The sequence below is a fragment of the Bacillus sp. ISL-75 genome (assembly GCF_018613095.1).
This window is the reverse complement of record NZ_JAGGQX010000013.1, coordinates 1-57,671: the sequence shown is the minus strand read 5'-3', so window position 1 is coordinate 57,671 and position 57,671 is coordinate 1. Positions and strand designations below refer to the sequence as shown.

The window sequence follows — 57,671 nt, the reverse complement described above, 5'->3', positions numbered from 1 at the left end:
AAACTACAAATGATTATTGGCATTGGTATTTTTATTGTTTCATTTTTAGTCGCAGGGAAGGCAACGGTATTCTCAGGATTTCTTGTCGGGATGATCATCCTAACAATCGGTGAAATGTTCATCTGGCCGGCTGTGCCTACAGTTGCTTTCGACTTAGCCCCAAAGGGCCGTGAAGGTTTCTACCAAGGTATCGTCAACAGTACAGCAACAGGCGGAAGAATGGTTGGACCCTTAATGGGAGGAATGATCGTCGACATGTATAACATGTCAGCACTATTCATAGTTTTAATTGTGTTATTCCTAATCGCAATTGTAACAACATTACTATATGATCGAAGTTTAAAAACGAAAATGGTGTCAGGCACCATCCATGGACAGATATAAGATTTGTCCGTGTAGAGAGGACAGTGGGGGTTCATATGCTCCCACTGTTTTTATGTTTAAAAGGTGGATATTTTGTCTATCATGAATCTAGGCGATTGTTTGGGTTGCATACTTAATGAAAATTTAATACAATAACCGTAATACTTTATATTAATATTGAAAAGACAGTGATCAGGAGTAGTAATGGTTCATACCCGCAAATAGAGAGTTGACGGCTGGTGGAAGTCAACCGGGTACATCATGAACTCGCCTTTGAGTTGCAAGCGTGAAGGAATAGTAAGGCTTGCCGTTTTCCGCGTTAAGGATGAATGAAGCGAGTGCAGTCAGCACTAATGTGGGTGGTACCGCGGGAAGATACATACAATCCTCTCGTCCCTTTTTGGGATGAGGGGTTTTTTATTTTTTTTTAGGAGGAAGAGCATTATGAGTTTCGACCATAATCAAATCGAACAAAAGTGGCAAAAGAAATGGGAAGAAGAAAAAACATTTAAAACAAGCGAAGAATTTGATAAAAGAAAATTTTACGCTTTAGATATGTTTCCATATCCGTCAGGGGCAGGACTGCACGTTGGACACCCTGAAGGCTACACAGCAACCGACATTCTTTCCCGCTTAAAGCGGATGCAGGGATACAATGTTCTTCATCCAATGGGCTGGGATGCGTTCGGTCTACCAGCGGAACAATACGCATTGGATACGGGTAACGATCCAGCGGAATTTACAGAACAGAATATCAATACATTCCGCCGGCAAATTAAATCATTAGGGTTCTCGTATGATTGGGATCGTGAGGTCAATACGACTGACCCTGAATACTACAAATGGACCCAATGGATTTTCTTAAAACTATTTGAAAAAGGTCTAGCTTACATTGATGAAGTAGCGGTAAACTGGTGCCCTGCACTTGGAACGGTACTAGCAAATGAAGAGGTCATTGATGGCAAAAGTGAACGCGGCGGGCACCCCGTTGAACGTCGTCCGATGAAGCAGTGGATGTTAAGAATCACCGCTTACGGTGACCGTTTACTGGAAGATCTTGAAGAACTTGATTGGCCTGAAAGCTTGAAGGAAATGCAGCGCAACTGGATCGGCCGTTCAGAAGGTGCAGAAGTTACCTTCTCAATCGAAGGACATGAGGAGACATTCACTGTCTTCACTACTCGTCCTGATACTTTATTTGGTGCTACGTATGCCGTGCTTGCACCTGAACATTCCTTTGTTGAAAAAATAACAACAGCTGAACAGCGTGCTGCGGTTGATGCCTATTTAGACAAAGTTAAGACGAAAAGCGATTTGGAACGTACGGATCTTGCCAAAGAGAAAACAGGCGTATTTACTGGCGCCTATGCCATCAATCCTGCCAATGGGGAGAAAATGCCAATTTGGATTGCTGATTATGTGTTAGTAAGCTATGGAACTGGTGCGATTATGGCAGTTCCTGCACATGATGAGCGTGACTATGAATTCGCAAAAGAATTTAACCTTCCTATTAAAGCAGTTGTCGCAGGTGGAGATATTGACAAAGAAGCCTACACAGGCGACGGTGAACATATTAACTCTGAATTTTTAAATGGCTTGGATAAAACGGAAGGCATTCAAAAAATGATTGCTTGGTTAGAAGAAAAAGGGATAGGAACGAAGAAAGTAACCTTCCGCCTAAGAGATTGGTTGTTCAGCCGTCAACGTTATTGGGGTGAACCAATTCCGATTATCCATTGGGAAGATGGTTCAATGACAGCAGTTCCGGAAGACCAGCTTCCACTGATGTTACCAAAAACCACTGAAATTCGTCCTTCAGGGACAGGAGAATCACCACTTGCAGTTATTTCTGATTTCGTGAATGTTGTGGATCCGGAAACAGGTAAAAAGGGACGCCGCGAAACGAACACAATGCCGCAATGGGCAGGCAGCTGCTGGTATTATTTACGTTATATTGATCCAAAAAATGATCAAGCACTTGCTTCTCAGGAAAAATTAAATCATTGGCTTCCAGTTGATATCTACATTGGCGGTGCCGAACATGCCGTATTACATTTACTTTATGCGCGTTTCTGGCACAAATTCTTGTATGATATCGGTGTGGTTCCTACCAAAGAACCATTCCAAAAGCTATTTAACCAAGGAATGATTTTAGGCGAAGGAAATGAAAAAATGAGTAAATCAAAAGGGAATGTAGTAAACCCTGATGATATCGTTGGCAGCCACGGTGCTGATACCCTTCGCTTATATGAAATGTTCATGGGACCGCTTGATGCATCGATTGCTTGGTCGACCAATGGGTTGGATGGTTCCCGCCGCTTCTTAGATCGTATCTGGCGTTTATTGGTTGAGGAAAATGGAGAATTAAATTCAAAGATTCAAGCCAATGAAGAAACCTCTAGTTTGGAAAAAGTGTATCATCAAACCGTGAAAAAAGTGACTGAGGATTATGAAGGTTTGAGGTTTAACACGGCCATTTCACAAATGATGGTATTCATTAATGAAGCCTATAAGGCAACTGTACTTCCAAAAGAGTATATTGAAGGATTCGTTAAATTGCTTGCACCTGTTTGCCCGCATATAGCTGAGGAGCTTTGGGAAAAGTTGGGACACATTGAAACGATAACTTACGAAGCATGGCCTGCATATGATGAGGCAAAACTAGTGGATGAAGAAGTTGAAATTGTCATCCAGGTAAATGGTAAAGTAAAGACAAAACTTATGGTACCAACAGATGCAAGCAAAGAGTCACTTGAAGGCATCGCGATGGAAGATGCGCATATAAAGGAACAAATTGAAGGAAAAACAATTCGCAAGGTAATTACTGTTCCAGGAAAGCTTGTTAATATTGTAGCAAATTAAAAGAACGGCCCCTCTCTTGGGGCTGTTTTCCAGAAGGGGATGGACTTGATGGAAGAAATTCAAACGATTACACCAGAAGAATTAGAAAAGAAGCTTGAGGCAGGGGAAAAACTTGAGCTTGTGGACGTAAGGGAAAATGAAGAAGTAGTATTCGGGATGGTACCAGGGGCTAAGCATATTCGCATGGGTGACATTCCTGCTAATCTCGACTATTTCGACAAGGATAAGGAATATATTTTTATTTGCCGCTCAAGTGCCCGCAGTGGAAATGTTTGTCATTATCTACAGGACCAAGGATATAAGGTTCGCAATATGGTTGGCGGCATGCTCGCATGGACTGGAGAAACAGAATATACAGAATAACCGATTCCACCATGGAATCGGTTTTTTTGTGTAAATAAGCAGCGCTTGCGCTTTTCAGGGTTAGTGAGAGACCTCAAGCTTAGGTCTATCTCTCATCAACATACCTCCTAAAAGGATAAGCGGCAGGATATTGACTGCAGCAAGTACGGCTCCTTGAATATCTGTACCAATCAATAAACCATGTATCGTAACGAATATATATAGAATCGGATTCAATGCATGTAATTTCCGCCATTTTTGATAGCCTATTTTTTTTCGTGCTTTGGAGGTAACGATCGTCATAATTAAGAAATAAAGGGATAGTGCGCCAAGTGCCATTGGCAATGGCTTATAGTCCGTATTAAACGGAATGAGTATCTCTAACCATTGTAACGAGATATATGAATCGATTAGTAAAAATCCTACGTGGCCAACCACAAGATAAAGGGCCCAATTAGACAGTGATTCATGCAAAAATAGGGAAGTAGTGACCTTTTGTTTTCGCTTTTTCTGAACTTGAGAGTATAGTCCAATGATGACAGACAAATAAAGTAAGAGGTAAGCTACCAAACCTGTAGCGCGGATCATATACCATTCAAACATTTCCAAGTTACTCTCCTCCTCTCCAAATATCTCCGTCTTTAGTAATTAACACAGCCTGGACACCTTTTCTATTTATCCATTCTTGACCAGCCTGTTCTCCTAGTAAAAGAACTGTTTTTGCCCAAACGTCAGCTTCCAAAGCAGTAGGGGCTGTCACTGTTGCCGATACAATCTTACTTTTACTAGGATTTCCTGTTCGAGTATCAATCAAATGATGCGTCCACTCCCCATTGATCCGCCATTTTCTTTTCATGGTTGTGGAAGTCGCTAGCGCACCATTTTGAACCTGAATCGAAGAAATCATCGTTGTTTCGGCAAATGGACTCTCGATCCCGATATTTAATGGTCGTGGCAACGTGCCGAAAATGCGGATATCACCACCCACGTTGATAAAGCCATAGCCCAACCTATCTAATAGCAGTGCGGCACGATCAATCACCCAGCCCTTGGCCATTCCCCCAAGATCGATTTTTGATAATAGGGTTACGGATCGTTTACTTTCATTTAGTATAAAAGGTTGCGAACTTATCGCAGCCATTGATGAAGGGGGAGTTACCGCTAACTCTTTCCCCTTTATCATTTCAATCGATTTCGAATATCCGTGGTTTTCAAGTGTCGATAGAACGCTAGGATTAAAAATACCTTCCGTTTCTTCAAAAAATCGAAGAGCGTCTGATAAGATTGAAAACATCTCACTGCTAACGATGACTTCTTTTTCAACCTGTTGATTTAATCGTGATAGTTCACTATCGGAGCGGAAACGGCTGCAAGTATCCTCTATCAATTCAAATAGCTTGTAGATAGGCATTAAATCGTTAGCAAAAAACTCTTGACTAATAGAGATTTGAACAATTGTACTCATCGAAGGAAACCGGTAGCTAAACATCAGGTTCCACCTGTAGTCGTATCAAAGCCGCCTTGATGTCCCATTCCAGGTCCGCCGCCATTTGAAAATTGATCCTGTTGATTACTGTTTCCATTGAATTGATCATTATTATTCGAGTACTGATCACTAGAATCAAAATTATTGTTAGAATCATCATTTTGATTGTATTGCGATGAGTTACCGCCATCAAAGGATTGATCAAAACCTCTACCATGGTCAGTACGTTGTTGTGTATTAAAGCTATCCTGTGATTGCTGATTAGAATTATTATTTGAGGATTGCCCTTGAGTAAGTGCCACTTGATTGCTCGCTTGATCGTCATTTGATAGACCAAGATAGGATACCATTCCAGCTACTAATGCCAAACTCCCAAAACTAACGCCCCAAGAGATTTTTTGTTTTTTATCCATTATTAATGCTCCTTTCTATAGGTGAAACTGTCTTTCTAAAAAGGAGTTTACAAGTTGAATCTTAAAATAACCTTAATTTTTCAGTCTATTTATTTTTAAAATTCAGATAAGTTGTTAATAATGGTAGTAAAAAAGAGAGGGAGAGAGAAAAGTGATACAGGTTAAATTGTTTGATCGGGAGCATGAGAAGGATTTAGAAAAGGAAATGAACCGTTTTTTGAAAGGGATAGATGAAACAAGCCTGCTCGATATTAAATATAATGTGGCAGCAATGCCGGAGGAAGAAGAAGAGGAGCAGATTTATTGTTTTTCCGCGATGATAATTTATAAGGCCTGACAAATTGTCAGACCTTTTTGGTTTTTGCAGTCAGGGCTGCATTGGTACCAGCTAATCTTCCTGTTACAAGGGCAGAGGTAATATTATACCCGCCTGTATAACCATGTACATCAAGGATTTCACCGCAAAAATATAAACCGTTCATTAATTTTGAGCCCATCGTTTGTGGCTCGATTTCTTTAACAGACACACCGCCGCCAGTGACAAAAGCTTTTTCAAGAGGCAAGGTGCCATTTACTTTTATCAGGAATTGCTTGCAGCTCTTTGAAAAACTACGAATTTTTTCATTGGAAATGGTGCTGCCTTGCTCAGATGGGTCCATTCCGTTATGTTCTAATAGAAATAGAAGGTATCGTTCAGGGACCAGCCCTTTAAGCGTATTTTTAATGCTTTTTTTAGGCTCACTTTTAACAAGCGCAAGAATTTCTTGAAAAACTTCTTCCTCTTTTTTGTCTGGTAAGGCATCAAGGCTCATGGTTACTTCTTTTAAATTCCACTTTTTCATAGCTTTGACTACGAACTGACTGCAGCGCAGCACGGCAGGTCCGCTGATTCCAAAATGGGTAAAAATCATATCCATGCGGTGCGAGATAATTGGCTTACCTTTCGGATTCAAAACACTTAAGTCAATGTCTCTTAGTGATAAACCTTGTAGGGCTTTATTTTTAATAAATGGTTCGCTCGAGGTGACAGGGACTTCAGTTGGAAATAAATCCGTAATCGTATGACCTGCTTTCTTCGCCCAGGCATACCCATCACCAGTTGAACCTGTATGTGGAACTGATTTTCCCCCAACGGCAATCACGATCGATTTAGCTGATAATTTTTGACCATCTTTCAACAAAACGGCAGAAACGGTTCCATTTTCATAGAAAAGGTCCTCTACAGGGCTATTTTTGAAAATCCTGACACGAAGCTTTTCTAACTGATTTAATAGGGCGTCAACGACAGATTGAGCCTTATTGGAAACGGGGAACATCCGCCCGTGATCCTCTTCCTTTAATTCGATACCTAATTTTTCAAAGAACTTAATAATATCTTCATTACTAAAGATTGAAAAGGCACTATATAAAAACTTACCGTTCCCCGGCAGGTGCTTGATGATTTCCTCGATGGGCAGGCGATTGGTCACATTACAGCGACCACCTCCAGAAATAGCCAACTTTCTGCCGAGTTTGTCTCCTTTATCAATTAATAGTACTTTTGCGCCTTTTTCACCAGCTGCAATGGCCGCCATTAACCCAGAAGGTCCTCCGCCGATGACAATTACATCATAATCCATATTTCCACCAACTTTACTTTAATCCGTCACTCCATTATAAACATTTATCATCAAAATAAAACGAATGTGCCCTTTTTTTCATAAATTTAACTTGGAAGTTAGTAGCGTCTGAGAGAAAGAAGTTGTAAACTACTAATAGTGTGCAAAAAAAGTCGAATTATTTGTGAAGAAGCGCACGTATTTCTTCGGGTAGGAAGGGATTCTATGCAGTCAAAGCTTTTAAGAGGAACATTTATTTTAACGTTTGGAACAATATTATCTAAGGTTATCGGATTAATTTATGTTATTCCGTTTTATCAAATTGTTGGGAAACACGGGACGCAGCTTTATTCATTTTCATATGTCCCATATACCATTTTTATCAGTATTGCAACGGCGGGTGTACCGCTGGCTGTTTCAAAATTCATTGCAAAATATAATGCACTTGAAGAGTATGCCGTTGGCCGAAAGCTGTTTAAATCGGGACTAGTGGTTATGTTGTTGACTGGGTTTGTGGCATTCTTAGTGATGTATTCCGCTGCACCTATGTTAGCTGAATTAAGTCATCCTGGTAAAGGACAACTGGCCAATGTTACGACGGTTATTCGGGCTGTTAGTTTTGCATTAATCGTTGTGCCAATTATGAGTTTAATCAGAGGTTACTTTCAGGGACATCAATCAATGGGACCTTCGGCTGTTTCACAGGTTGTCGAACAAATCATACGAATTATTTTTACACTTGCAGGAGCCTATGTTGTTCTGAAATTTTTACATGGCACTATTGTTTCGGCAGTTAGCGTTGCCACCTTTGCAGCATTTGTCGGTGCTATCGGAGGATTAGTTGTTTTATTTTGGTATTGGTATAAAAGAAAACCCTATTTGGACGAGCTACTTGAACATGATAAAGGGACCAGCCAAATTTCTTTAAAGGAAATCTATAAAGAAATTCTTTTATACGCAGCGCCCTTCGTTTTTGTCGGGATTGCCAATCCGTTATTTCAATTTATCGATCAAATTACCTTCAACCGGGCGATGTCCGCAATGGGCAATGCCAAGCAGGTGGCGGATGCGGCCTTTGGTATATTAAATTTCGAGTCACATAAAATTGTCATCATTCCTGTATCACTTGCAACGGCCTTTTCTTTAACACTCATACCGAGTATTACAAAGGCATTTGTAGAGAATGATCAGAAAAACATGGACCGGCAATTAAACCAAACCTTTCAAGTTTTGCTCTATTTAACATTACCGGCTGCTATCGGGCTTTCGTTATTGGCTGAACCTGTTTACACAGCTTTTTATGAGCATGATAATCTTGGGACACAAGTATTAGGCGCCTATGCACCTGTTGCGATTCTTTTTTCGCTCTATTCTGTCACAGCAGCCATATTGCAGGGAATTAACGAACAGCGCTTTACCATCTTAAGCTTGCTTGTGGGTTTATTAATAAAATTTGCTCTAAACATTCCATTAATTAAAATGTTTGAAACAAGAGGGGCCGTTCTCGCCACAGCGCTTGGTTATACGGCAGCGATTGTCATTAATTTAATTGTGATTAAGACATTCTCCGGCTATCGTTTCCGGCTGGTATGGCGGAGGAGTTTATTGATTATCATCTTCGCAGGATTGATGTGGGCAGGAACAGAACTTGTTTATAAATTACTATTACTATTCCTTTCCCCTGCATCAAAGGGTCAATCCGTCTTGCTTATCGTGATAAGTGCCGGAGTGGGCGCCGTCATCTATTTTTACTTAGGCCTGAAATCAGGACTAGTGAACCGTTTATTTGGTGACAGGGTCGATCGAATCAAGCAAAAACTAAGGTTAAGATTTTAAAAATCTTCTTAAAAAGGAGATGGGACAGTTGAGAATTGATAAAATGCTAGCTAATCTTGGCTATGGCAGCCGGAAAGAAGTGAAGCAGCTTTTAAAAAGTAGTGCGGTCAAGGTTGATGATGTGGTAGTCAAGGATGCAAAACAGCATGTGGATACGTCCAAACAAACCGTGACTTTAAATGGTGAGGTTATTGAATATAAAGAATTTATCTATTTGATGATGAACAAGCCGCAAGGAGTCTTATCAGCGACAGAAGATAGCACTACCGAAACGGTTATCGATTTATTAGAGCTCGAGGACCAGGTTTATGAACCGTTTCCTGTTGGCAGATTGGACAAGGATACAGAAGGTTTACTGCTGATCACCAATGACGGTCAGTTGGCACATCGATTACTTTCACCGAAAAAGCATGTTCCGAAAACTTATTTTGCTGTCATCGATGGTGAAGTGACGGAAGAAGATGTGGTGGCGTTTGCTAATGGTGTAACCTTGGATGATGGCTACGAAACAAAACCTGGTGAGTTGAAAATAATAAAATCCAGTATCCTTTCTGACATTGAGCTAACCATCACGGAAGGGAAATTTCATCAAGTGAAAAGAATGTTTGAAGCTGTTGGTAAAAGAGTGGTTTATCTCCAACGGATTTCAATGGGCCCCTTGCCGTTGGATGAGACACTGGAGTTAGGTGAATATCGGGAACTGACAGACGAAGAAGTAGAATTATTGCGAGAATATCAAGTGAAATAATCTTAAAAAGGAAAAAGCAGCTAAAAAATAGCTGCTTTTTCCTTTTAATAAAAATTTCGCTATGAAATAACGTTATTAAAGCGTGAATATGGAATTCTCTTGTCTTTAATAAGTTCAATCAGCTAATTTATGAATCCAATCAGCGAATTTGGCAATTTTATCAGCGAATTTCCTTGTTCAATCAGCGAATCCATATTCTCATATATGGTTGATTATTGATAGGCCTTCACATGTAACAATGTTTCTAAATCGACAATTTCAACCTGCCTCTTTTGCAATTCTTCTATAAGGAGTGGTAAGGCTTTTTTTGTCTCACTCTTATCGGAATCGGAGTGCATTAAGATAATGTCACCGTTTCGAAGATTATCGATCACATTGCGAATGATATTTTTTGAATCCATTTGGGACCAATCCAGGGTATCAATGGACCAGAGGACAATGGAATAGCCCTCTTGTTTTGCAACCTCTGCCACCTGTACATTCGTATCTCCATATGGTGTACGAAGGATAGCCGGCTCCTTGCCAATAACTGATTTAATTGCTTTCCCAGCTTGATCAATTTCGAGTCTAGTAGCGTTTTTGCCTAATTTGGTTAATTCCACATGATTAAAGCTATGGCTTAAGACTAGGTTTCCATTTTTAAAGGCATCCCTTACAACATCAGGATGCTTATTAACCTTACTGCCAATAAAAAAGAAGTTTCCTTTTACATGGTGGTTTGCCAAAATCTCAATGATTGACGGTGTGATTACTTCATCAGGTCCATCATCAAACGTTAGGGCCACCTGTTTTTTATCAGGGCCATTAATATAAACACCCTCTTGGTTTTTAGCAAAGAGGACGATATCTTTCCGCCATTTTTGCATCGAAGCCCAAGCTGATTCTGATAACTGATTGGAGTTTCCTTTTATATCAAGGATGTATTCGTTATTTGATGCTGTGATGGTAGATCTTTTTGGGTTAAAAACAGAAATATGATCAATCACATGACTACTTTTCGGAAAAATCAACTTAAGCTGAATTTCCTGCTTCAATTTATAAACATAAATATTTTCATTAGTATTGTCTCGTATTTCCGTAGGCTGCCCGAATGATCTGATCACCATCTTGTCTGTAATTTCTTTGAGGTCAGCATCATAGGAACGAACGTCGAAAATTTCCCCTGCCTTGTTATAGCCTAAAACGATGTTTCTATGGTCATAGGTGGCATAGGTGCCAGATCCCGCCTGATCAACCTTGTCGGGTTCATCCCATTCAGAGTTAACTTGTTCGATTGTACTATCAAGCGCATTAAATGGACAATCCATCACCATTCCTTTTTCAGCCCAATCCTTAATATTATCAAGCTTTTTAAAATAGGATTGGTTTATTTCCTTAGGCTGTAGGCCATTTTGCTTTGGATGTACATTATTACTTGGATGCAGCTGTTCCGAATCACAAGCAGTTAATAGTGTAGACAAAGAGAAAATGACCGTCAAGATAGGTGTTAACAACTTCATTAGGCGTTTCACTTCCCATAATTTATTTGGTCTATACTTGATTTAATAATAGCAAAGACCTTCAATTTTGGAAAAATTAAACTCAATCGCATGAAAAAAAGGACAAGGAATCAGCTTGTCCTAGATTTAACGTTTATTTTCAATTAAGCCTGTAGGAAAGATTGTAACATCCAGTTATGTTTATTGAGTTTACCGATTAGGCCTAAAAACATATCACTGGTTACCTCGTCATTGTTTTGTTCAGCAACTTCCATCCCAGCTTTTAATTCATCAATGATTAAGGAAAAGTCATGGACGATTGTCTGAACCATTTCTTCAGCAGTTAATGTTTCACTGGTTTCTTCAATGGTTGCAAGTTGAAGATATTCTTTAAGGGTAGAAATGGGACTGCCGCCAATGGTTAATAATTGCTCAGCAAACTCATCCATTGTCGCTGCTGCTTCCTCATATAATTCTTCGAATTTGGCATGTAAGGTAAAGAAGTGAGGACCTTTCACATACCAGTGAAAACGATGTAATTTAGTATATAGTATATTCCAGTTTGCAATTTGTTGGTTGATTACTTGTTCAACGGTCATTTTAGCATTCCTCCTAATTTCTTATCTGAACTAATTATATCATATACTATTTAAAAGTAAATATTAAATGATAATAATTATAATTAGGAAAGGGGAACTTTTTTAAAAAATTAGTAACTAGGTAGATCTCTGGGTATCTTAATAATATTTACTTGCAAAGGATACCTTAATTTTAAGGGGGAACTGTTATGAGACTTACACACGAGCAGGCTATTGAGTTACACGGCTTTAATAACTTGACGAAATCGTTAAGCTTTAATATGTATGATATTTGTTTTACAAAAACGAGGGAAGAACGTGAAGCCTATCTGAAGTATATAGATGAACAATACAGTGCAGACAGGCTGCAAAAAATTTTAACCCATGTATCAGATATAATCGGTGCCCATGTGTTAAATGTGGCGAGTCAGGACTTTGAACCAGCCGGGGCGAGCGTGACTCTATTGGTATCAGAGGGTCCTCTAGCCAATGCACCGTCTGAATCCTTTGAGGAATCGCCGGGACCGCTGCCGGAATCGGTGGTGATGCAATTAGATAAGAGTCATATCACGGTTCATACATATCCGGAATTCCACCCTGATGAAGGAATAAGCACATTTCGGGCAGATATTGATGTTTCGACATGCGGGGAAATTTCACCCCTTAAGGCCCTTCATTATTTAATCCGATCATTTGAAACAGATGTGATGACAATTGATTATCGGGTCCGCGGCTTTACTAGGGATAAGATAGGGCATAAACTCTTTATTGATCATGAAATAAATTCGATTCAGAATTACATCCCTGAAGATGTCGGCGAATTATTCGATATGATTGACGTTAATGTCTATCAGGAACATATTTTTCACACAAAATGTAAGCTGCGTGAATTCGATTTAAATAACTATTTGTTTGGATATACAAAAGATAAGCTTTCACCTGATGAACATATTGAGATTACGGAGCGATTAAAGATTGAGATGGATGAAATCTTTTATGGGAAAAATATTATCCAATAGTAATGGAGCCGAAGGAAAAGCCATTAATTAAGGATATACGTTACTGGAACAGAGTCATATTTATGAATAGGGTCACGTAGGAGGTGTCTACGTGACCGAAACAGGGGTCAAACCAAGATTAGGGTAACGTAGAAGGTGTCTACGTTACCGAAACAGAGGTAAAACCAAGGATAGGGTAACGTAGAAGGTGTCTACGTGACCGAAACAGGGGTCTAACCAAGAATAGGGTAACGTAGAAGGTGTCTACGTGACCGAAACAGGGGTCTAACTGAGGATAGGGTAACGTAGGAGGTGTCTACGTGACCGAAACAGGGGTCTAACTGAGGATGGGGTAACGTAGAAGGTGTCTACGTGACCGAAACAGGGGTCAAACCAAGGATAGGGTAACGTAGAAGGTGTCTACGTGCCTGGAACGAATGGTGATTGAGAAACCAGCCTTTCAAAGTCAATTTTAATCATCTAACAGATGATGCAGCATTCTATTTTTATCATCAAAAAATTGTTTCATAATCCGATAATGATTCGTTTCCTCAAGTGTGTTTTCAATAATTCCTTCTTCTGTAAATTCAAAGATTTTTGCCTTAGGATAAGCCATGATGATGGGCGAATGGGTAGCAATAATAAATTGGGAGTTCTCTTTCACCAAATCATGAATCCTTGTCAGCATTGACATCTGCCGCAGTGGGGAGAGGGCTGCTTCTGGTTCATCTAAAATGTATATCCCATTACCGCCAAACCGATGAAGAAACGTGGCAAAGAAGGCCTCACCATGCGACTGTTCATGCAGGGAAACACCTCCGAATGATTCAATGACCCTTCTCCCGCCGACTCCTTTATCCAGCTCCTCAATATTAGAAGCAACATTATAAAAACTTTCAGCGCGCAGAAAAAATCCATCCTTAGGTTTTTCGATACCCTTTATTACTTTGAGATAGTCTGCAAGAGGAGAATGTGAATCATAGGTTGAAAAATTAAAATTAAAGGACCCTCCCTCTGGATTAAAACCAACTGCTACAGCAATCGCTTCAAGCAGGGTGGATTTACCCATGCCGTTTTCTCCAATCAGGAAAGTAACATTCGGATGAAAAGCTAGTTCGTCTAAGCCTCGCAAACTGGGCAGGTTAAAGGGATATTTATTAAAAGAAGGAATTTCATCTCTTTTCAGAATAATTCTTCGTAAATATTGAGTATTTATCATATTTATTACCCCGATTTTTATTTTAATAAGGAAAGTTAGCAGATTGATTAATATTAAAAGTAGCATATTTTAACTGCTTATCCTATATATTGATTTGTAATAATTATGGAATGAAAGTATATTGAATGAAAATTACGGTGACTTTACTTAATGTGAAGTCACCGTTTTTCTTTTTAAAAAAGAAATGCTTGACGTGCAACCAAATGGTGTTATATAGTCTTGATATGAAACCAAATGGTTTCGTAATGAAGTAATAATCGCAGCATAATTCGAGGAGGCAATTAAAATGGGAAATGAGTCACAGGCAACATTAGATGATATAAAGTATACAGTCGTTTACAATGCTCCAATTGCTAAAGTATGGGATGCAGTAGCTACAGCAGAAGGTCTGGGTGCGTGGTTCATGCCTAATGACCTTCAACCAGTTGAAGGTCATGAATTTCACTTAAATGCAGCGCAATTTGGCATGTCGCCATGTAAGGTAACACATGTCGATCCACCTAAAAAACTTTCATTTAATTGGGGAAAAGATTGGACACTAACATTTGAATTAAAAGAACTGGATGATAAAACAGAGTTAACTCTTATCCATGGTGGCTGGGACGCTAACAAAGTTACAGAATTCGGTGCTCCGCATACTCCGATCCGCGATAACATGAATCAGGGCTGGGCAGGTCTTGTGAAAAAATTGCAAGCATATGTTGAGGCCTAAATGGCGGCTTCATCGGCAAAGCATGATGTTTTTCAAGCCATCGCTGATCCAACAAGGCGAAAGCTGTTAAAACTTCTTAGTAAGGAAGAGATGCCTGTCACGGCGATAAGTGAACACTTTCCGATAAGCCGAACCGCTGTGTCCAAGCATTTACGTGTATTAGCTGATGCTGGGCTGGTTAAGGAACGAAAAGCGGGCAGGGAAACAAGGTACAAGCTTGAGCCGGAGCCCTTGTATGAATTAAAAGATTGGCTCCAATATTTTGAGTTATTTTGGGAAAATAAGCTGTCAGCGCTTAGGCTTTTTGTTGAGTCAGATGTGAAGGAAATCAAACATCTCCATCCGGCAATTGACAAGCCAGAAGACAAAAAAGATTAAAAAAGTGATACCCATGTAAATATTGGGTATCACTTTTTTAGTTTTTAATGAGAGGTCTCCACGGCAGTCTTGGAATGTTGCAGATGACTTGTCACCCATCCAATACCCCCCGCTATTACTAGGTAGAAAAGTAAGATTAGTATTTGCTGTTGTAGTTGGGCCCAATCCCCTAGGGAGATAACATCTTGGAAGCTCCGTAATGAATGGGCCATTGGTAAAACATTACCGATCTTGCTTAGGATAGGATTACTCAATTCACCCGGGAATGTTCCACCACATGTAGCTAATTGTAAAACCAATAGTGTGACAGCCATAAATTTCCCTGCAACACCAAACAATGTCACTAACATCAGGATGACCGTCATGAAGGTTAAGGAGACAATGACACTGGATACAATAAACAAGGGAACACTTACCACATGTACTTTGAATCCGAAAAGGACTACCAAATCGACAAATAACACTTGTATTAATGCGATTGAGTACTTAAGTCCGAGTTTATTAATAAAATGCTCTGTTCCATTAACCTTAAGATCTTGTCTGCGTCCTAATGGAAGGATGTTAGCTGCCATTATTCCACCTACATAAAATGCTAAAGATAGAAAATAGGGGGTAATTCCAGTCCCATAATTCGGAACCTCGGATAAATCCGATTCTACTAATTTGACTGGTTCTGAGAACATCGAGGTCAATTGGTTATTATTATGGATACTAGACGTTTGCATAGCAGCATCATTTAATTTTGTGGCTAACTCGTCTGAACCAACGCTCAATTGATCCAAACCATCTACTAACTGATTGGTGCCGTTATCTAATTTACTTCCACCGTTTGCTAAATCAACTATTCCATTATTTAAAGAGGAAAAACCAATTGTCCATTGGGAAAATCCATTGGACAATTGTACGGTTCCCTCAGATAATTTGTTTGCCCCGGTGGCAGCATCATCCATTTTATCGCCAAGCTTTGTCATACCATCTTGGACTTTTGTTTGTCCTTGAACTAATTTGTTTGCCCCTTGAGCAAGTTGGACTTGACCACTACTCAATGAATCAGCTGCTTTTGATAGGCCGGATGACATGGCAGCAATTTGTTGGAAGGTAGGATCATTTTTCATATCAGGGTGATTTTGTAAAAATAGTTCTACTGCTTTCGATAATTCATCTGTCGTGTTTTTCACCCCTGCTTGACCTTGAGATAACCTTTCACTATTCAAAGCCAAAGATTGCATGCCTTCCGTTAATTGTTCCATCCCAACTTCTACACTTGCATGACCTTCAGAAAGCTTTTCCATGCCATTAGAAAGTGATAGTGAGCCCTCTTTTAAACCGTCAAGCCCCTGAGCTAATTTTTGTTGACCGTTTGAAAGTTGCTGACTCCCATTCTCAAGCTTTTCTGCTCCATTATTTAAACGGTGGACACCATCTGAAAGCTCGATCATTCCATTTTTGGCATCAACAGTCCCTTGATTAATTTTCGAAGCACCATCGCCAGCAGTACGTAACCCGCTTGCTAACTCAACAAACTTTGAAAATACACCGTCAGCGTAGGATTTCGTAATACCTGCTGCGATCTTTGTTTTCATTTTTTCCGTTGCAGTAGTACTAATTTGAGAGGCAACAAAGTTTTTACCTGGATTAATTTTATAATTTAGTTTTGCCTGCTCTGGATGTTCATCCATTAATGTACTGACCTTTTGTGAAAAATCTTTTGGAATCGTAAGAACCATATAATATTTCCCATCTTTCAAACCTTGGTTTGCGGTCTTTTCAGAGAGAAAATGGAACTTTAAATCCTTGTTTTCTTTTAAATTTTTGACAAAGTCCTGACCTGCCTCAATGGACTTGTTATCCATCGTGGAGCCTTTATCTAAATTCACAACAGCGACAGGAAGCTGATCCAACCGTCCATATGGATTCCAGTAACCTGCGAGAAAAAAGCCGGAATAAATTAATGGAACCACCAATAGAAATACTAACGCAATCCTTCCATGTTTATGGTGCCACATCATTTTTAAGTCTCTAAATATTAAGTTTATCCCCTTCATAATTACCCCTTTGTATTTGATTTTTTAACATAACCACTATGATAAATACTTTTTAGTATATTGTATAATATATAATTAGTTATTAATTGATAGCTTTAAATCTATTAAATAGTCGAAGGGGTAATTCCATGGAACTTTTACAACTAAAATATTTTCAAACGGTTGCCAGGCTTGAGCACATGACCAAGGCGGCAGAAGAACTTCAAATTGCCCAACCCTCTTTAAGTAAAACCATAGCCCGCTTGGAACAAGATTTGGGAGTTCCATTATTTGATCGGAGAAATAGACAGCTCGGGCTTAACGTCTACGGAAAACTGTTTTTAGAACGTGTAAACCGGATATTTTTAGAATTAAACGAGGGGAAACGAGAGATTCTGGAAAGAGCTTCACAGGGCCAAACTCAGATTACCTTGGCAGTTAGTATACCAAGAGTCCTTCCTGAGTTATTAAGTTCATTTTTGAAGTATTTTCCTGATGTTAAATTTCAACAAGTCTTAGAGTCAACTTCATCAATGAAAAGCCGGCTTGAAAAGGCCGAGATTGACTTTTGCCTTTCCTCCGTTCCTATTGAAGGGACTGATATTATATGGGAACCTCTAATTACGGAAGAGATTTACTTAGTTGTCCCCCCGGAACACCGGTTGGCCAAGAAAGAGAAGGTATTTCTCTATGAAGTAAAGGACGAGCCTTTTATTAGTATGAATACAGGATTTGGATTCAGAAATCTAACAGATGAATTTTGTCGTGAGGCTGGATTTGTACCAAACATTGCTTTTGAAGGAGATGAACCTGGGGTGATAGGGGATTTGGTTAGACAAGGATTAGGGATAGCTTTTATCCCCGAAATTTCTTGGATTCGTAATTCTAATCCCTTTCCAAACAAATTACGAATTGTTGAACCAAAATGCCAAAGGACTATAGGGTTGGGTTGGTCAAAGAGACGTTATTTATCTAATTCAGCACAGCAATTTCGTCAGTATGTGATCGAGTATTTTTCGAAGATTTCTTTTTGAAGAAACCAAAAAGGCCAGCAAGTGAATTGATGGCCTTTTCTGTATTATTTTTTAAGCGATGATTTCATTCGTACCATTTCGTCTAACAATAAAAGAGAGAATGATTAGAAAGCCAATCGTTACCAAGCTAACGGTTGTACCAATTAGATTATTTGGATTAAACACAAATCCAATAAAGATAATACTTAAAGATACAATGGCGAAGATGGTCGTATATGGAAACCATTTTACGTTAAATGCCGGTTGACTTTTGTAAAGTGGTCTTAGTTTTAACTGTGCAGCACAAATACTAATCCATAGGAGCATGACTGTAAACCCTGGAATGGTCATGAGATAGCCGATTACCTGACTAGGTGTTAGATAGGCTAGGTAAACACCTGCTAGTATACATATACTTGTTAGCATTATTCCTGTTAATGGAATTCCCTTTGCAGAGAGTTTTGCTAACCCCCTAGGCCCAACGCCACTTTGTGCCATAGAAAACAGCGTTCTGGATGTCGCATAAATACCTGAATTTGCAGCGGACAGTACGGCTGTCAGCAGGACAAAATTCATAATATGTGCTGCTCCGGGCAACCCTGTTGTACTGAAGACCTGAACGAAGGGACTATCTGCACCCGTAACCTTGTCCCAAGGCATGAGTCCACAAATGATTAGTATTGGTAATATATAAAAAATAATAACACGCCAAACTGCCCCTTTAATAATCTTTGGCAATACTCGTTCAGCATCCTTTGTCTCGGTAACAGCGATCCCAATTAACTCTGCACCACCATACGAAAACATGACCACTAAAAAGGCGCTGAAAGTTCCACCCATTCCATGCGGGAAAAATCCGCCGTGTGCTGTGTAGTTAGCGAGCGGATCCTGGATCGAGCTTGGAATAATTCCTAATAGGAGTGAAAAGCCTAAAATGATAAACGCTATCAGCGCTATGATTTTAATTCCAGCAAACCAAAATTCAAGTTCCCCATAATTTTTTACTTGAGTTAAATTAATTCCTACGATTATAACTGCGCAAAGGAAACTTAACACCCATAATGGTATTGTAGGAAACCAAAATTGTAGGAAACTTCCCGCTGCTAATAATTCAACAACCGTAACAAGAATCCAGTTGATCCAGTAAAGCCATCCCACGATATACGAAACTTGGAATCCAAATGCTTTGTTTACTAAATGCTGTACATTTAAATTTGGAAAAGCAAGCGCCATTTCCCCTAAGGCAGCCATTATGATAAATAGTAAAAGGCCGCCAATTAAATAGGCAATTACAACACTCGGTCCTGCAATCGCCAAGGTGTCTGAACTCCCTTTAAAAATCCCCGTACCAATCATACCAGCTAAGGCTATAAACTGGACATGCCTCGGTAATAATCCTTTTTGTAAGTTCTGATGATTATTTTTCATGTTATTCCTACCCACTTATCTTTTTTGCTTAGACGCTTTTAAGCGCTAAAGTATTTTTTGATATTAATATACTACCATACTATTAAAAACTGTCAATTAGTGTTGAAGATTTTAGATCAACCCATATTACTGTTTCTTCACAAGTATAGTGGCTCAGCTCCCTCCCAGCGTGTTCTTGCTATGGGGTTAAAATATTATCCATAAGAATTTTTTTTGGTTGAAGGAAACATTGTTTGAAATGGCGAATATAATTAATTAAGGCAGGAGATGATTAATATGTTCGTAACCCCTCGATTGCAACGGAGGATTTTCATTTATTCCTATGTTTTTAGAAAACTAGGGATCCTTAGTGAACAGGAATATCAAAAAATCACGAACCAAGTACATGAGCACCATTGATTTTAGACAAACAAAAAGCACGCGAGATGGGCTCGCGTGCTTTTTTATGAAATTATGCTAATTTATTTTTTTATTAAGAAGACATTTTTACTCTCTTTTGTGTTGTCGTCCATTTTCCACGGCTTGGGCTAATTACCAAGTCATTATAGGCTAAGACATTTAAATCACGTTGTATGGTGCGAGGAGTGATACCAAATTCCTCTACAAGTTCTTGCGTAGAAACAGTGCCGTTATTGCGGATAAACATGTAGATACATTTGATGCGGTTTAACATCCGGTTAGTTGAAGGTTTCAAAGAACCACTCCCTATCCTTTTTTCAAACCCATGGCAATACCCTGCTACCGACAGCCTATTTGAAGATTCCTCTTCAAGAATATGTAGTTTTCTTTTCCGCGCAGACATCTCCTTTTCGTGGATGATTACTGTGGATACTTAGATGTCTTACATCTAACCTTATTGTAACCACAAAATCAGATAATTTCCACCAATATACTTAAATTTACAAAATAAACATCTAAAATTTACAAAAATTGTTCGGATTTTCGCCCTCCCTTACCATACTCTTACTATAGGTTATGGGCGATAATCTATGGATTATGACTAATTATTTGAATTTTTAGTTAAATTGGTTGATTTATTTTTTGCATAATAAAAAAACAACGTTTATTAAAGCAAAATTGATAAAATATTTACAATAATGATATTGTTATGGTGGAAGTGAATTCATCAACGATAGGGGGATTTACATCTGACGAAGATTGATTGGATGAGTGAAGTTGAAAAAAGAAAACAGTCCCTGATTACGGACACAAAGGATTTATTTTGAATTGGCCATGAATGAATAAAAAATAAAAAGGGGATATAGGAGAATGAAATTTGCAATCTTGAATGGGGAAATTATTGAGCGTTCAGAAGCAAAGGTTGATGTGGAAGATCGCGGTTATCAATTTGGTGATGGTGTATACGAAGTTATCCGTGTCTACAACGGAAAAATGTTCACAGGAAGAGAACATATGAATCGTTTTGTGAAAAGCTTGGATAGTATTGGGATTGTACTCCCGTATACTATGGAGCATTTAACGAAATTGCTAGAAGAACTTGTTGCAAAAAATAATCTTCAGTTAGGGACCATTTATATGCAAATTTCGAGAGGAGTCGCACCCCGTAATCATGCGTTTCCGGCGGAAAATGTAACTCCCAGCCTTGTAGCTTATACAAAGGAAGCGCTCAGACCTTTGGAAAGTTTGAAGAATGGAGTAAAAACAATCGTAACAGAAGATATTCGCTGGCTGCGTTGTGACATAAAAAGTTTGAATTTGCTAGGCAATCTATTAGCAAAACAAAAAGCGGCTGTTGAAGGTTGCTTTGAGGCGATCCAACATCGCAGCGGCAATGTTACGGAAGGAAGTTCGTCGAATATCTTTATAGTCAAAAATGGTGTTGTGTTCACGCATCCGTCGGATAACTTAATTTTAAAAGGGATTACAAAGGATGTAATATTGCAGATTTGTACTAGTAATAATATTGTGGTGGAGGAACGAACATTTACACTTGATGAATTGGCCAATGCTGATGAAGTGTTCCTATCAAGTACTACTTCAGAGGTGATGCCGATTATTGAAGTGGATGGGAAGAGAGTTGCGGATGGTTTACCAGGCACTGTTACACGAAGGCTGCAAGAAGCATTTGAGCAAGAAATTGAAAAACAATGCGGAGCACTTAAAGATAAAACCCTAAATTAGAAAAAAGACGTGAACACAGGAGTGTCCACGTCCTTTTTTATTAAAATTGAAATAGATCACTGGATAAATATCGTTCCCCAGTATCACAAGCAATACAAACGACCACATCATCTGGAGTTAAACGTTTGGCAACTTCTAATGCGGCGAAGCAAGCACCACCAGAGGAAGGTCCAACTAGAATTCCTTCTTCGACAGCCAACCGACGCGAGATATCATAGGCATCTTCATCATTGATTTGATGAATTTCATCATAGACATCTTGATTAAGAATAACTGGGATAAAACCTGGGCTTGTCCCAACCAGCTTGTGTTTACCTGGTTTACCGCCTGATAAAACAGGCGATCCTTTCGGTTCAACAACATGGACGGATAAATTTTCATAATGCTCTTTTAATGTTTCCCCTGTGCCAGTGATGGTTCCCCCAGTTCCAGCTGTTGCGACAAAAGCTGCCAGCGGTTTACCAATTTCCTTCATCGCTTTGATAATTTCAACAGCTGTAGTGAATCGGTGCGCATCTGAATTTGCGTGATTTTCAAATTGCATGGGGACAAAACTATTTGGAATCTCACTTGCTAATTCAAGTGCTTTTTGGATGGCTCCTGGCATTTTTTCAGCCCCGGGTGTAAGGACAACCTCAGCCCCGTATGCCCTTAGGATGCTGATTCGTTCTTGTGTCATCGTATCGGGCATCACGATAATCGATTTATAGCCGCGAGCAGCAGCATTCATGGCAAGGCCAATCCCTGTATTTCCACTGGTCGGTTCAATAATCGTTGAACCTGCTGTTAATTTCCCAGCCTTTTCTGCTTCGATAATCATATTAAAAGCTGCCCGGTCTTTAACGCTCTTGCTGGGATTAAAGTACTCCAGTTTTAAATAAACCGAGGCCCCGTCCTTTGGTGCTAATCGATTTAGTTTCACTAATGGTGTATCTCCGATTAATTCAGCGATATTGTTGACTACTTTCATAGGGACCTTCCTTTCAATACCTTGAAGTAAGTTCTTAAATTATAGTTTCCTATCTAATAATAAATAAATTTATGCTCTATGTAAAAAATATCGGGTAATTGTCTGTTTGCTAATAGATACATTTAGGACAAAATAGACTAAAATTAACTAAAGAAAGGAAGATAATCATGGAACATCGATCTCATTTTTTCTTTGCCGTAAGAATACCAGAACAAACAAAATTAACGATGCAAGAACATATGGAAAAAATAAAGGAACGAATCCCATTTAGCCGCTGGGTTCATTATCAAGATTTGCATATAACCCTAGCATTTCTAGGCAGTGCTCCACCTGATAAACTTGCACTTGCAGAAAAGAATGTTAAGGATGCCCTTAAAGATGAGAAAGCAATCACCCTGAGAATCAACAAACTTGGATTTTTCGGAAGCGCTGATTCTCCTCGTGTTTTTTGGGCCGATACAGAGGAAAGCAAGTATTTACAAACCATCAGAAAAAAGGTGTTTTCTGCTTGTGAGAATGCAGGGTTTCAACTTGAAACCAGACCCTTTCGACCTCATATAACACTTGCTAGAAAGTGGAGCGGAGTCCATCCTTTCCAAAAGGAAATGCTTGATTTATGGGAAGAACTTCAGCCAAACCCTCTCTCATTTGAAGCAAGTGAAGTAGTATTATATCGGACAAACCTTAACAAAACACCCAAGTATGAAGCCCTAAAAATATATCCTTTAAATCACACAAAAACATAAAATTAAAATAAAGGTTGGTAATATGAAACAAATTTACTTTATTATTAATCCAAAAGCTGGAAATGGCCACTGCTTTAAGATTTGGGAACGGGTGGAACAGCAACTCAAAGTTGAACAGATGTCCTACCTCGCATTCTTTACCGAATATCCAGGACATGCCAATATCCTTGCCAGCCAAATTGCGTTAAAGAACCCTGAGCAAAAGATGATCATCGCTGTTGGCGGAGATGGAACGATGCATGAAGTGGTAAATGGAGCAGTGAAGGATAATAATATTACACTGGGATTTATCCCTGGTGGGTCTGGAAATGATTTTTCCAGAGGATTTCAAATTCCTGTCGACCCCGTGGAAGCATTAGAAGTGATTCTCCGCCTCGCGAAACATAAGGGTCTGCCTGTTGATATTGGGGAAATTACCATGGATGATTCGAATCAGCACTATTTTATTAACAATATGGGTGCGGGGTTTGATGCAATTATTTCTTATGAAGTTAATCACTCCCGGATGAAGGCTTTACTTAATAAACTTTCGTTGGGCAGGTTGGTTTATGTTTATTTTCTAATAAAAAAATTATTTACTTATAAAACCTCAACAATTGATTTATCAATTGTCGGAGAAAAGCATATATTTGAACAAACATGGTTTGTAACGGTTTCCAATCAACCATATTATGGCGGTGGAATGAAAATTGCCCCTGTGGCCGAGCCTGATGATGGACTTTTTGATATAACCGTTGTTCAACGATTATCAAGGTGGAAGCTGTTACTCGTTTTTATCAGTGTGTTTTGGGGGAAGCACATCCATTTTAAAGTAGTGAAAACTTATACAGGAAAGGATGTTTCTATCCAATCTCCTTCAGCCCTTTTTGTTCACGCAGATGGGGAGCATATTGGATTTACTCCTTTGAATATACATCTTCAAGCAAGAGCTTTGGAAGTGTTGTCGAGAATAAAACGTCCGGAAGAAGTGGAGTTGAAAGAGAGGGACTCGAATGATTGCTACTGACCGAAATTTCTTTGCTTATCTAGATGAGATGAAGATCATTACGATTCTTCTTCCACTTTCCTATCATCACGGTTTGTCATCCGTTTTCTTGATTTCTAGTGATTTTCAAGAGCATCCCTTGAAAATCATCGAGAAGAGACAAATTGATAATAATATGAAATATATTTGTGAATTTTCAAAAGATTATTCCTTTGAAAAACAATATGTGATTATTGATGAACATGGCGGGAAAACAGACCTGCATATTGGTGCAGTGATTCGAACGGACGCCTTTGACGAGAAATTCTATTATGATGGTAATGACCTTGGTGTTACCTTTCGTGCTGGCCAAACCTGTTTTAAGCTATGGGCCCCCACCGCCACCCAAGTTAAATTAAAGTTGCGTCCTGCTAATAGCAGTTTTTCAGAAATTGTAAAAATGAAACGAGAGGATCGCGGCATATGGTCTGTTACTGTCAACCGTGAATTAGAATTCTATCAATATAGTTTCCTCATCCTAGTTAATCAAGAATGGCGAGAGGCTACAGATCCTTATGCTAAGGCTGTGTCGGTCAATGGCGAGCTTGGAGTGATTGTGAGGCTTGAGAAAATACATAGGCCGCGTCCAAACTTACCCGCTATTGAAAATGCCGTAGATGCAATCATTTATGAAACACATATCAGAGACTTAACGATTCACCCTAAAAGTGGTGTAAAGAATAAAGGACTTTATCTAGGTGCGGGCGAGCTAAATACAAAAGGGATCGACGATGAACCTACAGGATTATCTTATATTAAAGACCTTGGTATTACCCATATAGAATTCCTTCCCTTCCATGATTTTGCTGGTGTCGATGAACTGCAACCAAATAATGAATATAATTGGGGATATAATCCTCTCCATTTCAATGCTCCCGAAGGAAGCTATTCAACGAATCCTGCCGATCCCTATTCAAGAATCATCGAGTTAAAACAGTTAATTGATCAAGTTCATAGTCTTGGACTTCGAGTGATTATGGATGTGGTTTATAATCATGTTTACATCCGTGAGAATTCCTCCTTTGAAAAGGTGGTTCCGGGTTATTATTTCCGTCATAACGAAATTGGACTCCCTTCCAATGGTACAGGGGTTGGGAATGACATTGCATCAGAGCGAAAAATGGTCAGAAAATATATTGTTGATTCGATTCGTTATTGGCTGGAGGAATATCATATCGATGGTTTTCGCTTTGATTTGATGGGGATATTGGATGTAGAGACTATGAACGAAGTAAAGAAAGTGTGCGACAGCCTGTCAAAAGGAACAATCATCATCGGTGAAGGCTGGAATCTCAATACACCTCTTCCAGTTGAGCAGAAAGCAACAATAGCAAATCAGGCAAAAATGCCACAAATAGCTCAATTCAATGATAAATATCGTGATTGTATAAAAGGTAGTTCATTTAACTTGTTTGATAAAGGCTTTGCCTTAGGAAATGAGCACTATGTTGAGGCCGCTAATGAGGTTATAATGGGCAGTATCGGTTTTACGAAACAGGGGTTGGCTCTTTTTAATGAACCTTTTCAATCTGTGAACTATGTGGAGTGCCATGATAATCATACAATGTGGGATAAACTTATTGCGTGTCTCCCTGATGTAGAGGATTCTTTACGAATAAAATATCATCGTCTCGCAACGAGTATTGTCTTATTATCACAAGGAATTCCATTTCTCCACAGCGGCCAAGAGTTTTTTCGAACAAAAAAGGGTGATGGAAATAGTTATCGTTCTCCTGATTCAATCAATCAACTTGATTGGGATAGAAAGATAATATATAAAGAAAACGTAAAATATATTAAAGGACTTATTCAAATCCGAAAATCTCTTTCTTCTTTCCGAATGAGAACTTCTGCTGAAATCCGTGCAAATATACGACAATTACCATTAGCTGCACCGGTGTTGGGGTATTTGTTTAATAGGGAAGATGATGTAATCTTATTAATTAACCCTTCGTCAAAGAAGCAAGCGATTTCGATACCAGAAGGGGACTGGGCTGTTTTAGCTGACCATGAACAAGCTGAAATTTCCTCTAAAAAGATTTTGCATGGCGGCGAAGTTTTGATGGAGCCAGTTTCCATAAATGTTTTGCTAAAAAAATAGTTTCTTCAGATTTACTTGACGAAAAAAGGTAATCCGAGATAAAATTTATTAAGATGGCTATTGTGTGCAATGGTTTCAATAGCTTTTTTTTATTTCTAAAAAATAAAAAGCTGTTAATGAAACTGTGGTAATATAGGACCTTCCGGCAGCGCAGGTTTTACCTCTTAGAAATAAGGGGAATGAGCCCATTAGAACGGCATAAATTGAAGGTGAGCAATTTTGGATCATATACTAGGACAAGAATGGGAAATTACCCCTGCTGGAGGCAAAACAGGTGAAGCCTTTTATGCGAAATATAAAGACCAAAGGCTTTTTTTAAAGCGGAATTCTTCTCCGTTCCTTGCTGTACTCTCAGCAGAAGGCATCGTCCCAAAGCTTGTTTGGACAAAACGGTTGGAAAGTGGAGACGTCATAACTGCACAGCAGTGGCTTCCCGGCAGAGAGTTAAAGCCGTCTGAAATGAACCAAGAACTTGTGGCGAGACTGCTTAAGAAAATTCATTGCTCCGAGCCAATGCTAGGAATGTTAAGTCGATTAGAGAGCTCTCCAATGCATCCTGAACCGTTATTGCAAAGAGTTGCAAACGAGTTAGATGAAGAGGTACTCCTAATGCCTGAATCGCAAAAAGCAATGAACTTTTTAAAAAAAGAAGCTTTAAATGTTTATTGCGATGAAAAGGTGGTTTGTCATGGTGATGTCAACCATAACAACTGGCTGCTTGCAGAAGACAACCAGTTGTACTTGATTGATTGGGACGGGGCAATGATTGCCGACCCCGCCATTGACCTAGGGCTGCTCCTTTATTGGTATATTCCAGAAGAAAATTGGCAGGATTGGCTTAAGCTTTACGGAAAAAAGCTGACAGACAACCTAAAACTGCGCATGAAATGGTATGTGACCATTCAAACTCTTTCTTCTATCCAATGGTATAAAAATAAAAATCGCTTGGAAGAAATGAACACATGGATAAAGTTCTTAGATGGAATTCTCTAGTTAAGAAAACTGACCAATATCGCTAACCCAATTGGATAAATTTTCTTGGTTTGATAAGATGTGTTGATCTAAATCTGATGTGCCAACCCCATGTTGGCTGTACTGATATACTTCCTGTAAGATATTTTTAACATTTTGATCAACCTGTGTATTAACCATTAGGGATTTCACTAAGCGTTCCAGTTGTTCACATTCTGAAACGGACCCGCAGCAATCTGTTTGATGATTGTTTAATATATCTTTTAATAATGTAACTTGGTCACCATGACTTAATGGCATGAATGTACACCCTCTCAAGTGTTATTTAAAAAAAGAACTCACACTGTTAGGTTGTGAATTCTTTTTTTGTTTATGCATCATCTTATTTCCATATAGTTAAACTTGTAAGCACAAATGGTGCATGATATGTAGTAAACAATATTATTTTTAGGAGTGTCATAAATGAGAGTCAGACATAAACCTTGGGCAAAGGAAAAAATAGAGCAGCATCCCCAATATATAGTTGCCAATCCAGAACAATATAAAGGAAAATGGCATGAAGTATTTGAAAACGATCATCCACTTCATATTGAAGTGGGCACAGGAAAGGGTCAATTTATTACGGAAATGGCGAAAGCAAATCCGGGGATTAATTATATTGGGATTGAAATATACGACAGTGTCATCATTACAGCATTGGACCGCTTAATTGAAGCCGATTTACCGAACCTCAGGCTTCTTAACGTAGATGCAAATGATTTAGCAAAATACTTTACAAAGAATGATGTGGACCAGGTCTATTTAAACTTTTCTGACCCATGGCCAAAATATCGTCATAGAAAAAGAAGATTAACATATAATGATTTCTTGAAGCTTTATGAGGATATTATGGTTGATGGTGGAGAAATCCATTTCAAAACCGACAACCAAGGGTTATTTGAAAATTCTTTAATGAGCTTTTCGGAGTACGGTTTATTATTAAAGTACATTAGTCTAGATCTTCATAAAAGTGATTATGAAGGTAACATCATGACAGAGTATGAAGAGAAATTTTCAGAAAAAGGAAGTCGCATTTATCGTTGTGAAGTAAAGTATCAAAACTAAATTTTAGGGACAGTTCAATTTTGAACTGTCCTTTTTCGTTTCTCTAAATAGTTAGTCAATGTTAATATATAGAAAAAGGCACAAAGGGGGATGGAAAGTTGGAAACATTAAAAATAGGCGGCGTATCATTGACGTGGTTATCTGGAGGGGTAACCAATTTAGACGGTGGTGCCATGTTTGGGGTTGTTCCAAAAGGGTTATGGTCCAAGAAATATCCACCCAATGAGAAAAATCAAATTGAATTGCCAACAGATCCCATGTTACTTCAAATGGATGGAAAGAATTTCTTAGTAGAAACCGGTATTGGAAAAGGAAAGTTAACGGAAAAGCAATTAAGAAATTTTGGAGTCACCAAAGAATCGGAGCTTGATGAATCATTAATAAAATTAGGGTTAAAAGCAGAGGAGATCGATTACATCCTGATGACCCATTTGCACTTTGACCATGCAGGCGGCCTAACCAAGTTTGAAAATGAACAATGTGTTTCCGCATTTCCCAATGCACAAATTATTACCTCACAAGTAGAATGGGACGAAATGCGTAACCCCAATATTCGTTCGAAAAATACATACTGGAAAGAAAACTGGGAAGCCATCGAATCACAGGTGGTTCCTTTCAAGGAAAACTGGAATTTAGGGGCGATTACAATGGTCCATACGGGCGGCCATAGTGATGGACATTCTATCCTTGTCGTAGAGGACCAGGGAGAAATGTTAATTCATATGGCAGATCTGATGGCAACACATGCCCACCAACCGGTATTATGGGTAATGGCCTATGATGATTACCCTATGACCTCAATAGCTGCAAAGGAAAAATGGCTGCCATACGGCTTTAAAAAAAATGCATGGTTCAGCTTTTATCATGATGCCTATTACCGGGCAGTGAAGTGGGACGCTGACGGAAAGCAAATAGTGGAGAGCATAAAAAGGGAAAGATAAAGAAAAATAGCCGTATCCTTTTAAGGAACGGCTATTTTGACTAAGAAACACTAGATAAATTACGCACGTCCAAAAGTGTTCCCGTTCGGGCATCTGCAATGAATTCAAATTGTTCGTTTGTGCCATTGTTGTTTTTAGAAATACCACCTTTGTAAACACGATAATTAATCTGTTGCTTTTCATACGGCTCTGCTTCCATATGTATCCATGACCCGCTAATCGGCCCATTCTGATTAAATTGTTTTTTGACTTGTTCTAATACTTTTTCAGGTGAAACAGGGGTCTTACAGTTAACCATTTCTTTAGCAGCAAATCCACCGATAATACCAACTGCTGCACCGAGGAAAAACGACTTCCAATTCATAACAGGACCTCCAAAAAAATAAATTTGGAAAAGATTACTATCAAGAATTCTCTTCTTTAGTATATCGTATTTGCCATGAGGAACATAATATGACAAATATTAAATTCAATTGTTGGAAAGAGAAATCGAAGTTCTGTAATATAAAAATATCTACATAAACTACCAAAGAAATCCAAAGGAGCCTCAAAAAAATGAATGAACAAACCTTAAAGCTTTTTCAAACGTTAACAGAGCTTCCAGGTGCCTCTGGAAATGAACACTTAGTAAGAAAATTCATGAGAGAACAACTGTCACAATACTCAGATGAAATTGTTCAAGACAATCTTGGCAGCATCTTTGGTGTGAAAAGAGGTTCGGAGACTGGTCCAACCGTAATGGTAGCCGGTCATATGGATGAAGTGGGCTTCATGGTGACTTCTATAACGGATAATGGAATGCTTCGTTTTCAGCCGCTTGGCGGATGGTGGAGTCAGGTTATTCTTGCCCAGCGGGTTCAAGTAATGACAAATAATGGTCCGGTGATTGGTGTAGTTGGTTCTATTCCACCACATCTATTGGACGATGCAAAACGCAACAAACCAATGGAAATTAAAAATATGCTGATCGATATCGGCGCAGATGACCGTGAAGATGCAAAACGAATTGGGATTAAGCCAGGTCAGGCGATTTTGCCTATTTGTCCATTTACTCCAATGGCTAATCCGAAAAAAATATTAGCTAAAGCATGGGATAATCGCTACGGCTGTGGTTTAGCGATTGAATTGCTTCAAGAACTTAAAGACGAAACCTTGCCAAATACTCTCTATTCAGGTGCAACGGTGCAAGAAGAAGTAGGCTTACGTGGTGCCCAAACTGCCGCCAATATGATTAAACCTGACCTCTTTTTTGCACTGGATGCAAGTCCTGCCAACGATATGACAGGAGATAAACAGGAGTTTGGCCAATTAGGCAAAGGGGCCTTGCTCAGGATCCTTGACCGGTCTATGGTCACCCATCGCGGGATGAGAGAGTTTGTACTAGATACAGCGGAAACACATAATATCCGTTACCAATATTTTGTTTCACAGGGTGGAACAGATGCCGGTCGTGTCCATCAATCAAATGAGGGCGTTCCAAGTGCTGTCGTTGGTATTTGTTCTCGGTATATTCATACGCATGCCTCCATTGTTCATGTTGATGATTATGCAGCGGCTAAAGAGTTAATTGTTAAACTAGTCAAGGCTTGTGACCAAACAACGGTTGATTCCATTAAAGCCAACAGCTAATTTTAATGGGGGGCATTTTACACTATGCCTCCTTTTACTATGTCTAAAGGAGTTACTAGAATGAAAATTATCATTGGATCAAAGAACCCAGCTAAAATTAGTGCAGTAAAAAACAGTTTTTCTCATGAAGATGAGTTTGTTTCCTTAGATATCTCATCGGGTGTCAGCGAGCAGCCTTTTTCCGACGAAGAAACGATAAGAGGAGCCATTAATCGAGCGGAAACTGCCTTAAAGCAGGGAAATGGCGATATTGGGATTGGACTTGAGGGAGGCGTCCAGGAAACGAGTTACGGTTTGCTTATTTGTAACTGGGGGGCTCTTGTATCAATTGGGAGGGAGCCGATTATTGCAGGTGGAGCAAGACTCCCTCTGCCTGAAGAAATAGCCATTCGATTAAGGGCAGGTGAAGAACTCGGACCGGTTATGGAAGATTATGCGAAAAAGGAAAATGTAAGGAAACAAGAAGGTGCAGTCGGGATTTTTACAAATGGAATGGTGAATCGTTCTGAAATGTTTACTCATGTTATGAACCTTTTAGTGGGACAATATCAAAGGAGCAAATAATTGGACTGAAATGCTGCAGGACTGATATGATTTGTGAAGATGTTACGAAAAAGGTCATATATTCAAATGGAGGCGTTGAATTTGAAGAATTTAGAATCAGTTGAGCAATTTGAACAGCTGCGCGATCATGGGAAAACGATCTTCATGTTTTCTGCAGGATGGTGCCCCGATTGTCGCGTGATCGAGCCGGTTCTACCGGAAGTAGAGTCCAAATTTAATGAGTATACATTCATTCATGTAGACCGTGATCAGTTTATTGATATATGTCAGCAATTAGACGTCTTTGGGATCCCGAGCTTTATTGCCTTTGAAAATGGGAAAGAGCTGGGTCGATTCGTAAGTAAGGACCGAAAAACGCAAGAAGAAATTGAAGGTTTTATTTCGGGTTTGAAATAAAAAAGTCCGAAACCCTCCATCACCTTTTGAGATGGAGGGTTTTTATTGTAAAATAAGCTGTGCAGCTCCTAAAATGGAGGGATTAAAAGATGAAAATGGATAGCAGAAAAATGAAAAGTGAATTAGAACAGCGCTTGGCTAGAAAAGATCGTTTAATAACTTATGACCGTGAGAAGGACCAACTTCGATTTGAAAGTAAAGTGTCCGGTAAAGGGATAACAGTAGCATTACCTGGGATTATTGCCAAATGGCATAGTGAAAAGGAAAAAGCCATTGATGAAGTCGTTTATTATATCGAAGAAGGGCTCCGTGCGATGGAGGACGACATTCAATTAACCAATCATGAGAAAAAAATCTTTCCCGTTATCCGCTCCACTTCTTTCCCATCAGAAGCAGAAGAGGGTGTGCCATTCTTAGTTGACGACCACACAGCGGAAACAAAAATTTATTATGCGTATGATCAAGGCAGTACGTATCGGCTAATTGACTCGCGTATCATGGCTAAAGAGGGCTGGGAAGCTAAAAGGATTAAGGAAATTGCCTTATTTAATGTAAGATCCCTGTCGACTCCTTTAAAAGAAGACCAAGTGGCTGGCAATAGTTTTTACTTCCTCAATACCAATGATGGATATGATGCAAGCAGGATCCTAAATAAGGGATTCTTAAATGAAATGGAGAAGCAAATTACTGGTACGATGGTACTTGCTGTTCCACATCAGGATGTATTAATTATCGCTGATATTCGTAATGACAGAGGCTACGATGTGCTAGCGCAAATGGCAATGAGCTTTTTCGCAAACGGTCATGTACCAATCACTGCCCTTTCATTTTTATATGAAAATGGTGAATTAGAACCTATTTTTATTTTAGGGAAAAATAAATAATTAAAATAGAGGAAGGATCACATCAAGAAAGGTGATCTTTTTTCATTGCATGATATTTAGTCTGTATGTATTTTGACTCATTTCAAAGAATTATGTCGAAAAAATATGAAAAACTGATAAAATAGAGTGATAGTGAAAGTTGAAAGTAGAAAGAGTGATAGTTTTGAGCTGGTTCCAAAACTTTTTTCAAAGATTAAAAAAAGAGGAAGATGATGAAGAATTTGACGGTTATATTTTACATAAACATGAAGGTCCGCCGTTACTAAACAAATATGAAAATCTAAAGGATTTGGATACAAAAATATCCTATCAATACCCAAAGGGAAGCAATCGTCCTTCGTATACACCCGTTCCTAAGGTAACTCAGAAAGTGAAGGAAGAAACATTGCGTCAAAAACGAACAGAGCGGCTTCCGGAAAAAATAAAAATGACGGAAAAGTCTGTGGTTCAAACAGTCAAAAAGGAAGTACCTAAAAGCAAACAAGAGCCGCTGCCTAAAAAGAGGGGTCCCTTCCAACCAACAGAAATTCCTTCGCCTGTTTTTGGATTTAATCAGCGGCCTAAGAATACGGATATCATAGTCGAGCATGAATTAAGCCATTTTTTAAACGTTGATGTTGAAAATCGGTTTGATAGTTTAGTTGTTTCAAAAGAAACGATGACCGAAACGGAGAAAACTGTACCATTTGTAAACGATGAAGAGCTAAAGGTGGAAACAACTTGGTTAGAAATTAATCAAGAAGAACAAATGGGCCTTATCGAAGAAAAGCCATCATCTGAACTGCTGGAACAAACGATCGAAGAGATTGTTCCAATTCCAATGGCAGAAATTCAGATAGAATTAGTCGAAGTTGAAGAGGAAGTACCACAAGAAGAAGCGACAGAGGAAGTAACACAGGAAGAAGAATCAACAGAGGAAGTAACACAAGAAGAATCGTCAGAGGAAGTAACACAGGAAGAAGATTCAATAGAGGCAGTAAAAGAATTAATTGCAGTTTCAACAGAATCCTTCGAGGAAGCGGAAGTAGTTGAGGCTTTACCTGAACCGCCCGCACCGAAGCGATCTAATTTGCCATTTAATGTGATGATGTTAAAACAAGATAAACAGAAATGGGAAGAGCGAAAACGAAAAAGAGGGCTCGAACAGCAGTCTGAGGTCCCAACTGAGAATAAGCAGGCAGAGAAGGTTAGTCAAGTAATTGACCTCTTCCCAATCAAGGAAAAAGAGAGTCTGACACCTACGGATGATGGCTATTATGCATTCCCAACAGATAGTTTACTTAACCCTCCTGTTACTGTGGTGAATGATACCAAATGGTTACTAGAGCAAGAGGAGATTTTAAACGAAACCTTACAAAACTTTAATGTAGGTGCAAGTGTTGTTAATGTGACACAAGGTCCTTCCGTCACCCGCTTTGAAGTTCAGCCGGAGCCGGGTGTAAAGGTAAATAAAATAACTAACTTAAGTGATGATATCAAGTTAAGCCTTGCCGCAAGAGATATTAGGATTGAAGCTCCTATTCCGGGAAAACATACCATTGGGATCGAAGTTCCAAACCAAAAGTCGCGACCTGTATTCATAAACGAAATTATTCAAAGCAGCATTTTTAAAGAATCTACGTCACCATTAACAGCGGTACTTGGCCTTGATATTGCCGGAAAACCGATTGTAACTGACTTAAAGAAGATGCCCCACGGCTTGATCGCAGGAGCGACCGGGTCAGGAAAGAGCGTTTGTATTAACACGATTTTAGTTAGCTTGCTATTTAAGGCGAGCCCAGAAGATTTAAAGCTATTGCTGATTGATCCAAAAATGGTGGAACTTGCTCCATACAACCGTATTCCACATCTTGTTAGTCCAGTTATAACGGATGTAAAGGCGGCAACAGCTGCATTAAAATGGGCTGTAGAGGAAATGGAAAGACGTTACGAACTATTCGCCCATACTGGCGTTCGTGACATTAACCGCTTTAATGAATTGGCTATAAAACATAAACAGTATTCAGATAAACTTCCATTCATTGTTATTGTCATTGATGAGTTAGCCGATTTAATGATGATGTCCCCAGCAGATGTGGAAGAAGCAATTTGCAGGATTGCTCAAAAAGCTAGGGCCTGCGGTATACATCTCATCGTGGCAACACAAAGACCTTCGGTGGATGTGATAACTGGATTAATTAAAGCTAATATTCCGACACGAGTCGCCTTCTCTGTTTCTTCTCAGGTCGATTCGCGGACGATTATTGATATTAGCGGTGCAGAAAAGTTGCTAGGACGCGGCGATATGTTATTTTTAGAAAATGGCTCCTCTAAACCCGTCCGTCTGCAAGGAACGTTTGTATCGGATGAAGAGATTGATCTAGTGGTGGGTCATGTGAGAGAGCAGCGGGAACCTGAGTACTTATTCGAGCAAGAAGAACTATTAAAAAAAGCACAAGTAACCGAAAATGAAGATGAACTTTTTTATGAAGCCTGCGAATTTATTATTGACCAAGGTGGTGCTTCCACTTCAAGCCTGCAAAGGCGGTTTAAAATAGGATACAACCGAGCGGCAAGGTTAATGGATATGCTTGAGACCCATGGGTATATTACCAGCGCAAATGGAAGCAAGGCGCGTGAGGTTTTAATTACCTTAGCCGATTTAGAGTCAATTCAAGATGCTAGTGCAAATAATTAATCTATAGTATTCTTTAATGACAGGAACAAATAATATATAGTGGACTGGCTAGAGCGGCTGTAAAGATTTTAGGTCCGCAAATAGTTTTTCAGGATGAACAATGTTATAATTATTAAATATGTTTTTACAAGTAACTGAATTTTTTAGGGTGCAATCGCACTCAGTTTTTCTTATTAGCAAATACAGACAGATGTCATATACTGTTATACAGATAGACGTTGTTGGAGGTTCTTCTATGACTATTTACCATTTTGTAGGTATAAAGGGGTCTGGAATGAGTGCACTCGCACAAGTTCTACATGATATGAAATTTAAAGTGCAAGGCTCCGATGTCGAAAAGCGCTTTTTTACACAACTGGCCCTTGAACAATCAGGGATAACGATTCTTCCCTTTCAAAAGGAGAATATCAAGCCAGGAATGACGATTATTGCAGGAAATGCTTTTCCAGATACCCATGAGGAAATTCAAGAGGCGATGAAGCTAGGTCTCCCTATTGTGCGATACCATCGGTTTTTGGGTGACTTTATGCAGAATTTTACTAGTGTTGCGGTCACCGGTGCGCACGGTAAGACGTCTACAACAGGTTTACTCGCCCATGTGATTGAAGGGGCTAAACCTACCTCGTTTTTAATTGGTGACGGAACAGGTAAAGGTAAAGAGGGCTCGGAATACTTTGTATTTGAAGCCTGTGAATACAGAAGGCACTTCTTGTCTTATTTTCCTGACTATGCGATTATGACAAATATCGATTTTGATCATCCCGATTACTTTGCTAATATTGATGATGTCTTTTCGGCATTTCAAGAGATGGCCATTCAGGTGAAAAAAGGAATATTCGCTTATGGCGATGATGAACAGCTTCAAAAAATCCAAGCAAAGGTCCCTGTCTTGTTTTATGGTTTTGGCGAGGAGAATGACTATCAAGCCAAAAATATTGTGAAAACAACAAGTGGAACGAGCTTTGATGTATTTATTCGCAATACATTCTATGATAATTTTTCCATCCCAACCTTTGGTGATCATAGTGTGTTAAACGCACTTGCTGTTATTGGATTGTGCCATTATGAAGAAACAGATGTAGAGATAGTCAAGGACCAATTAACTACCTTCCAAGGTGTAAAAAGAAGATTTTCCGAAAAAAGAATTGGGACACAGATTTTAATTGATGATTACGCCCATCATCCAACTGAAATTAAAGCAACTATCGATGCAGCAAAGCAAAAATATCCGGATCGGAAAATTGTGGCGGTCTTCCAGCCACATACTTTTTCACGCACTCAAGCGTTCTTAGAAGACTTTGCGAAAAGTTTACGTGAGGCGGACAAAGCCTATTTGTGTGAGATCTTCGGCTCTGCTCGTGAAAATCATGGAAAACTATCAATCAAGGATCTCCAGGACCGGATTGAAGGTTCCGAAATAATTACCGAAGAAAATACATCCGTACTAAATGAACACGAAAACAGCGTAATTATTTTCATGGGCGCTGGAGATATTCAAAAATTCCAAGAATCATACGAAAAACAACTTATTAAATAAATGATGTGTGAAAGGTCATTGTTGATTTTATAGCCAAGTTGATTGGAGCGGAAGGCGCGAAGACTCCTGCGGGAGGACGGGGCAGGGGAGACCCCGCAGGCGCGTAGCGCCGAGGAGGCTCCCCGGACCGCCCGCGGAAAGCGAAGCGCCTGGAGCGGAAATCAACAGCCTAGTTAATACAGCCAAATAAAAAGGAGGATGCCAGCGATTGTTGGCATCCTTCCTTTTATTTCAGGTTTTCAGGATTTAACACTTCTAATTCAGGAATAACGAACAGACCATCTTTGCGGATTAATACCTCATCAAAATACATCTCCCCACCGCCATACTCAGGACGTTGGATATTAACCATATCCCAGTGGATATTTGAATGGTTTCCATTAAAGGCATCATCATAGCATTGGCCAGGAGTAAAATGAAAGCTACCAGCAATCTTTTCATCAAACAAGATATCTTGCATTGGATTGAGGATAAAAGGATTTACCCCAATGGCAAATTCCCCAATATAGCGGGCCCCTTCATCCGTATCAAATATTTTATTGATCCGGCTAGAATCGTTAGACTGAGCTTCTACAATTTTCCCATCTTTAAAAGTCAGCTTCACATTTTCAAATGTAAAACCTTGATACGGAGATGGAGTGTTATAAGTGATAACCCCATTAACGGAGTCCTTAACAGGCGCAGTATAAACTTCACCATCAGGAATGTTTAACCGTCCAGCACATTTAATGGCTGGAATATCCTTAATGGAAAAGCTTAGATCCGTTCCTGGACCAGTAATTCGTACTTTGTCAGTACGATCCATAAGCTCCTTAAGACTATCCATTGCTTTATCCATTTTTCCATAATCAAGGTTACAAACATCAAAGTAAAAGTTTTCAAATGCTTCCGTACTCATCTTTGCTAATTGGGCCATGGAAGAAGTAGGATATCTAAGAACAACCCATTTGGTCTTAGGAACACGGATGTCACGATGAACCTTTTTACCAATGGTATTTCCATGGACTTTCATTTTATCATCAGGAACATCTGATTGTTCACTGATGTTATCACCCGAACGAAGACCTATGTATGCATCCATTTTGCTCATCACATTTGCTTCAAATTCTGCCATCATGTTAAATTGCTCTTCCTGTGCACCTAATAAAAGAGAGCGATCCACTTGGTGGTCCTTTAAGAGCACAAAAGGGTATCCCCCTGCTAGATAGGCTTCCTTCACGAGGGCAGTCACAAGTTCACGCTGAAGTCCAAAGTTTTCAATTAAAACTTTTTCTCCCTTCTGAAGCTGTACCGAGTAATTAATTAGATTTTTTGCCAGTTTCTCAATACGTGGATCTTTCATATTTTTACGCCTCCAACAGAATTAAGTAAGTACACACATATTGTAACCGAATAAAGGCCGAAAGTTGAAAAATAAAATTCTGCTCCCAATTCGAGATGAAATTTTTATGTGAAGCGGCAGGAAATGAGGACAATTTTATGGAAGTAGTATAAGATAATTAGCGAGGTTTATATCTATACTTGATGGGTAATACATATTGATAGGATTAAGGCGGAGGTGCACGATGCAAATTATTTTATACTTAAGCGTAGCCTTGATAGCGATTGCGTTTTTTGTACTTGTCATATTTTTATCGACAACACTCAAATCATTTCAGGTTACACTTACAAACGTTTCGAAGACATTATCTGGATTAGAAAAACAGTTAGAGGGTGTTACAGCAGAAACCACGATTCTTTTACAAAAAACAAACGCTCTAGCTGACGATATTAAGGAGAAATCCGATAGTTTAAATAGTGTGGTTGGAGCCGTAAAAGACGTAGGTACAACCGTCACTAAATTCAATGGGACTTTACAAAACATTACTCAATCTGTAGATAAACAAGTAGAGGAAAGTAAAGAAAAGGTCTCGCAAATTGTTCAATGGAGTCATATCATTCTTGAATTAAAGGATAAGTGGCAAGCTAGGAAGCAACAAAAAAACAGGGTAAGCTTAGACGAGGGCAAGAAGGTTAGATCCCATTAGAATAAAGAGGAGGAAATTAAATGCCTAATAGAGAATATGATTCACGGGATACGAATCAAACTCGAAATGAGGAGTCTTCCAATAGCTTTTTGCTGGGAGCAATTATCGGAGGAGTGGTTGGTGCAGCTGCGGCACTGCTTTTGGCTCCCAAGTCCGGAAAAGATCTCCGCAATAAGTTTAATAACCAAGCTGGAACGATCTTCGATAAAACAGCTGCCATGCGTGAAAATGTAATGACAAAAAGCAATGAATTAGTGTCCAAAGGATCCAGCCTTTCCCAAGGAATTGTCCTACAATCCCAAGAACTATTGAACAAGGTAAAAGGAAAAATAACGAGCCAAGACGAGTTGAAAGAAGAAGGAGAATTAAACTATATTCCTCTTCATACTCCAAAAGAAAAGATAGAATCAAAGAGGTCAATCGAAATTGGACCCCTTGATAGCTCAGAAATAAGAAAAAAGCTGGAAGAAGCAGAAAAAGCCTTTGATGAGGAAGAAAATAAGGTTAAACTATAAAAATTAGTCGCAAGCTAAATCTGTTTATTTGTTATACAAACGGTGGAGTGATAAAATTACTTCACCGTTTATTTATTTTCTGGAGGTATGTACACATGTTAGAGAAAATTGATTCAATTGAACAATTTGATGAAGTATTAAAAAAGGAGAGTAAGTTTTTTCTCTTAAAGCATAGCCTAACGTGTCCGATTAGCCATGCTGCATATAAGGAATATGAAAAATTTGCAAATGAAAATCAAGCTGTACCCGCTTATTTCTTAGCAGTTCAGGATTCTCGCCCTTTGTCCAATGAAGTAGCAGAGAAATTCCAAATCAAACATGAATCGCCACAAACCATCTTGTTTTCAAACGGAGAGCCTTTATGGAATGCTTCACACTGGAAAATAACAAGTCGTTCTTTGACAGGTGCTTTTGGTGAAAATCAATCATAATATATCACAAAACGCTTTAGCACTTAAAAGCGTTTAATCGTTAAAGAAAAAACAAGTGACAAACAAATATTTATCCGCTATAATAATTCCTAATTATTAAATTGTTATAATATTTAAATTCTTAAACTTGAACCGATATTATAATGACAGAAGAAAAAAAGGCATTCAGAGCTTTATTTTAAAGAGTTCTGATTAGCAAAGGAAGGACGGGGACGAAGGATGGGCAAAAAAATTGAATTAGAACAATTGAGGTCGCGTGTCGATGAACTAAACTTAGAATTGTTGAGGTTAATTAATGAAAGAGCACAGCTCGTTCAGGATATAGGGCGAGTTAAAGAAAACCAAGGGGTTTACCGTTACGATCCAGTCCGTGAAAGAAAAATGCTTGATATTATCAAAGAGCATAATGATGGCCCTTTTGAAAATTCGACCATTGATCATATTTTTAAAGAGATTTTTAAAGCTGGTCTTGATCTGCAACAGGATGACCATAGTAAAGCCTTACTTGTCTCAAGAAAAAAGCAGCCTGAAGACACCATTGTTACCTTAAAGGGTGAAAATATTGGCGATGGCAAACCACACTTCGTTTTTGGTCCATGTGCAGTCGAGTCATATGAGCAAGTGGCAACTGTAGCAAAAGCAATGAAAGAAAAAGGATTAAACCTATTACGTGGCGGAGCTTACAAACCTAGAACATCTCCTTACGATTTCCAAGGGCTAGGTGTTGAGGGATTAAAAATCTTGAAACGTGTTGCAACGGAATTTGATATGGCTGTTATTAGTGAAATTGTTAACCCTGCTGATCTTGAAATGGCTTGTGACTATATCGATGTCATTCAAATTGGGGCACGTAATATGCAGAACTTTGAACTGTTAAAAGCAGCAGGTTCCGTCAAAAAACCTGTTCTGTTAAAAAGAGGGATTGCGGCTACAATCGAAGAATTTATCAATGCTGCTGAGTACATTGCTGCTCAAGGGAATGGGCAAATCATCCTTTGTGAGCGTGGCATAAGGACTTACGAACGTGCTACAAGAAACACTCTAGATATTTCAGCAGTACCTATTTTAAAGCAAGAAACACATTTACCTGTAATGGTTGACGTAACGCATTCTACAGGTAGAAGAGACTTATTATTGCCATGTGCGAAAGCCGCGATAGCAATTGGTGCAGATGGTGTTATGGCAGAGGTTCATCCAGATCCAGCAGTGGCACTTTCGGATCAAAAGCAGCAAATGGATCTTAATCAGTTTGATAAATTCTATAATGAACTGCTTGCATCCAATTATGTTCGACTCTAATTTCAAGTAGATAGTTTTATGAAAAACCTTCTGCAACTCCTTTGCAGGAGGTTTTTTTGATAATATTTAGCTATTTAGCAAAAAATGTTGACAAATGCAATTGCGGCTTTAACCTTCTTGTCGTATCATTAAATACATATTAAAGATTGTTTACGTTCTCACAAACAAAAACAAAAACTAAATGTTTAAGTTTATACAAGCTGATGTAAAATAAAGAAAACGATGTTCGTTTTAGGAGAGTGTGTTAAGTGAATATTACTATTTATGATGTAGCAAGAGAAGCCAGTGTTTCAATGGCAACCGTTTCCCGTGTGGTTAACGGAAATCCGAATGTAAAGCCAGTGACCCGCAAAAAGGTGTTAGAAGTTATTGACAGATTAGGCTACCGTCCAAATGCTGTCGCTAGAGGATTGGCAAGCAAAAAAACTACTACAGTTGGAGTTATTATTCCAGATATTTCAAATATCTTTTTTGCCGAATTAGCCCGTGGGATTGAAGATATTGCAACGATGTATAAGTACAATATCATTTTAAGTAATTCCGACCAAAACAAAGATAAAGAATTACATTTGCTTAATACGATGCTCGGTAAACAAGTGGATGGATTAGTCTTCATGGGTGGTAATATTACAGCAGAACATGTTGAGGAATTTGAAAAATCACCGGTACCGATTGTGTTGGCAGGATCGATTGAAGAATCAAACAAGATGCCTTCTGTAAATATTGATTATGAAGAAGCGGTATATGACTCAATCAAGGAATTTATAGAAAAAGGTCATAAGAATATTGCCTTTGTAGTTGGACCACTTCATGAACCTAAAAATACGTTCAAGAAGTTGAGAGGGTATCAAAGGGCATTACAAGATTCCGGTATTCCTTATAATGAAGAACTTGTGGTTGAAGGAGATTATACGTACGATTCTGGGATTGAAGCGATAGAAAAACTACTTGAAGCGGCAGACCGACCTACAGCCATCTTAGTGGGTTCTGATGAAATGGCACTAGGCGTTGTCCATGGTGCAGAGGACAAAGGCTATAAGATCCCTGAAGATTTTGAGGTTATCACATCTGACAATACAAGGCTATCACTAATGGTGCGCCCGCAGCTAACAACCATTGTTCAGCCATTATATGATATTGGCGCGGTTGCAATGCGGCTCTTAACCAAATTAATGAACAAAGAAAAGGTGTCAGAACAAATTGTGGTTCTCCCACATCGGATTGAACACCGACAATCTACAAAATAGAATAATGGGGTGGCCACATGTTGGCCACCCCACTTTTTTATACGGATTCGCTCTTTTGCTGACTTCGAATCGGATAAAGTGCTTTTTCGAGGGTTAATAAATTCTTTTCGGTAATTTCTGCTTTTCTAGGGATGGGAGTATATAGGTTGTCTGGATCGTCCCATTCCTTTGGTAACGAAACAGGAGCTTCCTTCTGCCAGGAAGCTAACCACTCCTTAGGTAAACTGCCATAACAGTTTGAGTTTTCTGTCATTTCCAGCCAAATAAGGGCCCATGCTCTTGGAACTACCCTCCAAATATCATAACCGCCGCCGCCGACAGCAATCCACTTCCCGTTACAATACTGATGGGCAATTTCATGTGCAAGCCTTGGGATCTCTCGATAGATTTTCATTGTGGAAGAAAGGTGTGTTAAAGGGTCCAAATAATGGGAGTCTGCACCATTTTGGGTAAGAATCACATCCGGTTTAAAAAACTCAGCCACTTCTCTAAACGCATGTGTGTATGCCTGCAGCCACGATTCGTCTTCGGTAAAGGCATCCACGGGGATGTTAAAGGAATAGCCATAGCCTAACCCTTGACCGCGCTCATTTACATTGCCTGTACCTGGAAATAAATATCTTCCGGTCTCATGGATCGAAAGGGTACATACATTTGGATCATCATAGAAGGACCATTGAACCCCGTCTCCATGATGAGCATCTGTGTCAACATATAAAACACGAGCATTATATTTTTCCTGAAGATATTTGATGGCGACCGAGCTATCATTATAAACACAAAATCCAGATGCTTTTCCTCTGAATCCGTGATGCAATCCTCCGCCAAGATGAAGAGCGTGAAGTGCCTTTCCAGTCATAACCTGATCGACGGCCGTTAATGTCCCCCCAACAAGTGAGGCGCTCGCTTCATGCATGCTAGGGAATATAGGAGTGTCTTCCGTCCCAAGGCCATAGTTTTCTGCTATCTCTTGTGGCAATTGGCCATTCCCTGCCTTTTTTACTGCTTCTATGTAACTTAGGTCGTGTATTAAGGCTAACTCTTCCGTAGATGCCATTCTTGGCGGGATGACATCGTTTGGATTAAGAGCATTAATCTTCTCTAATAGGTCTACTGTTAACTTAAGCCGGAATTGGTCAAAAGGATGCTGATTGCTAAATTTATATTTTAGAAGCTCGTCTGAAAAAATAAAGGAACACTTATCGCTCATATTGAAATCCCCGGAAGGTTTGGCCATAATACATGAAAGCCAGCCTGTTTAAGGTCTTGAATTAATACAGTGGGATTCATAGTTTGCAATCTTATCACAAGTATTTTATATTGCTCATCTGTTTTATCAGGGTAAACTAATACACTCAATATATTTGCTTTCCGGTTCTTAATAACAGCAGTGATTTCACTGAGTTTACCCGCAAGATTAGGAATCTTAATTTCAATTTGTGATCCTGGCTGATGGGCCCCTGTTAATTCAACCAATGTCCGCAGCAAATCTGTTTCGGTCAAAATTCCAACCAATTCCCGGTTATTTATGATCGGCAGACAACTGATTTTATGCTCATAGAAGAGACCTGCCACTTCCTCGACGAAATCAAGAGGATGGCCTGTAATGACATTTCGTTCCATAATCGCCTCAAGTGGCTTTTTCATATCCTCTGGATGCTCATTGGCATGAAAAATAGATGGAGTTGCCTCATGTATTTTCGAAACAGTGACAAGTCCAACTAAATGTTTCTCCTCATTAATTATAGGAATATGGCGGATTTTTCTTGACTCCATTAATTGGATTGCATCCGCAATGGTATCTGTTGGCAGAAGTACTGCAACATCTATTTTCATGATTTGTTCTACTTTCATAAGAAAATCCCCCTTACCTAACCAAATATCAGGAAAATGATTAATACATAAACCGGTTCATAAATCTTAGACGGTCAAATTTTTGGATGGTTTCCATATCGATTCTTTTTCCCATCCTAGCCATGAGACAATTAGCAGGGTGTGAACAAATTTCAGGATCATCGGTTGCATACCACTCAAGGCCGCCCGCATTCATCATTTTTTCCATGATCTTCCGATACTCCCACACATTTAGTTTGGTACCTTTTAAATCCCAGTGCCAATAGTACTCTGTTGTGATGGTAAGATAATCTTCCATCGCATCATCCATCATGGAGACAATTAATAGGCTTTTCCCGACTGCACATCCCCTAAATTGAGGAATCACCTCGATGGCACCTAATTCGATTAAATTATCCATTTTGCCTTCTGACCATCGTTCAAGTGGGTCAGGATATAGAAAAGTAACATATCCGACAATGGTGTTTCTGTTTCTTGCAATAATAATTCTACCTTCTGGAAGCTCAGCAATACCAATTAAAGCCTGATGCTGCTGTGCAGGAGGGCGGAAGGCAGTGAGGTCTTCGTGAAATTCATAGCCAGCAAGTTTATCTGAAGTAATAGGCCCTTCAACAATTATAGACCCGTGAGGTGTTTTTAATTGTTTGGCATTGTATGTCTTTTTGTGTTCCATACGGTCACCTACCCTGGAAAAATCTTTCTAAATATAATTCTATTATACATAAAATCTATTACAGAAAAGTAACTTCACAAAATTTTCTGTCTTATACTAAAAAAATTATTGACATTTTATGTATAAATATAAAAGAATAATAATATAGTACTTTTTTTAAAATTGTGAATAGTTATTATTTGTACTATAATAATTTAAAATAAGGTCAAAGGGGGAGATTGTATGAAAGTGGAAGCGTTGCCAGTTGTGCAAGGGGATCATAATCTAGGTAATTATCAAGAAATGTACAAGCATTTCGACTGGAAGGAAACAGAAAAGGAATTTACATGGAGTGAAACGGGGCTTGTCAATATGGCGTATGAGGCCATTGACCGTCACGCGAAAACCTTCCGGAAAAATAAAGTTGCACTATACTATCGTGATGGTTCAAGAAATGAGAAGTACACCTTTAAAGAAATGAAAGATCTATCAAACAAAGCGGGCAATGTGTTAAAAACATACGGGGATGTAGAAAAAGGGGACCGTGTATTTATTTTTATGCCGCGCTCTCCAGAACTTTACTTTACCGTTTTGGGTGCAATCAAGCTTGGGGCTATTGTTGGTCCTTTATTTGAAGCATTCATGGAAGGGGCTGTCAGGGACCGTCTGCAAGACAGTGAAGCGAAAGTTTTAGTCACGACACCTGAACTGTTGGACCGGGTACCTGTTCAAGACCTGCCTGCACTGAAGCATATTTTCCTTATCGGTAATAATGTTGATGAACAAGGCCGATATATTGACTTTTTGAAAAAATTTGAAGCCGCTAGCAAGGATCTTCAAATTGAATGGGTTGACAGAACGGACGGCTTGATCCTGCACTACACATCAGGCTCAACAGGAAAACCAAAAGGCGTATTGCATGTACATAATGCCATGCTTCAGCATTACCAAACAGCTAAATGGGTGCTCGATCTAAAAGAGGATGATGTTTATTGGTGTACTGCTGACCCTGGCTGGGTAACTGGTACTTCTTACGGTATCTTTGGGCCGTGGTTAACAGGGACATCGAACGTAATTGTAGGCGGTCGATTTAGTCCAGAATCCTGGTATCAAATGATTGAGGACTTTGGTGTAACCGTTTGGTACAGTGCTCCTACGGCATTCCGAATGTTAATGGGTGCAGGTGATGAATTGGTTAAGAAATTTGACCTAAGCAGTCTCCGTCATGTTCTAAGCGTCGGGGAACCATTAAACCCTGAAGTTGTTAAATGGGGGGCAAAGGTATTCAATAAGCGAATTCATGATAACTGGTGGATGACAGAAACTGGAGCGCAATTGATTAGTAACTATCCTTGTATGGAAATTAAACCAGGTTCAATGGGGAAACCGATTCCAGGTGTAGAAGCAGCGATTGTTGATAATCAAGGGAATGAACTTCCGCCGTATCGGATGGGGAACCTCGCGATTAAAAAAGGCTGGCCTTCCATGATGAATACAATTTGGAATAATCCAGAGAAATATGAATCTTACTTTATGCCAGGCGATTGGTACGTTTCGGGAGATTCTGCTTACATGGATGAAGAGGGCTATTTCTGGTTCCAGGGCCGTGTCGATGACGTTATTATGACCTCAGGGGAGCGCGTAGGACCGTTTGAAGTAGAAAGCAAGCTTGTCGAGCATCCTGCCGTTGCTGAAGCCGGTGTCATCGGTAAACCAGACCCAGTTCGTGGTGAAATCATTAAAGCCTTCATTGCACTCAGAGACGGCTATGCTCCAACGGACGAACTAAAAGAAGAAATCAGGCAATTTGTGAAAAGAGGCCTTGCCGCTCATGCAGCACCAAGGGAAATTGATTTCCGTGATAAGCTGCCGAAAACAAGAAGCGGAAAAATCATGAGACGTGTGTTAAAGGCATGGGAACTAAACCTGCCAACAGGTGATCTTTCTACGATGGAAGATTAAAGACCCGTTTTTCATAGGGAAAAAACAATGACTAGAGCCAGGCAGATGCCTGGCTTTTTAGTGTTCAAGAACAGAAAAAACCGCACCAACTATCGGTGCGGTTTTAAATATTTACGGTGTTGTTGTTGGATCAGTCGGTTTAGTTGGAACATTAGGGCCATTCGGTACACCAGGTTTAGCAGGGTCATTCGGTACACCAGGTTTAGCAGGGCCATTCGGTACACCAGGTTTAGCAGGGTCTATCGGTACCGCAGGTTTAGTAGGATCTACAGGTGGTGGTGTTATTTTTACTCCAGCCTCAACCAGATTCGATGGGGCAGACTCTCTACCAGCAATATCGACCGCCGTTACATAATAGGTACCAGTACCAGCTTGAAATGATCGTTTTGAGCCATTGATCACACTGCCTACTTTTGCTGAACCTATTCCACCTTGATAGACTCGGTAACCGACAACATCATTATCACCAGATGCTGACCATGTTAATGTATTCCCTTCTACTTTTAAGCTGACACTGTCAGGGTTCTTCCCGTTATCGGACATTTTTGCACTTGATACGAGAATTTTTCCCCAACGCTCTTTCTGTGGAATTAGTTGTCTATAATTATGGAAGTTACTTCCTACGATTCGTTTGATAAAATCAGGATTTAAAATGAGACCAAATTGGGCAAACTCTTTTGGTGTAGAATCCAAGGCCAAATATTTTTTGTCGCCAACCATAACATATTTTCCTTCAATTAAGCTATCATCAACTCTTGTTGGTACATTATTGACATTAAAGTAATCTGATTCGATTAATCCTGCTTTTGAACATGCCTCGGAAGGCAGCATTCCGGAAACTGCACAATAAGAACGTTGCACGATTCCTTTTGGCATTTTAAATGACTTCTTTGGAGCAATTAGATCAGGGTTAATTTTATAGGCAGCGTTCATTAACTGAGCCCATAAGTTATTGGTCCGTGAACTATAGGACATACCGGATGTCTGTAGCGATTTTGGTGTATCATACCCTCTCCAAAGACCAAAGGTGACATTAGGGTTTGAAGCAACGAACCAAGAGTCAATATATTGATTTCCTGTCCCCGTTTTCCCAGCCCAGTCCGCACTGAAATTTAGTTTGCTTCTAACTCCTGCTGCCGTTCCCATCTTTACCACGTCACGCATCATATCAATCGTTAAAAAGGCTGTTTGCGGCTTAAAGACATTAACAGGTTTCACTTCGTGCTGATAGATAACTTTGCCATTTTTATCGACAATTTTATCAATCATATAGGCATCAATAAATTTTCCATCATTAGCAAAGGTACTAAATGCATTCGTATTTTCTTCTATAGTTACCCCATTTGTCATCGATCCAATCGAAGTAGCTAGATTGGTATAATCATCTTTTCTTAAAGAGGTAAATCCCATTTTTTCTAGATACGTGGCGGGACGTTGCTCAACGATACTCTTGTAAAGTTTAACCGCTGGTACGTTATAGGATTTCGCTAGTGCATATCTTGCTGAAACCAGTCCGCTGTACCGATAGTCATAGTTTTGCGGCCAAGGATTACTTCTGCCGGGTGCAAGACTTAAGGCTACATTTGGCAGCGGTGTTCCCGGAGCTGCTTTTCCTAACTCAATCGCGGGTGCATAGACAAGAAGTGGTTTCATGGTAGAACCGTTTTGTCTGATGGCACTGGTCGCGTGATTTAGCTGTTGATCATCATAATTCCGTCCAGCGACAAAACTGATAATTTTTCCAGTCTTGTTTTCGATCAGTTCTGCCCCAACCTCAGCAGGTTCCATAACTGTTGTTATTTCTCCAGTTTCAGGATCCTTCTTTTCTTGAGGCTTATCGGGTCCGTAATATTGATAATTATCCTTAACCTTTTGCATCGCATCGTATATTTTTTTGTCTATTGTCGAATGAATTTGGTATCCATTTTGACGCAAAGCATTTCGAGCTAATATTTGATATTTATAAGCAAGATTGTCATCGTTTTTTAACTCTTTTTCTGAAATCCCATCATTTTTTGCTAAGACAGTGGTCAGGACTTCAATCGACCGCTTTTCAATTTCGACTGTTAGCCATGGGTATTTTTCCAGTGGATTTGCAACCGGTTTGATAAAATCTTTTTTAATATCGTAGGCAGAGGCTTGCGCATATTCATGCTCGGTAATATAGCCGCCGTCAAACATTCTCTTTAGGACGGTTTTCATCCGTGTGAGACCAGGTTCCAGATATTGCGGTTCTTTTATCGTCCCTTCCCGTGTAAACGGGGTATATCCAAACGGGCTTTGAGGCAATCCTGCAATGAAGGCAGCTTGCGGGAGTGTTAAATCACTCGCCTTTTTACCAAAGATCCCTTTTGCAGCTGCTTGGACACCCGCAATGTTTCGTCCAGACGAATTTCTTCCTAAGGTAGACACATTAAGATAAGCTTCAAGAATGTCTTTTTTATCAAAAAATTTCTCTAAACGAAGAGCAAGTAAGATTTCATTGGCTTTCCTTTGAAACGAGACCTCATTTGTTAAGATTTGATTTTTTATTAATTGCTGTGTTAACGTACTACCGCCGGATTGAACAGCAGAATTTGTCACTTCCTGAAAAACGGCCCGAAATACAGCTTTTGGGACAACGCCTTTATGCTTGTAAAAGTATTCGTCTTCGGTTGCAACTACCGCATTGATTAAATCATTTGATACATCGTCCAATTTTACTTCTTCCCGTTCCAAGTCGGTATGAAGTTTACCAAGATAAACATTATCCGAAAAATATAACTCAGAAGTTTCCGTATAGTTATAAATATCTTTTTTCATGCTGTCATACGAGCGAACAGGTTCATCTTTTACGAGTGAAGCAAAATAACCCGCACCAACACCTGTCGCAAATGATCCGCCAAGAATGACGACTGTTAATACAAGGAGTAACAGATTCCAAACTACTTGATATGTGATTCGTGCACTTTTAACCGTTCTTTTATGGGTAAATATGTTCAGCACGGATTTTGCTTTTTCTATCAATGCTTGTAATTTTTCAACCATCTATAGTATCACCTCATCTAAAATCAAGTACATTATAGCATACCAAAGGTATAAAAACTGACAAAGTTCTACATTTATCTGAAATTTCCAGTTAAGTTTGACAAGGTACTTGAAATATGGTAAAAAAAGCTATACATTAATTTAATAATAAAGCTGTGAAGGGAACCAACTGTAGTTCTTCTATCCCTGTTTCAAGAGAGTCAGCGGTGGTGAAAGCTGATACATATAGAAGAATGAATTACTCCCCTGAGCTTTCTCTGTGAAAATGATTTTTTTGTAGCGGAGAACGGTCTAAACCGTTAATTTTTTGAGTTGGAGGAATTTTCCTCAAGCTGGGTGGTACCGCGTAAATTTACGTCCCTGCATTTTTGCAGGGGCGTTTTTATTTTTTTACCAAATTGGAGGGAATAGGATGGATTTAATACAGGATTTGGCATGGAGAGGAATCATCTACCAGCAAACCGATGAAGAAGGTCTGAAGGATTCATTAAACAAGGGGCAAATTTCTTTATATTGCGGTGTTGACCCAACAGCAGATAGTATGCATATCGGCCATTTGCTGCCATTTTTAACACTTAGAAGATTTCAGCAGCATGGACATCGTCCGATTGTGTTAGTCGGAGGAGCAACAGGCTTGATTGGTGATCCGAGTGGTAAAAGTGAAGAACGAAAGCTGTTAACATTAGAAACAGTACAGGATAATGTAGCGGGTATTAAAAAGCAACTTGAATCTATTTTCGAATTTGATGGTGAAAACGGAGCAATCATGGTTAATAACTATGATTGGGCAGGCTCAATGGATGTCGTTACCTTCTTGCGTGATATCGGCAAGCATATCGGTGTCAATTACATGCTGGCGAAGGATACCATTGCATCAAGGCTTGAGACGGGTATTTCGTTTACAGAATTCACTTATACAATTTTACAAGCGATGGATTTTCTTCATTTATATGAGCATCACAACTGTAAATTACAAATTGGCGGAAGTGACCAGTGGGGGAACATAACTTCAGGATTGGAATTAATCCGCAAAGTTCAGCCAGAAGGCTCGAAGGCATTTGGGTTAACCATTCCGCTTGTGACAAAAGCAGATGGTACAAAGTTTGGGAAAACGGAAAGTGGTGCGGTTTGGTTAGATCCTGAAAAAACTACCCCGTATGAATTCTACCAGTTCTGGATTAATACAGCTGATGCTGATGTGGTGAAATACTTAAAGATTTTTACATTCCTTTCACATGAGGAAATTGAACAATTAGAAAAAGCTGTTCAGGAAGAGCCGCATCTTCGTAAGGCACAAAAGGTATTAGCTGAAGAACTGACTCGTTTGATACACGGTGAAGATTCCTTGCAACAGGCAATCAAAATTTCCCAGGCGTTATTTAGCGGGGATGTAAGAAGTCTTTCAGGTGCGGAAATCGAGCAGGGCTTTAAAGATTTACCAGCTTATACTTCACAAAACGAGGAGAATTTGGTCGATCTTTTGGTTGCGGCTAAAATTTCCCCATCCAAGCGTCAAGCACGTGAAGACATCTCAAATGGTGCTGTTACTGTTAATGGTGAAAAAATTACGGACAACGCTTATATCTTAGCAGAATCCGATCGAATTGAAGGAAAGTTTACGATTATTAGAAGAGGTAAAAAGAAGTATACGTTAATTAATTATTAATAAAGGAAGGGCTTTGGAAATCAAAGCCCTTTTTTGCTATAAGGATATCGGTGTAACAACGGGTTAATTTATTCCGTCTAATATAAAAGGAACGAATATGGGGGTGAATGGATTGAAAATTTTATTACACGCCGTATTTATTATTCTCATCGCACTTGTTACATTTTTCGGACTTGGTCCTGTTTTATATGCAGACGGGGTATTACAAGAAAGATTATCGACTGCGGCTATCGTAGTTGTCATCTATATAATACTTGCCTTTTTATATCGGAAATCTATCAAATGGGTCAATCGAAAATAGAAAAAGCCCTCATACCAATGGGTATGAGGGCTTAAACCTTATTAACGTGAGTAATGCTCAACGGTAACAGAAACCCTAGTATCATTGGGGTTTAAACTGGGTGAATTAAAAACCCCCCCGATTTATAAATGTAGTGCTTGGGAAAATGCATTAACTGATTCTTCTCAAGTGCTTTATAGTTATGACCGTATGTATCCCAAATCATTTGGGGTGTATTCCCTAATCGTTCAGCAACCACTTTATCAGGTTGTTTTTGGGCAATTAAAACCGTTGCGTGAAGAAGGCATTTAGTAAAGAAGTATAGTAATAAAGGGGTATAAATGAAAATGCAAAGGAGAGGAATGAGGTTAAATGGAAACTTATTTAATGAGTGGACACTATCAAGCATTTTTGTTGACAGTGTCCCTTCATTTTCAACTACTCTGCGAACCACTATGAGTGAGAAACTTTAAAAATTTAATCTTCGTAAAATCTTTTCCAATGAGAATAATGAGGATAAAAGAACTGACAAATCAAGTTCATTTTCAATAGATGTTTTTTGCAAAGTTCCCTGAGGGCTACTATTGGTGTTATGGTTGTTATTTTCACTCGCATCGTTTGATTCTTGACGTAGTATTTGGGAAGTTTCCTGAGGGCTACTATTGGTGTTATGGTTGTTATTTTCACTCGTATCGATTGATTCCTGATGTAATTTTTGCGAATTTCCCTGAGGGCTATTATTGGTGTTATGGTTGTTATTTTCACTCGTATCGATTGATTCCTGACGTAACTTTTGCGAATTTCCCTGAGGGCTATTATTGGTGTTATGGTAGTTATTTTCACTCGTATCGATTGATTCTTGACGTAATTTTTGCGAAGTAACCTGAGGGCTACAATAGGTGTTATTGTTGTTATTTTCACTCTTATCGTTTGATTTTTGACGTGACTCATGTTTTTCCGATTTAGCCTTTTCAATTTTTACTTCATAACTAACATTTTTAATGTGGGACATGGCAATGCGAACGATTTCCCCATTATTGACCAAAAGAACTAAATCATTTTTTACCTCACAGAGTACCCCTTCTACCGTCTCGGTACCGCCACGATTGATATTTACCCAACGATATTCCAATGATTTAAGCAGGTCTTTGAAATTTTTAGCTTTTTTAAATGCGAAATCCTTCGGAACATCAACGTCGAATTTAAACTGCTCTTTCAGATTATCTGTAAAACTTTTAATATGTTTAGTGTTATGGTAGACGAGCCCATCATCTTCCGTGAGAAGGCAGAGATAATCTTCGCTTTCATCCATTAACATCCCAATTCTGGATTCTGGTCCGCCTCGATCAACCTTGATTACTCTATCTTGAAAATATTTCGTTTGGTCTTTACCCATATAAAAAATTCTCCCCTTTAAGTTATTAACTACACTGCATCGTATGTATAACGGGAGGAAGTTGTCCTAAGCAAATAGCCTGTCTTTTAATTGTTTGTCCTTTTCATTTTTTAACTAAGGAGGTTTGTGGGTGATAATTCTACGTTCAGGAATTATGGGTGTTTTCATCAGCACCATCGGTTAATAAGAATAAATTCAAACAAATATGTTACTCTCTGTTCAGGTCAAAAGCATAGTAAAAATAAAAAAACCCTAGAAGTTGAGTAATATCAACATTTCTAGGGTTTTTATTATTGCTGTTTTACGACACGTTTTTATTAACGTGAGTAGAACTCGACGATAAGAGTTTCGTTGATTTCAGCAGGTAATTCAGAACGCTCTGGTAAGCGAGTGAAAGTACCTTCTAATTTGTCCGCATCAAATGTTAAGAAATCAGGAACGAAGTTATTAACTTCGACAGCTTCTTTCACAACATCAAGATTGCGAGACTTTTCGCGTAGGCTGATTGTTTGACCAGCTTTTAAGCGGTATGATGGGATATCTACACGAGCGCCATCAACTAAGATGTGGCCATGGTTTACTAATTGACGAGCTGCACGACGAGTGCGAGCAAGACCTAAACGGTAAACAACGTTGTCAAGACGTGATTCAAGAAGAATCATGAAGTTTTCACCGTGTACGCCGCTTAATTTGCCAGCTCTATCAAAAAGATTACGGAATTGACGCTCAGTTACGCCATACATATGACGAAGCTTTTGCTTCTCTTGTAATTGTAATCCGTATTCAGAAAGCTTTTTGCGTTGGTTTGGACCATGTTGTCCAGGAGCGTACGGACGCTTTTCTAATTCTTTACCTGTGCCGCTTAGAGAGATTCCAAGACGACGGGAAATTTTCCAGCTAGAGCCAGTATAACGAGCCATGAATGACTCCTCCTTAGTGTTTTTATTTTGGTAAAATAAAAACCGTTATGAGACGCTTTAAAGCCATTTTGTTTTCATGTACCTTCGCCCTAGCAGCTAAGGGTTACAAGATACACCATCATTTAAAGGCAATCTACCTTTAAGAGGAACAAAATGAGACGAATAAAGTTTTCACATAGGCTGCAATATTTTACACAAGGAGTATTATATAATTTTTATTCCTGTAAAGTCAAGAATATTTTTTGGGGATGATGATACAGCAGAAAATTATCGGAAAGATTATTTTAATAAAGTTAATAAATTATACAAATAAATGTCGCCAAAGTGTCTGAAAATTAACTATAATTAGGGTACTATGTATATATCTGGAATTAGATCGGGTGAAACCTTATGGATATTCTCGAATGTGATTTACACATGCAAGTTAATAGATATAAACAATTAATACAAATTACAGAAAAACTTCATTCGTTCCTTGATGTAAATTTCATTTTGGGAGAATTATGCGTAGCGCTTAAGGAAGTGTACCCTGACTACTCATTTTCCTTATTGCTTTCACAGGATACTCAAAGCCACAGCGACCTTCCGATTATTGAGCTTGAATATGATAGTGAAAATATTGCTGCTATCAATGCTTATGCAACCGGGGAGATTCAATTTGAATATTCCCCTCCTGATAAACATGCAATTATTTATGCCCCATTAAAAGGGAAGCAGGTAACCTATGGAGTTTTGCAGATAATTGCAGCAGATACGACTGAATTTATGGCATACGAGGTGGAGTTTCTTACATTATTGGCAGGTTCTGCGGGATGTTCTATGGAGAATGCCCACCTCTATCAACAGTCAAAGAGGGAAATCTCCAACTTACAATTAATCAACGAAACTTCCCATTGTTTAAATTCTAACCTGCGCATGGTTGATACGATGACATATATGTCAGATCAAATCATCACTTCCATTGATGCACAAGAAGTTGGCTTTTTCTTATTCTCAAATGAACAAGCAAATGTAAAAATACTCCCAGGTTCCACTTCATACTTTTACACTAAACAGGCCCGACTCTATATTGATTATATAAAGGAAAAGATCGAAAAGGAAAAAAATCCTTTATTTATAGGAGATATCAATCTCCAAAACACAAAAAGTATGACAAGCTTTCATTCGATTCTTGCGATTCCGATGATTCAGAGCGAAAAATTAAAAGGTTTCTCCATTGTAATGCATCAAAAGCCTTATTTCTTTTCCTTTGATTCATTTAAGCTCCTGCAGTCACTAGTTCATCATTCATCGCTTGCGCTTACCAATTCAATGCTCAGAGAAGAGTTAGAGTATATGGTAATTACAGACCACCTTACCAAGCTCCATTCCCGCAAATTTTTGGATGAAAAAATCCAGTGGTCAATGAAAGAGATTGAAGAAGGTACCTTTATTCTCCTCGATATTGATAATTTTAAGGAATTAAATGATACATACGGCCATCAGGTTGGAGATAAAGTTCTGGTTCAGGTTGCAAACCTTATTAAACGAAATATTCGCGGGGAAGATATAGGCGCCCGCTGGGGTGGGGAAGAACTGGCCCTTTATCTTCCTGGTGTCCCTTTAGACAGAGGAGCAGCCATCGCTGAAAGATTAGTTAAAAAGGTATCCGAATGCTCCGACCCGCATATTACAGTGTCCTGTGGTGTTTCTTATTGGCATAAGGAACGGCTCGATGCCTATAATTTCTTATTTAAACGAGCAGATGAAGCGTTGTATATTGCTAAAGGAACTGGGAAGAACAAAGTGGTCATTCAAGGAAACAATATAATGGTTAGTTAGCGCATTCATTTATGAATTCTCTAACGATATTCCCCCAATCTACATAATATATTATAAACATGAAAACGTTTTCAAACAGGAGGAATCCAAGATGGGGAAAAAGAAATCACGGTTTGAAACGGAAGTTATTCATTCAGGTTACCGGCCGAACGAACATCAAGACAGTTTAGTTCCCCCGTTATATCAAACATCTACCTTTACATTTACCAGTGCGGAACAAGGGGAAAGAAGGTTTGCTGGGCAAGAAGAGGGATTTATTTATTCACGCTTGGGAAATCCAACGGTGAAAATACTGGAAGAACGGATGGCAGTCCTTGAACAAGGTGAGGCAGGCTTGGCTTTTTCGTCAGGAATGGCGGCCGTGAGTGCAGTGCTAGTGGCCTTAACAAAAACAGGTGACCATATCCTTTGTTCACAAGGAGTATACGGCTGTACCTTCGGATTTTTGGAACTATTAAAAGGGAAATATGGGATTGAACACGACTTTTCTTTAATGGAATCGGCAGAAGCATTAGATCAAGAAATCCTCCCTAATACGGCTTGTATCTATATTGAAACGCCAATAAACCCTACAATGAAGCTGGTAGATTTGGAATTGGTGGCGAGGGTGGCAAATAAAAAAGGGATTCCCGTTGTTGTGGATAACACATTTTGTTCCCCATATATACAAACCCCTCTTACCCTCGGATGCAATGTTGTCATTCATAGTGCAACAAAATATATCTGTGGACATGGCGATGTTATAGCGGGTCTTGTCATTGGGGAGAAGGAGTTTATTAGGCAGGTGTCACGGACGACCCAAAAAGATATTGGCGGGATTATCTCTCCTTTTGATGCATGGCTGTTGTTAAGGGGGATTAAAACACTTCCAGTGCGAATGGACCGCCATTGTGAAAATGCCCAGAGGTTATTTGAATTTATGAAAAGTCATCCGAAAATTGAATCAGTGTATTTCCCTGGCGATCCAGAACACCAAGATTATTCGATCGCGAAAAAACAAATGAAACAATCAGGCGGGCTCATATCATTCACGATAAAGGGATCCAAGGAATCGGCACAACAGTTTATGAATCAATTACAATTAATAAAAATTGCGGTAAGTCTTGGAGACGCAGAAACATTGATTCAGCATCCTGCAACGATGACCCATGCCGTGGTTCCAGAGGAAGAACGAAAAAAAATGGGGATTGAAGATAACTTGCTGCGTCTATCTGTTGGTTTAGAAGCATGGGAGGACATTCAAGAAGACCTGGATCAGGCACTGGAAAGGATTTAAAGAGAAAAAGCACAGAGAGAATTTCTCCGTGCTCAGATTGTCGAGAAAGAGTATTTTTCTCGGCAATTTTTTATTCTCAGCATTTAATTATTCATTGTACCTGCTAATGGGCCTGTTGATTTCCGCGGAAGGCAC

At 39.2% G+C, this 57,671-nt stretch carries 53 protein-coding genes and 2 other annotated features (1 of these 55 running past the window's edge); of the genes, 33 read left to right on the top strand and 20 right to left on the bottom strand.

Annotated features, from left to right (window positions below; all coding sequences use genetic code 11):
* The 3 genes from J7E63_RS05840 to J7E63_RS05830 all read left to right on the top strand — a co-directional run.
* Window positions 1–384 carry the end of an MDR family MFS transporter gene (locus J7E63_RS05840; protein ID WP_215010643.1) on the top strand. Its footprint begins 810 nt before the window's first position, so only the last 384 of its 1,194 coding nucleotides appear in the window; the start codon falls outside the window, past its left edge; its stop codon occupies window positions 382–384.
* Between the two features lie 158 nt (window positions 385–542).
* Window positions 543–764, top strand: a binding site (T-box leader).
* Between the two features lie 43 nt (window positions 765–807).
* Window positions 808–3,225: a leucine--tRNA ligase gene (gene leuS / locus J7E63_RS05835; RefSeq protein ID WP_215010642.1), complete on the top strand. Its 2,418-nt coding sequence runs from the start codon at window positions 808–810 to the stop codon at window positions 3,223–3,225.
* 48 nt (window positions 3,226–3,273) lie between these two features.
* Entirely contained in the window at window positions 3,274–3,588 is a 315-nt protein-coding gene (locus J7E63_RS05830) for a rhodanese-like domain-containing protein (RefSeq protein ID WP_168245382.1), read from the top strand.
* A 60-nt stretch (window positions 3,589–3,648) separates the two neighbouring features.
* Here the strand turns inward: J7E63_RS05830 and J7E63_RS05825 are convergent, their stop codons facing one another.
* Genes J7E63_RS05825 through J7E63_RS05815 form a run of 3 tightly spaced genes read right to left on the bottom strand, consistent with a single transcriptional unit; the run spans window position 3,649 to window position 5,466 of the window.
* A complete protein-coding gene (locus tag J7E63_RS05825; protein ID WP_251033390.1) occupies window positions 3,649–4,170 on the bottom strand; it encodes a ferric reductase-like transmembrane domain-containing protein in 522 nt (173 codons plus the stop codon).
* Between the two features lie 7 nt (window positions 4,171–4,177).
* The gene (locus J7E63_RS05820; protein ID WP_215010640.1) at window positions 4,178–5,056 is read right to left on the bottom strand and encodes an FAD:protein FMN transferase; all 879 of its coding nucleotides are present in this window, start codon (window positions 5,054–5,056) and stop codon (window positions 4,178–4,180) included.
* Window positions 5,056–5,466 carry a hypothetical protein gene (locus tag J7E63_RS05815; protein WP_215010639.1) on the bottom strand — a complete coding sequence of 137 codons (411 nt, stop codon included), beginning with the start codon at window positions 5,464–5,466 and terminating at the stop codon, window positions 5,056–5,058. Before J7E63_RS05815 ends, J7E63_RS05820 begins: the two co-directional genes overlap by 1 nt.
* Window positions 5,467–5,617: 151 nt before the next feature.
* Here J7E63_RS05815 and J7E63_RS05810 point away from each other — a divergent pair, with 151 nt between their 5' ends.
* Window positions 5,618–5,803 (top strand): sporulation protein Cse60, encoded by a 186-nt coding sequence (locus J7E63_RS05810; protein WP_215010638.1) that lies wholly within the window; start codon window positions 5,618–5,620, stop codon window positions 5,801–5,803.
* A gap of 7 nt (window positions 5,804–5,810) precedes the next feature.
* Here the strand turns inward: J7E63_RS05810 and J7E63_RS05805 are convergent, their stop codons facing one another.
* A complete protein-coding gene (locus J7E63_RS05805; protein WP_215010637.1) occupies window positions 5,811–7,085 on the bottom strand; it encodes a BaiN/RdsA family NAD(P)/FAD-dependent oxidoreductase in 1,275 nt (424 codons plus the stop codon).
* 204 nt (window positions 7,086–7,289) lie between these two features.
* Here J7E63_RS05805 and J7E63_RS05800 point away from each other — a divergent pair, with 204 nt between their 5' ends.
* Together J7E63_RS05800 and J7E63_RS05795 are read left to right on the top strand one after the other, a co-directional pair.
* Window positions 7,290–8,900: a putative polysaccharide biosynthesis protein gene (locus tag J7E63_RS05800; protein WP_215010636.1), complete on the top strand. Its 1,611-nt coding sequence runs from the start codon at window positions 7,290–7,292 to the stop codon at window positions 8,898–8,900.
* A 28-nt stretch (window positions 8,901–8,928) separates the two neighbouring features.
* Window positions 8,929–9,648 carry a 16S rRNA pseudouridine(516) synthase gene (locus J7E63_RS05795; protein WP_285289915.1) on the top strand — a complete coding sequence of 240 codons (720 nt, stop codon included), beginning with the start codon at window positions 8,929–8,931 and terminating at the stop codon, window positions 9,646–9,648.
* A 212-nt stretch (window positions 9,649–9,860) separates the two neighbouring features.
* On the opposite strand, the gene J7E63_RS05790 is transcribed toward J7E63_RS05795, so the two are convergent.
* The gene (locus J7E63_RS05790; RefSeq protein ID WP_215010634.1) at window positions 9,861–11,147 is read right to left on the bottom strand and encodes a DUF4309 domain-containing protein; all 1,287 of its coding nucleotides are present in this window, start codon (window positions 11,145–11,147) and stop codon (window positions 9,861–9,863) included.
* Between the two features lie 143 nt (window positions 11,148–11,290).
* A complete protein-coding gene (locus tag J7E63_RS05785; RefSeq protein WP_215010633.1) occupies window positions 11,291–11,725 on the bottom strand; it encodes a Dps family protein in 435 nt (144 codons plus the stop codon).
* A 188-nt stretch (window positions 11,726–11,913) separates the two neighbouring features.
* Between J7E63_RS05785 and speD the strand changes: the two genes are divergently transcribed.
* A complete protein-coding gene (gene speD / locus J7E63_RS05780) occupies window positions 11,914–12,723 on the top strand; it encodes an adenosylmethionine decarboxylase (RefSeq protein WP_215010632.1) in 810 nt (269 codons plus the stop codon).
* 451 nt (window positions 12,724–13,174) lie between these two features.
* Here speD and J7E63_RS05775 read toward each other — a convergent pair whose 3' ends face one another.
* On the bottom strand, window positions 13,175–13,921 hold the full coding sequence (locus J7E63_RS05775) for an AAA family ATPase (RefSeq protein ID WP_215010631.1): 747 nt from the start codon (window positions 13,919–13,921) through the stop codon (window positions 13,175–13,177).
* Between the two features lie 286 nt (window positions 13,922–14,207).
* On the opposite strand from J7E63_RS05775, the gene J7E63_RS05770 reads away from it, so the two are divergent.
* Together J7E63_RS05770 and J7E63_RS05765 are read left to right on the top strand one after the other, a co-directional pair.
* Window positions 14,208–14,633, top strand: a complete 426-nt coding sequence (locus J7E63_RS05770) for an SRPBCC family protein (protein ID WP_215010630.1) — start codon at window positions 14,208–14,210, stop codon at window positions 14,631–14,633.
* Window positions 14,634–15,011, top strand: a complete 378-nt coding sequence (locus J7E63_RS05765) for an ArsR/SmtB family transcription factor (RefSeq protein WP_215010629.1) — start codon at window positions 14,634–14,636, stop codon at window positions 15,009–15,011. It begins immediately after the preceding gene.
* A gap of 44 nt (window positions 15,012–15,055) precedes the next feature.
* Here J7E63_RS05765 and J7E63_RS05760 read toward each other — a convergent pair whose 3' ends face one another.
* Window positions 15,056–17,056 (bottom strand): YhgE/Pip domain-containing protein, encoded by a 2,001-nt coding sequence (locus J7E63_RS05760; protein WP_215010628.1) that lies wholly within the window; start codon window positions 17,054–17,056, stop codon window positions 15,056–15,058.
* A 128-nt stretch (window positions 17,057–17,184) separates the two neighbouring features.
* On the opposite strand from J7E63_RS05760, the gene J7E63_RS05755 reads away from it, so the two are divergent.
* A complete protein-coding gene (locus tag J7E63_RS05755) occupies window positions 17,185–18,069 on the top strand; it encodes a LysR family transcriptional regulator (protein WP_215010627.1) in 885 nt (294 codons plus the stop codon).
* Window positions 18,070–18,120: 51 nt separating this feature from the next.
* Here J7E63_RS05755 and J7E63_RS05750 read toward each other — a convergent pair whose 3' ends face one another.
* Both J7E63_RS05750 and J7E63_RS05745 read right to left on the bottom strand, forming a co-directional pair.
* Entirely contained in the window at window positions 18,121–19,476 is a 1,356-nt protein-coding gene (locus J7E63_RS05750; protein WP_215010626.1) for an amino acid permease, read from the bottom strand.
* A gap of 472 nt (window positions 19,477–19,948) precedes the next feature.
* A complete protein-coding gene (locus J7E63_RS05745) occupies window positions 19,949–20,170 on the bottom strand; it encodes a DeoR family transcriptional regulator (protein ID WP_066260326.1) in 222 nt (73 codons plus the stop codon).
* Between the two features lie 575 nt (window positions 20,171–20,745).
* Between J7E63_RS05745 and dat the strand changes: the two genes are divergently transcribed.
* Window positions 20,746–21,618, top strand: a complete 873-nt coding sequence (dat, locus tag J7E63_RS05740) for a D-amino-acid transaminase (protein WP_215010625.1) — start codon at window positions 20,746–20,748, stop codon at window positions 21,616–21,618.
* Between the two features lie 40 nt (window positions 21,619–21,658).
* Here the strand turns inward: dat and cysK are convergent, their stop codons facing one another.
* Window positions 21,659–22,588: a cysteine synthase A gene (cysK, locus tag J7E63_RS05735; protein WP_215010624.1), complete on the bottom strand. Its 930-nt coding sequence runs from the start codon at window positions 22,586–22,588 to the stop codon at window positions 21,659–21,661.
* 167 nt (window positions 22,589–22,755) lie between these two features.
* Between cysK and thpR the strand changes: the two genes are divergently transcribed.
* From thpR to J7E63_RS05715, 4 genes are all read left to right on the top strand, one after another.
* The gene (gene thpR, locus J7E63_RS05730) at window positions 22,756–23,334 is read left to right on the top strand and encodes an RNA 2',3'-cyclic phosphodiesterase (RefSeq protein ID WP_215010623.1); all 579 of its coding nucleotides are present in this window, start codon (window positions 22,756–22,758) and stop codon (window positions 23,332–23,334) included.
* Between the two features lie 22 nt (window positions 23,335–23,356).
* A complete protein-coding gene (locus J7E63_RS05725; RefSeq protein WP_215010622.1) occupies window positions 23,357–24,340 on the top strand; it encodes a diacylglycerol/lipid kinase family protein in 984 nt (327 codons plus the stop codon).
* Window positions 24,327–26,459, top strand: a complete 2,133-nt coding sequence (pulA, locus tag J7E63_RS05720; protein WP_215010621.1) for a type I pullulanase — start codon at window positions 24,327–24,329, stop codon at window positions 26,457–26,459. The genes J7E63_RS05725 and pulA overlap by 14 nt, the downstream gene beginning before the upstream one ends.
* Window positions 26,460–26,678: 219 nt before the next feature.
* Window positions 26,679–27,452, top strand: coding sequence for a phosphotransferase family protein (locus tag J7E63_RS05715; protein ID WP_215010620.1), 774 nt, complete (start codon window positions 26,679–26,681; stop codon window positions 27,450–27,452).
* Here J7E63_RS05715 and J7E63_RS05710 read toward each other — a convergent pair whose 3' ends face one another.
* A complete protein-coding gene (locus J7E63_RS05710; RefSeq protein WP_098260112.1) occupies window positions 27,453–27,731 on the bottom strand; it encodes a YtzH-like family protein in 279 nt (92 codons plus the stop codon). It lies immediately after the preceding gene.
* 162 nt (window positions 27,732–27,893) lie between these two features.
* Between J7E63_RS05710 and trmB the strand changes: the two genes are divergently transcribed.
* Together trmB and J7E63_RS05700 are read left to right on the top strand one after the other, a co-directional pair.
* Window positions 27,894–28,535 (top strand): tRNA (guanosine(46)-N7)-methyltransferase TrmB, encoded by a 642-nt coding sequence (gene trmB, locus J7E63_RS05705; RefSeq protein WP_215010619.1) that lies wholly within the window; start codon window positions 27,894–27,896, stop codon window positions 28,533–28,535.
* A 98-nt stretch (window positions 28,536–28,633) separates the two neighbouring features.
* The gene (locus J7E63_RS05700; protein WP_215010618.1) at window positions 28,634–29,476 is read left to right on the top strand and encodes a YtnP family quorum-quenching lactonase; all 843 of its coding nucleotides are present in this window, start codon (window positions 28,634–28,636) and stop codon (window positions 29,474–29,476) included.
* A 40-nt stretch (window positions 29,477–29,516) separates the two neighbouring features.
* Here J7E63_RS05700 and J7E63_RS05695 read toward each other — a convergent pair whose 3' ends face one another.
* Window positions 29,517–29,840 (bottom strand): PepSY domain-containing protein, encoded by a 324-nt coding sequence (locus tag J7E63_RS05695; RefSeq protein WP_215010617.1) that lies wholly within the window; start codon window positions 29,838–29,840, stop codon window positions 29,517–29,519.
* Window positions 29,841–30,031: 191 nt separating this feature from the next.
* On the opposite strand from J7E63_RS05695, the gene J7E63_RS05690 reads away from it, so the two are divergent.
* The 6 genes from J7E63_RS05690 to murC all read left to right on the top strand — a co-directional run bounded on the left by J7E63_RS05690 (window position 30,032) and on the right by murC (window position 37,163).
* Complete coding sequence (locus J7E63_RS05690) at window positions 30,032–31,105, top strand: M42 family metallopeptidase (protein WP_168245358.1); 1,074 nt, start codon at window positions 30,032–30,034, stop codon at window positions 31,103–31,105.
* A 60-nt stretch (window positions 31,106–31,165) separates the two neighbouring features.
* On the top strand, window positions 31,166–31,669 hold the full coding sequence (locus J7E63_RS05685; protein WP_215010616.1) for a DUF84 family protein: 504 nt from the start codon (window positions 31,166–31,168) through the stop codon (window positions 31,667–31,669).
* 81 nt (window positions 31,670–31,750) lie between these two features.
* A complete protein-coding gene (locus tag J7E63_RS05680) occupies window positions 31,751–32,065 on the top strand; it encodes a thioredoxin family protein (protein WP_214719066.1) in 315 nt (104 codons plus the stop codon).
* A gap of 95 nt (window positions 32,066–32,160) precedes the next feature.
* A complete protein-coding gene (locus J7E63_RS05675; RefSeq protein WP_215001223.1) occupies window positions 32,161–32,949 on the top strand; it encodes a DUF1444 domain-containing protein in 789 nt (262 codons plus the stop codon).
* Between the two features lie 163 nt (window positions 32,950–33,112).
* On the top strand, window positions 33,113–35,626 hold the full coding sequence (locus J7E63_RS05670) for a DNA translocase FtsK (protein WP_215010615.1): 2,514 nt from the start codon (window positions 33,113–33,115) through the stop codon (window positions 35,624–35,626).
* 235 nt (window positions 35,627–35,861) lie between these two features.
* Window positions 35,862–37,163: a UDP-N-acetylmuramate--L-alanine ligase gene (gene murC / locus J7E63_RS05665; RefSeq protein ID WP_215010614.1), complete on the top strand. Its 1,302-nt coding sequence runs from the start codon at window positions 35,862–35,864 to the stop codon at window positions 37,161–37,163.
* A 226-nt stretch (window positions 37,164–37,389) separates the two neighbouring features.
* Here the strand turns inward: murC and J7E63_RS05660 are convergent, their stop codons facing one another.
* Window positions 37,390–38,505 carry an aminopeptidase gene (locus J7E63_RS05660; protein ID WP_215010613.1) on the bottom strand — a complete coding sequence of 372 codons (1,116 nt, stop codon included), beginning with the start codon at window positions 38,503–38,505 and terminating at the stop codon, window positions 37,390–37,392.
* 223 nt (window positions 38,506–38,728) lie between these two features.
* Between J7E63_RS05660 and J7E63_RS05655 the strand changes: the two genes are divergently transcribed.
* From J7E63_RS05655 to ccpA, 5 genes are all read left to right on the top strand, one after another.
* On the top strand, window positions 38,729–39,190 hold the full coding sequence (locus tag J7E63_RS05655) for a DUF948 domain-containing protein (protein WP_215010612.1): 462 nt from the start codon (window positions 38,729–38,731) through the stop codon (window positions 39,188–39,190).
* Between the two features lie 20 nt (window positions 39,191–39,210).
* Window positions 39,211–39,705 (top strand): YtxH domain-containing protein, encoded by a 495-nt coding sequence (locus J7E63_RS05650; RefSeq protein WP_215010611.1) that lies wholly within the window; start codon window positions 39,211–39,213, stop codon window positions 39,703–39,705.
* A gap of 95 nt (window positions 39,706–39,800) precedes the next feature.
* Window positions 39,801–40,136, top strand: a complete 336-nt coding sequence (gene ytxJ, locus J7E63_RS05645) for a bacillithiol system redox-active protein YtxJ (protein ID WP_215010610.1) — start codon at window positions 39,801–39,803, stop codon at window positions 40,134–40,136.
* 219 nt (window positions 40,137–40,355) lie between these two features.
* Window positions 40,356–41,435, top strand: a complete 1,080-nt coding sequence (locus J7E63_RS05640; RefSeq protein ID WP_214719078.1) for a bifunctional 3-deoxy-7-phosphoheptulonate synthase/chorismate mutase — start codon at window positions 40,356–40,358, stop codon at window positions 41,433–41,435.
* 248 nt (window positions 41,436–41,683) lie between these two features.
* Window positions 41,684–42,682, top strand: coding sequence for a catabolite control protein A (gene ccpA, locus J7E63_RS05635; protein ID WP_215010609.1), 999 nt, complete (start codon window positions 41,684–41,686; stop codon window positions 42,680–42,682).
* A gap of 37 nt (window positions 42,683–42,719) precedes the next feature.
* Here the strand turns inward: ccpA and J7E63_RS05630 are convergent, their stop codons facing one another.
* From J7E63_RS05630 to J7E63_RS05620, 3 genes are read right to left on the bottom strand one after another with little or no spacing between them, the layout of a single operon-like run.
* The gene (locus J7E63_RS05630; RefSeq protein ID WP_215010608.1) at window positions 42,720–43,892 is read right to left on the bottom strand and encodes an acetoin utilization protein AcuC; all 1,173 of its coding nucleotides are present in this window, start codon (window positions 43,890–43,892) and stop codon (window positions 42,720–42,722) included.
* Entirely contained in the window at window positions 43,889–44,536 is a 648-nt protein-coding gene (locus J7E63_RS05625) for an acetoin utilization AcuB family protein (RefSeq protein ID WP_215010607.1), read from the bottom strand. Before J7E63_RS05625 ends, J7E63_RS05630 begins: the two co-directional genes overlap by 4 nt.
* Window positions 44,537–44,576: 40 nt before the next feature.
* The gene (locus J7E63_RS05620; RefSeq protein ID WP_215010606.1) at window positions 44,577–45,209 is read right to left on the bottom strand and encodes a GNAT family N-acetyltransferase; all 633 of its coding nucleotides are present in this window, start codon (window positions 45,207–45,209) and stop codon (window positions 44,577–44,579) included.
* A 222-nt stretch (window positions 45,210–45,431) separates the two neighbouring features.
* On the opposite strand from J7E63_RS05620, the gene acsA reads away from it, so the two are divergent.
* The gene (gene acsA / locus J7E63_RS05615; protein ID WP_215010605.1) at window positions 45,432–47,150 is read left to right on the top strand and encodes an acetate--CoA ligase; all 1,719 of its coding nucleotides are present in this window, start codon (window positions 45,432–45,434) and stop codon (window positions 47,148–47,150) included.
* Window positions 47,151–47,261: 111 nt separating this feature from the next.
* Here the strand turns inward: acsA and J7E63_RS05610 are convergent, their stop codons facing one another.
* Window positions 47,262–50,177, bottom strand: a complete 2,916-nt coding sequence (locus J7E63_RS05610; RefSeq protein ID WP_215010604.1) for a transglycosylase domain-containing protein — start codon at window positions 50,175–50,177, stop codon at window positions 47,262–47,264.
* Window positions 50,178–50,323: 146 nt separating this feature from the next.
* Window positions 50,324–50,542, top strand: a binding site (T-box leader).
* A 47-nt stretch (window positions 50,543–50,589) separates the two neighbouring features.
* Between J7E63_RS05610 and tyrS the strand changes: the two genes are divergently transcribed.
* Window positions 50,590–51,843, top strand: coding sequence for a tyrosine--tRNA ligase (gene tyrS, locus J7E63_RS05605; RefSeq protein ID WP_215010603.1), 1,254 nt, complete (start codon window positions 50,590–50,592; stop codon window positions 51,841–51,843).
* A gap of 112 nt (window positions 51,844–51,955) precedes the next feature.
* Window positions 51,956–52,144, top strand: a complete 189-nt coding sequence (locus J7E63_RS05600) for a DUF6954 family protein (RefSeq protein ID WP_215010602.1) — start codon at window positions 51,956–51,958, stop codon at window positions 52,142–52,144.
* Window positions 52,145–52,592: 448 nt separating this feature from the next.
* Here J7E63_RS05600 and J7E63_RS05595 read toward each other — a convergent pair whose 3' ends face one another.
* Window positions 52,593–53,519, bottom strand: a complete 927-nt coding sequence (locus J7E63_RS05595) for a hypothetical protein (RefSeq protein ID WP_215010601.1) — start codon at window positions 53,517–53,519, stop codon at window positions 52,593–52,595.
* A 317-nt stretch (window positions 53,520–53,836) separates the two neighbouring features.
* Window positions 53,837–54,439: a 30S ribosomal protein S4 gene (rpsD, locus tag J7E63_RS05590; RefSeq protein WP_088089267.1), complete on the bottom strand. Its 603-nt coding sequence runs from the start codon at window positions 54,437–54,439 to the stop codon at window positions 53,837–53,839.
* A 390-nt stretch (window positions 54,440–54,829) separates the two neighbouring features.
* Between rpsD and J7E63_RS05585 the strand changes: the two genes are divergently transcribed.
* Both J7E63_RS05585 and megL read left to right on the top strand, forming a co-directional pair.
* Window positions 54,830–56,260: a sensor domain-containing diguanylate cyclase gene (locus J7E63_RS05585; RefSeq protein WP_215010600.1), complete on the top strand. Its 1,431-nt coding sequence runs from the start codon at window positions 54,830–54,832 to the stop codon at window positions 56,258–56,260.
* A gap of 91 nt (window positions 56,261–56,351) precedes the next feature.
* Window positions 56,352–57,536, top strand: coding sequence for a methionine gamma-lyase (gene megL / locus J7E63_RS05580; RefSeq protein WP_215010599.1), 1,185 nt, complete (start codon window positions 56,352–56,354; stop codon window positions 57,534–57,536).
* Window positions 57,537–57,671: the final 135 nt, after the last annotated feature.

Excerpts from the sequence above, each read along its gene's own strand:
- cysK (WP_215010624.1), bottom strand. The coding sequence starts at position 22,588 with ATGAAAGTAGTCAACAATATCGCTGAATTAATCGGAGATACACCATTA.
- J7E63_RS05790 (WP_215010634.1), bottom strand. The coding sequence starts at position 11,147 with ATGAAGTTGTTAACACCTATCTTGACGGTCATTTTCTCTTTGTCTACA.
- J7E63_RS05710 (WP_098260112.1), bottom strand. The coding sequence starts at position 27,731 with ATGCCATTAAGTCATGGTGACCAAGTTACATTATTAAAAGATATATTA.
- trmB (WP_215010619.1), top strand. The coding sequence starts at position 27,894 with ATGAGAGTCAGACATAAACCTTGGGCAAAGGAAAAAATAGAGCAGCAT.
- J7E63_RS05650 (WP_215010611.1), top strand. The coding sequence starts at position 39,211 with ATGCCTAATAGAGAATATGATTCACGGGATACGAATCAAACTCGAAAT.
- thpR (WP_215010623.1), top strand. The coding sequence starts at position 22,756 with ATGGAACATCGATCTCATTTTTTCTTTGCCGTAAGAATACCAGAACAA.
- dat (WP_215010625.1), top strand. The coding sequence starts at position 20,746 with ATGAAATTTGCAATCTTGAATGGGGAAATTATTGAGCGTTCAGAAGCA.
- J7E63_RS05770 (WP_215010630.1), top strand. The coding sequence starts at position 14,208 with ATGGGAAATGAGTCACAGGCAACATTAGATGATATAAAGTATACAGTC.
- J7E63_RS05825 (WP_251033390.1), bottom strand. The coding sequence starts at position 4,170 with ATGTTTGAATGGTATATGATCCGCGCTACAGGTTTGGTAGCTTACCTC.
- ytxJ (WP_215010610.1), top strand. The coding sequence starts at position 39,801 with ATGTTAGAGAAAATTGATTCAATTGAACAATTTGATGAAGTATTAAAA.
- J7E63_RS05725 (WP_215010622.1), top strand. The coding sequence starts at position 23,357 with ATGAAACAAATTTACTTTATTATTAATCCAAAAGCTGGAAATGGCCAC.
- speD (WP_215010632.1), top strand. The coding sequence starts at position 11,914 with ATGAGACTTACACACGAGCAGGCTATTGAGTTACACGGCTTTAATAAC.
- acsA (WP_215010605.1), top strand. The coding sequence starts at position 45,432 with ATGAAAGTGGAAGCGTTGCCAGTTGTGCAAGGGGATCATAATCTAGGT.
- megL (WP_215010599.1), top strand. The coding sequence starts at position 56,352 with ATGGGGAAAAAGAAATCACGGTTTGAAACGGAAGTTATTCATTCAGGT.
- leuS (WP_215010642.1), top strand. The coding sequence starts at position 808 with ATGAGTTTCGACCATAATCAAATCGAACAAAAGTGGCAAAAGAAATGG.
- J7E63_RS05610 (WP_215010604.1), bottom strand. The coding sequence starts at position 50,177 with ATGGTTGAAAAATTACAAGCATTGATAGAAAAAGCAAAATCCGTGCTG.
- J7E63_RS05785 (WP_215010633.1), bottom strand. The coding sequence starts at position 11,725 with ATGACCGTTGAACAAGTAATCAACCAACAAATTGCAAACTGGAATATA.
- J7E63_RS05695 (WP_215010617.1), bottom strand. The coding sequence starts at position 29,840 with ATGAATTGGAAGTCGTTTTTCCTCGGTGCAGCAGTTGGTATTATCGGT.
- tyrS (WP_215010603.1), top strand. The coding sequence starts at position 50,590 with ATGGATTTAATACAGGATTTGGCATGGAGAGGAATCATCTACCAGCAA.
- J7E63_RS05585 (WP_215010600.1), top strand. The coding sequence starts at position 54,830 with ATGGATATTCTCGAATGTGATTTACACATGCAAGTTAATAGATATAAA.
- J7E63_RS05765 (WP_215010629.1), top strand. The coding sequence starts at position 14,634 with ATGGCGGCTTCATCGGCAAAGCATGATGTTTTTCAAGCCATCGCTGAT.
- J7E63_RS05820 (WP_215010640.1), bottom strand. The coding sequence starts at position 5,056 with ATGTTTAGCTACCGGTTTCCTTCGATGAGTACAATTGTTCAAATCTCT.
- J7E63_RS05660 (WP_215010613.1), bottom strand. The coding sequence starts at position 38,505 with ATGAAAGATCCACGTATTGAGAAACTGGCAAAAAATCTAATTAATTAC.
- rpsD (WP_088089267.1), bottom strand. The coding sequence starts at position 54,439 with ATGGCTCGTTATACTGGCTCTAGCTGGAAAATTTCCCGTCGTCTTGGA.
- J7E63_RS05655 (WP_215010612.1), top strand. The coding sequence starts at position 38,729 with ATGCAAATTATTTTATACTTAAGCGTAGCCTTGATAGCGATTGCGTTT.
- J7E63_RS05690 (WP_168245358.1), top strand. The coding sequence starts at position 30,032 with ATGAATGAACAAACCTTAAAGCTTTTTCAAACGTTAACAGAGCTTCCA.
- J7E63_RS05775 (WP_215010631.1), bottom strand. The coding sequence starts at position 13,921 with ATGATAAATACTCAATATTTACGAAGAATTATTCTGAAAAGAGATGAA.
- murC (WP_215010614.1), top strand. The coding sequence starts at position 35,862 with ATGACTATTTACCATTTTGTAGGTATAAAGGGGTCTGGAATGAGTGCA.
- J7E63_RS05800 (WP_215010636.1), top strand. The coding sequence starts at position 7,290 with ATGCAGTCAAAGCTTTTAAGAGGAACATTTATTTTAACGTTTGGAACA.
- J7E63_RS05815 (WP_215010639.1), bottom strand. The coding sequence starts at position 5,466 with ATGGATAAAAAACAAAAAATCTCTTGGGGCGTTAGTTTTGGGAGTTTG.
- J7E63_RS05595 (WP_215010601.1), bottom strand. The coding sequence starts at position 53,519 with ATGGGTAAAGACCAAACGAAATATTTTCAAGATAGAGTAATCAAGGTT.
- J7E63_RS05685 (WP_215010616.1), top strand. The coding sequence starts at position 31,166 with ATGAAAATTATCATTGGATCAAAGAACCCAGCTAAAATTAGTGCAGTA.
- J7E63_RS05640 (WP_214719078.1), top strand. The coding sequence starts at position 40,356 with ATGGGCAAAAAAATTGAATTAGAACAATTGAGGTCGCGTGTCGATGAA.
- J7E63_RS05625 (WP_215010607.1), bottom strand. The coding sequence starts at position 44,536 with ATGAAAGTAGAACAAATCATGAAAATAGATGTTGCAGTACTTCTGCCA.
- J7E63_RS05675 (WP_215001223.1), top strand. The coding sequence starts at position 32,161 with ATGGATAGCAGAAAAATGAAAAGTGAATTAGAACAGCGCTTGGCTAGA.
- J7E63_RS05750 (WP_215010626.1), bottom strand. The coding sequence starts at position 19,476 with ATGAAAAATAATCATCAGAACTTACAAAAAGGATTATTACCGAGGCAT.
- pulA (WP_215010621.1), top strand. The coding sequence starts at position 24,327 with ATGATTGCTACTGACCGAAATTTCTTTGCTTATCTAGATGAGATGAAG.
- J7E63_RS05620 (WP_215010606.1), bottom strand. The coding sequence starts at position 45,209 with ATGGAACACAAAAAGACATACAATGCCAAACAATTAAAAACACCTCAC.
- J7E63_RS05830 (WP_168245382.1), top strand. The coding sequence starts at position 3,274 with ATGGAAGAAATTCAAACGATTACACCAGAAGAATTAGAAAAGAAGCTT.
- J7E63_RS05805 (WP_215010637.1), bottom strand. The coding sequence starts at position 7,085 with ATGGATTATGATGTAATTGTCATCGGCGGAGGACCTTCTGGGTTAATG.
- J7E63_RS05755 (WP_215010627.1), top strand. The coding sequence starts at position 17,185 with ATGGAACTTTTACAACTAAAATATTTTCAAACGGTTGCCAGGCTTGAG.
- J7E63_RS05760 (WP_215010628.1), bottom strand. The coding sequence starts at position 17,056 with ATGAAGGGGATAAACTTAATATTTAGAGACTTAAAAATGATGTGGCAC.
- J7E63_RS05630 (WP_215010608.1), bottom strand. The coding sequence starts at position 43,892 with ATGAGCGATAAGTGTTCCTTTATTTTTTCAGACGAGCTTCTAAAATAT.